The sequence below is a fragment of the Lentibacillus persicus genome (genome assembly GCF_900112705.1).
Lineage (GTDB): Bacteria > Bacillota > Bacilli > Bacillales > Amphibacillaceae > Lentibacillus > Lentibacillus persicus.
This window is the reverse complement of sequence record NZ_FOMR01000010.1, coordinates 1-57,671: the sequence shown is the minus strand read 5'-3', so window position 1 is coordinate 57,671 and position 57,671 is coordinate 1. Positions and strand designations below refer to the sequence as shown.

The following is a 57,671-nucleotide window of genomic DNA, read 5'->3' as shown; positions in this document are numbered from 1 at the left end:
CAAAATCAATAAACTGATTACCGTCCACATCTTTCAGAAGCGCCCCTTTTGCCGTATCCACAAATGTCGGCGCACCATAACTCACGCCATCAGGCACTATATTATGCCTGCGGTCAAGCAGCTCCTTTGCCTTTGGTCCTGGCAGTTCCGTTTTGACATTAGCAAATTTTTTACTCATTTGTCATACCTCCTTATAATCTATATCACTATTTTTTCCCAGCAGCTTAGTCTCGACATACTCAATGTGTTCTCTGACTCTCCCATTCACAATATGCCCATCCTTTGAGACTAATGCCTCAAGCAATTGCTTGTGCTCATTATAAAACGCTTGCGGGCTTGAGTAGTACCTGTCCAGATGCATTAAAAATGTTCTGATCTGTACTTGAAGGGAATCATAAATCTTAATAATTCTTGTATTCCCGCACAACCCAACGACATAACTATGAAATGTCATATCCAAATCGAATAAACCATTCCAGTCATTTTCGTCTGCCTTTTGTTTCATTTCGTTTACAATGGCTTCCAGTTTTGCCGTGTCTTCAGGTTTAAGGCGTGCTACTGCCTGCTTAAATGCATGTGATTCTAAAAGCGTTCTTAATTCAATCATTTCATTGACATCGTGGTTGGTGAAATCAGCAACATAGGTTCCTTTTCGTGCCTGACTGACAACAAGTTCTTCACTTTCAAGTATTTTCAGCGCTTCTCTGATTGTACTTCGGCTGACATCGTAACTTTCCGCCAAATCGGTTTCCAGGAGCCTCTCACCAAACTGAATCTCTTCATTCCAAATCTTATGCTTCAGTTCATCAGCAATCAGTTCGCTTAATGGTTTTTGCATAATGGCGCTATTGATAGGCTGCAAAACCAACTGCTCCTTTCTGGAAATGTCTTTTTGTTCAGTGTCGATTGTCGACAAAAAACATCCTACACTCATCATAATTTAGCACCATTTCATTGTCAACAAAAATTTTAGATAATTTGAAATTAATTGACTTAGTTCTGATTTGCGTCTATTTTAAAAGAAAGGCACTTTATAATAAAATTTTGTAGCTCTTTACCTGTTACAGGATTAAAAACTGTGACGCAAAATGGAGGGATTGACTTGAAAAAGAAAATTATAGCCTATAACCGTGTTGAACAGCCGGTTCTGGATGATTTAAAAGAAAAGTACGACGTCCATTTTTTTGAAAACGTCGATACAAAAAAAGACCCGGCGTTTTTGGAACATCTAAAAGACGCGGAAGGAATTATTGGGCTTGAAACCCCTGTTGACCGTGACCTGCTCGAAAACGCACCAAACTTAAAGGTCGTCAGTAATGTCTCGGTCGGATACAATAACCTGGATATAGAGGAAATGAACAAGCGGCAAATTATGGCCACTAACACACCGGGCATTCTTACCGATACAGTGGCAGACGCCGTTTTCAGCATACTTACAGCAGCGGCGAGACGCATTCCGGAGCTTGACCAATTTGTCAAAAATGGAAACTGGCAGACTGAAGCAATTGGTGAAGAACATTACGGGACAAACATTCACCATAAAACGCTCGGTATCATTGGGATGGGCCGGATTGGAAAAGCCATTGCCCAGCGTGCCCACTTTGGATTTGACATGGCTATCCTTTATCACAGCCGCAGCCGGAAGCAAGATGCTGAAGCAACTTTTTCTGCAGGCTATCGCGAGCTGGATGAACTGCTTCAGGAATCCGATTTTGTCTGCATGATCACGCCACTGACGTCGGAAACAGAAGAAATGCTCGGCTTTCGGGAGTTTCAGCTGATGAAAAACTCGGCTATTTTCGTTAACGGCTCCCGCGGCAAAACAATTGTGGAAAAAGACCTGATTAAAGCCCTTGAAGATGGCGAAATAGCAGCTGCGGCTCTTGATGTATTTGAAAACGAACCAGTTGAGCCCGATAACCCGCTCCTGAAGATGAAAAACGTGGTGACAACACCGCATATTGGCTCGTCCACACACGAAACCGAACTTGCCATGTCAGAACTTGCCGCCAAGAACCTTGAAGCGGGCATAAACGGCGAGAATCCGCCGAATTTAGTTAATCCTGAATCAATAAAAAAAGCGTGAAACACACAAAAACAGCCGTACTTCGCTTGCCTTGTACGGCTGTTTTAATTAAAAGCATAATGATAACAAACAGCTATCATATTCAAGCCAGCTCCTTAGCACTGAAGTGTCATGCCAGCCGGATGTTTGGTTTGACCATGAGCTCCCGCGGAAACTCGGCAAGAACTTCACAGCCTGATTCAGTCACACGAAATGATTCACTAATTTCCACTCCCATTTTCTCCATCCAGATACCCGGGATCAAATGAAATGTCATGTTTGGTTCCAGAACCGTCTCGTCTTCAGGTCTAAGGCTCGCTGTATGCTCACCCCAATCAGGCGGATAATTGAGCCCCACTGAATAACCCATTCTTGATTCTTTACGAATGCCGCTTTTTTCAATAACACTGCGCCAGACGCCTTCCAGTTCCCCGCATGTTATACCGGGACGCACCGCGTCAAGCGTCGTATTGATGCCATTAAGGACAATGTCCGAGACGTACTGCATATCTTCTGAAGGTCTTCCTATCACCACTGTTCGGGCAAGCGGTGAATGATAACGCCGGTATACGCCAGCCAATTCGATTATGACAGGATCGCCATCCTTAAATCGATCATCCGTCCACGTCAGATGGGATGCTGATGTTTTTTCACCGGTTGGCAAGAGTGGCACAATTGACGGGTAGTCACCGCCAAAATCCTCGGTGCCGCTGATTTGTGCATGGGATATTTCCGCAACGACGTCACATTCCCTCACACCTTCATTTATCATATCAAATGCCACCTGCATGGCATTTTCAGAGATCCGGGCAGCTTGTTTCAAATAAGCTATTTCACGATCTGATTTAATAATGCGCACCCAGTTTACCATGTTTGTTCCGTCTTTAAATGTGGCATTCGGCAGCCCTTGTGTTAAACACACATAATTCTTGGCCGTAAAATAGTAAGCATCCATCTCAACGGCGATTGTTTTAGTATCATAGTTATTCTGCTTCAAAATATCACATACAAAATCCATTGGATGCTTCACAGATGACTGGACATAGTCATCCCCATATGAAATGATGCGGTCTTCCTCCAGCCATGTCGTATGGAGCGCGGCATTCGCATCCTGGCCGCGTCCTACCCAAATCGGCTGTTCTTCCTCGAGCGCCACAAGGAGCATCTGGTGCACGTAAAACGACCACGCATCATACCCTGTTAAATAGTTCATGTTTGCAGGGTCCGTAACAATCAGCAAATCAACCCCGGCCTGAGCCATTTTGTGTTTCGTTTTGTTTAAACGTTCGTGATATTCAGAAATAGGAAATGCCAACATAGATTATCCCTCCCCGTCGTTCCTTTTCGCCGCCTTTGGTAAGCGCTTTCTTTTTTGTCGACACATAAGAGAAATGGTGCTTCTCGATGAGATATATTGATAGGGTAAAAAAATAAAACGAGTGAATCTATCTGTAAGGAAAAAGGACTAGCTTGTCGATTGTCGACATAAGGTTAATTACATTATATTCATGAAATTCCGAAGTGTCAATCTTTATTTGTACATTTTGAATGGTTAATGACAAATAGGCGGATCTTGCACGCATTTACTCTGAATAGAGACGATTTACTTGTACTTTTTTAATCTCATCTATTATGCAAAAAGTCCTGCTTACTATTTCATTTCCCGTCATTCGCAGGACCAAACCCAAATTACTCACATGTTACAGTGTTTTTTTTCGAAAATTGATGTGCATCAAGTGAAAAAATAACCTTTGCCTGCATACTTAGAGTAAGAACAAATCTAAACACCGGATGTGAGGCTGATGAAGAAAATAGCATACGTGGTGATTGTAACCGCTACCGCTCTATTGGCGTTTCTCATGCAAGTTGATTGGAATTTGCGGCAATTCACGGATACACTCAATGTTGATCCGCAAGCGATTACAGAATTAAAATTATCCCTTCCTGCTGAAAGCATCTATAAAACAACCGAGGACCCCGATAAAATAAAAGCATTCGTTGATTACATGAATTTATTAAGCTACGAAAGAATAAGGGGCGACGAGCCTTCGGAACTTCCGATGAGCGCAAGTATGGTTTATTTATATGCTGAACATGATGATAAAATGGATTTTATTGTTATTTTTGATGAGAAAATTTTAATCAGTCATAAATTTTACAATGTGGTAGAGAAACCTTTTGAACAGGCCTTTCTTGAGGATTATTATAATGGAATCGAATAAGTTTTCCATTTAACTTTCATAAAGATGTCATGTTTTAATTGAAACCAATTCTCATCAGAATGTATAATATACGAAGGCTAGCAAGTACAAGGAGATGATAGGACATGGCAAAAGTCTTAGTATTATACGCAAGTCTGACAGGCAGCACTGAAATCATGGCGGAGGAAATGACCGAACATTTGAAGGCAAACGGCCATGAGGTAGAGCACAAATCATTCGATCTCGACCCGATCGAGCCAGCACGTCTGGAAGAGTTTGACAGCATCCTGTTTGGGTCTTATTCATGGGACGATGATATTCCGTTTGAAGTGGAAGATTTCTACTTCGATTTAGATGATGTTGATTTAACCGGAAAAACAGTTGGCGTTTTCGGTTCGTGTGACGCCTATTATGATATATATGGGCCGGCAATTGATACGCTGACAGCGAAAGCAAAAGAACGCGGCGCCACCGTGCATGAAGAAAAGTTCAAATTCGAACTGGAACCGGATGATAAAGATATTGAACATGGCACCGCTTTTGCAGATGCGGTCATCAATCTTAAGTAAATACAAAACGCGGAATCCTTCCAGGGATTTCGCGTTTTTTTGTGATTTGTTATTGTGCCCGGCGTTTGCGTTCAAAAATATTTACCAAAAAGACACTGGAAATGGCAATCGTCCCACCTATTACTGAAAGCATACTTGGCAGTTCTCTAAGCCAAATCCAAGCCACAATAATCGCAAACACCGGCTCGATGTACATTAAGCTTGTTACTGCCCCCACTCTCCCTGACGAAAGCGCAATGGCCCACAGTACATAAGCAATTGCTGCGGGAAAAATACCGACATACACCGCCGCTAAATGAGCTTCAAGCGTTGCGCCCTCTATTGTCTGAAGAAGCCCGGGTGAAAATAATAAGAGCGGAAGCGTCCCCGCCCAAGTGAAATAGGCGGTCAATTCAACCGGCCGGTACTTTGGCAGCAATGTTTTTTGAAACACAAAAAAGATTGAAGTGGCAATCGTTGCGATAACGATCAGCACCGCTCCCGACGTCATAGTGAAGCCTGACCCAGCTGTACCAAGTGTAATCAGGAAAATCCCGATAAACCCAACGCCAAGCCCGATCCATCCGAAGAAGCTCGGATATTCATTTAATGCAAAAATTGCAATAATTGCCGTGAATATCGGTGCTGATGCAACAATCATAGCAGTCGCACCGGCTCCGACTGTCTGCTCGCCGAAGGTAATACCGGTATGATAAACGGTAATGCCGACCCATCCGAGGACTAGTATTTTAATAAGATCTTCTTTTTTCGGCATCCCGAATTTCGTTCCCGGCAATAAAGCATAAAGTGCAAAAGCACCTGATGCGATTAAAAACCGCGTCAGTACTAAATGCCCGGAACTGTAACCGCCATGAAGACTTGCCCGGATGGCAGCGAAAGTGGACCCCCAAATAATAATTGTTATGAACGCAAAGATAAATGTCTTTTTATTCAAATTCACTGCCCTCCTTTTAACTCCTATTATACATTATACTATCTCCAGTTTCTTCAGTACGAAAAAAAACTGTCACGGTAGCGTGTACCATGACAGTTTTTTTGGATTGAATCATTATTAATAGCCGTAAAATTCCTCTGCCCGAATATTGTCCTCGTTCACGCCAGCTTCCACTAGCATGTCATACATCGCATTGACCATGCCGCCTGGGCCTGAAAGATAATAAATCGGTTCGTTCACATCTGAAACATAACGCTTCAGCATGTCTTCATCAATATGGCCGGTTTCGCCCTTCCATTCAGCTGAATCAACTTGTGTCATAACAGGAACGAACTTGAAATTTTTATTTTGTTCTTCAAATTTTTTAAAGTCATCCTGAAACGGAGCATCCTCCGGTCTGCTATTGGAATGGAGAAGTGTCATATGATGGTTCGTTTGTTGTTTTGTAGCTTCAGCGATCATACTTCGAATAGCTGTGACGCCAATGCCGCCAATTAAGAAGACAGCTGGTGTTGATTCAGTTTTATGCAATTTGAAATCACCGATCGGTCCTTCAAAATTCACAACTTCTCCTTCTGCCAAATTGCTCAGCTCCCGTTTAAAAGCTGTATCCCGTATTCTTGTGGCTGTCGTTAATGCGTTTTCGGAAGGGGCATGCACAAAGGAAAACTCTCGGCTATTTCCTTTGTCATCGGTTTCGCTCGGATTAATTAAGGTGAAATCACCGAATTGGCCGGCTTTAAACTCAAACCCCTCCGGCACTTCCCAATGAAACGCCATTGTGTCTTTTGCAATTTCTTCCTTTTTAAGCAATTTAACTTTTTGCTCTGCCATATGCTTTCATCTCCTTTCGCCTAAACGCTTTATGTCCAGATGATGATGCTATTTACTTTTTCCCTGAACAATGCCCGCTAAACCTTAGACCTGCTTATCCACACCTCCCAGTAACCTCTCAACTGTAAAACACGAGATACTGTACAACAAAATAGCCAAGGACCGTTAAAATCGACGGCACACTGTAACTCCAAAGCGATGGTGAACGTTTTCGCATAAACGCCCATATAATAACAACAACAAGCAGTGAACCACCAATAGCTGTCAGCAAATGCGACGAAGAACCATCAGAAAAAATCGACCCTTTTTGGTAAACCACATCAGATGCTGCCAGGATAAACATATTCAGCATATTGCTGCCAAGAATCGCACCAACTGCTAAATTGACGTTTTTTAAACGTAATGCTGATAAAACAGAGACGCCCTCAGGAAGCGAGGTCGTTGCTGCAATCAAAAAACTCCCGACAAAACTGGAGCCCATGCCTGTTACAACTGCAATTTTATCACCTGTTATCGAGAGCAGCGTCCCGGCACCGAGTATGAAGATGGCTGCAATAATAAAACCGACTATCGCATGCTTGGCTGAAATGTCTTTCTTATTTGCGGGTTTTGGTTCTGATTGTCCTGCCTCATGTTCAGTGATCTCCGGTGAGGGCATACGGCTGATTACAGCCATCCCAATGATATAGGTCAACATTATGATCAATGCATCCAGACCGATTCCAACCACCGTGTAATCGATTCCCGCAATCAGTGCGACTGATACTAAAATCATCAAGAACAACCCAAGAAATGCGGTATATTTATGATTGCTGCTTGCCAGATGAAACAGCCTGTGTCGTCGGTAATAGAGATCAAATGCAGCAAGAATGAACACATTAAATAGATTCGAACCGAGCATATTTCCGACCGCTATATCAATATTATCAATAATGACAGCCGAAAAACTCGTCGTCACCTCCGGCAAGGATGTCGCCCCAGCCAGGAGAATTGTCCCGACAATCATCCCGCCCATTGCTGTCTTTTCACTAATCACATCTGCATAAACAGATAGTTTGCGCGCTGTATAGACTGTAAGTGCAGCTGCTAATAAAAACCAGATAAATACCAATGTAAAAAACTCCTTAATCTTGCTGACGCAGATCCATAACTTAATCTTCCCCAATATGCTCATTTTAAAGCAAATGCCATCTCCCGCCAATTGATTCACGCTTTATGTATTGACTGTTTCCATTTTTATTAAAACCACGCGATATTTTACTGACACCAACCGAATTTAGCCCGGGACCAAGCGAGATCATCGGTTGACTAATCGAAATCTGGCCTGCACCACGCGAAATTCCGCTGTAACCAACCGATATCGCCGCCACACCACGCGAAATCCTACTATGTCAACCGAAATATCGATACAGCTCTCCGCCTCACCCGGCATGTATGATATGATACCATTACATGACGAAAAGGAGCGATTTGATGACAAACTATCCAATTTTTGATGGCCATAATGACACCCTTTTAAGACTCCAAGCAACCGATGCCCCGTCTTTTTTCACTGAAAGTCCTGCTGGTCATATTGATCTCCCCCGCGCACAGAAAAGCAGTTTCGGCGGCGGATTTTTCGCCGTTTTCACCCCTAATGAAGACGACAATGACGGGCCGGCAGATCACATTACCAAAGATGGCTATGACGTGCCGCTGCCGCCGCCTATAAGCCAGGAGCAGGCCTTGGCATACACGAATACACTGGCTGCCCGATTGTTCAGACTTGAAGCTGAATCAGACGGGCAGCTCAAAGTCGTCAGAACAGCCGATGAATTAAAGGACTGCCTCCAAAATGACGTGACAGCTGCGATTTTTCATATTGAAGGCGCTGAAGCGATTGATCCTGATTTTGATGCACTTCATGTACTCTACCAGGCAGGGCTTAGATCCCTCGGTATCGTCTGGAGCCGGCCGAACATTTACGGAGAAGGCGTCCCATTCCGGTACCCTTCCTCTCCCGATACAGGCCCGGGGCTCACTGATGAAGGAAAAGCACTCGTCCGTGAATGTAATCAACTTGGTGTTATGATCGATACCACCCATCTTAATGAAAAAGGTTTTTGGGATGTTGCTTCCATTACAGATGCACCACTTGTTGCCACCCATTCCAACGTCCATTCCATCAGCCCGATTGCAAGGAATCTGACCGATAAACAGCTCAAAGCCATCGCCGAGTCAAATGGGGTTGTCGGCATTAACTATGCAGTCAACATGCTGCGCGAAGACGGCGGCCTTGGAACCGACATATCACTTGAGCAAATCGTCCGGCACGTGGCCTACATCGCTGAAAAATTCGGTGTTGATCATGTTGCGTTAGGCTCTGATTTTGATGGCACCAACATCCCCGACGCTTTAAAAGATGTCACAGGTCTGCCGAAACTGATCGACCGGCTAAAAGCTCACGGTTTTCACGATGATGCGTTGGAAAAAATCACATACAGCAATTGGGTGCGGGTTTTGGAAGACACGTGGAAATAATTGCGGGTACGTATAAAGACTGACGCGAAAGAAACTTTCGAGCGTCGGTCTTTTTTTAATGGCAACGGTCGTCTCCCTCTCCACATATGCCCATTTTTTTAAATAACGCAATTTGAGACGAGCTTTCTATTGGAAAATATATAAATCCATGGTAAAATGCTTAAAACACACATTTCCGATAAAATTAATAAGTTTTAAATGGAGAGGAGTAAAGACACGCTATGTACCTTGACATCAGCAACATCTCCAAATCATTCCAGCGAAACGATGAACAGTCGCTTCAGGCGTTGAAAGATATTAACCTGGAAATCAAAGAAGGAGAATTTATTTCATTATTGGGTCCATCCGGCTGCGGCAAATCAACATTACTGTCCATCATTGCCGGTCTGACTAAACCATCATCGGGTGCGGTCAGCCTGGACAGTAAAGAAATCACTGAACCGGGGCCTGATAAGAGCATGGTATTTCAGGAACCTGCATTGTTTCCGTGGATGTCTGTAAAAGAAAACGTGACCTTTCCATTACGGAAAAAAATGCGCAAACACGAACAGGAGCAGGCGGCTGCGGCATACTTGAAAATGGTCCACCTCAGTCAGTTTGCCGAAAATCACCCGCATGAACTTTCCGGCGGTATGCAGCAGCGTGTAGCAATTGCCAGGGCACTCGCAATGGACTCAGGACTTCTCCTGATGGATGAACCATTTGGAGCGTTGGACGAACAAACACGGCTTGTTCTGCAGGAAGAGGTCGAGCGCATATGGCTCGAGACCAAGAAAACAATCGTTTTTGTCACACACAGCATCCGCGAAGCGATTAAACTGTCAGATCGCATCATTATCATGAGTGCGCGGCCAGGCTCAATCATTTCAGACTTCAAAGTTGATATTGAGCGGCCAAGGCAGCAACAGGATATGGCCAAACTTGAAGAGGACGTCATGGCTATTTTGAAAACTGAAATTGAAAACGTCATGAAAGAGGAGTTGCAATATGCCGGTAATCATTAAACGCATCCTATTTTTCGCGGCTCTTCTATTAATCTGGCACGGGATCTATCTGCTGGGGATTTGGCCCGAATCAATGATTCCAAGTCCACTGACCGTTGCCCAAACAATCTACGCGGGTTTTGCCGACATGACACTGGTCTATGATATTATCGCCAGTTTCCGGCATCTTTTTATCGGGCTTTCTATTTCGCTTGTGATTGGAACACTGCTTGGTGTGCTTCTTGCTAAAGTTAAAACGGCAGATGAAACGCTTGGCACAATGATTTTAGCGCTGCAAAGCGTCCCAAGTATTGTTTGGGTGCCGCTTGCGATTATCTGGTTCGGCTTCACTGAAGCGTCCATTATCTTTGTTGTGATTATCGGCGGTACATTTGTCATGACGATGAACATGCGCATTGGCATCAAAAATGTGGCGCCTATGTATTTGAAAGCAGCGCGTACAATGGGATCCAAAGGTGTGGATTTATTTTTCAAGGTCGTTGTGCCCGCTTCCATCCCACACGCAGTGACCGGTGTTCGGCTGGCCTGGGCATTCAGCTGGCGCGCCCTCATGGCCGGGGAAATGCTGAGCACAGGCCCCGGACTCGGTTATACGCTCAGCTATGCGTCTGATTTTAATAACATGAGCCTTGTCATTGGGATTATCATTATTATTGGCGTCATTGGTTCAATTGTCGACCAGCTCGTATTCCAGCGCATTGAAAATAAAGTACTCAAACGCTGGGGGATGGAGGAAGCAGCTTAGCGGCTTAACAATACAATTATTTGAGAAAAAGAAAGGGGATTTTCAAGTTGAAAAAATTTTCAGGGCTTTTTGCAATCAGTATCATTTTGGTGCTTGCTGCATGCGGTGGCGGCAACGGCAAGGCCTCAGGTGATGGGGGCAGTGGGGAGAAAAGCGAAAATGAAACGGTTACCATTGGCTATTTCCCGAACTTGAACCACGCACCAGCTATGGTTGCCAAGCAAAAAGAAATGTATAAAGACCATCTGGGTGAAAATGTTAATATCGACTATCAAACCTTTCCTGATGGTGCCACATTTATGAAAGCACTGGCAGCCGGTGAAATTCAAGGTGGGCTTGTCGGACCGGGTCCTGCCATGAACAGTTTCATTTCCGGGGTTGAAGCACAAATCATCGGCGCATCGTCAACCGGCGGCACTGTTATCGTATCCCGCGACGGGAGCGGTATTAAATCATGGGAAGATGTTGAAGGCAAAACATTCATCTCACCACGCGTTGGATGCACGCATAATGTACAATTCGAAACGTATATGAAAGAAAAAGGCATCACGTCTGAACGGGTGGGCGGTTCTATGACGCATGTTACCGGCGAGCCTGCCCGCTATCAATCCATGTTTGAAAACGGTGATGTCGACGTTGCAACAGCACCTGAACCATGGGCATCGGTCATGGAAAAAGAAGTGAACGCCAACGTTGTCATTCCGACCAGCGAGGTTTCATTTGGAAAAACGCTTCCGGCGGCTGTGATGGTGACATCGGATGACATGATCGAAAACAATAGTGAACAGGTCCAAAAATTAGTCGATGCACATAAAGAAGCCGTTCAATATATAAACGACAATCCTGACGAAGCCATCGACATTACGATTGAAGGCATTGCGGACATTACCGATCAGCAATTGGAAAAAAGCGTTATGGAAAATGCCTGGAAGCGCACCAATTTCACTTATGATGTAGACCCCGAAGTCATTCAGGAATTCGGAAATTCATCTCACGACCTGCAATTCCTGAAAGAAAAGCCCAACTTTGAAGGGTTTGTGAATACGTCATTTGTTGAGTAGCGCTAAACATCTAAACACACGTGGTCTCCGAGGATAGCATAAAAACTGCTGTTACGAACCTTGTAACAGCAGTTTTTTCGTTAGCTTTAAACTAAAGAGTGCAGGAAAACAAATAACAGAAACTAAATGACAAGCAGACCTTCTCTACCTGCTGACATCTTGATCATAATGCTTTAAGAAATCCTGTACTTCCGTTTCGGTATACTGATTATGGTCCCCATAGACCATATGCTTCAGAACACCTGATGCGGTTCCGAATTCAACCGTTTCAGACGGATCCATTTGTTTCAGTAATCCATGTAAGATACCGGCCGCAAATGCATCTCCGCCGCCAATCCGCTCAAGTAGCTCAAACGAAAATGTTTCTGATTGAACAAATTGACCATTCTGATAAATAAAACCTCTCAACCGATTTTGACTAGCGGACATAACTTGGCGATCAGTCGATGCAAATACGTCTATGTTATATTGCTTGGCGTAATCTTCATAGAACTTGGCCAAATGCGTTTCACTGAATGTTTCAGGGCCATCCTCACCAAGAAGATGGATAAAATCTTTATACCCGGCAAAACAAATATCCGCATATGTCAGAATAACCAAGAATGTCTCTTTAGCTTCATCGGCTGTCCAAAGCTTACCGCGGAAATTGAAGTCGAAGCTGACTTTTACACCATATTCGTTCGCCGCTTGCACTGCTTCCAGTGTCAGGTCTTTAAGCGGTTTGCTAAGTGCTGGTGTTATGCCTGTAATATGAAGCAAGTCCACATCACGATAAATGGATTGCCAATCAAGTGGCAGTTCCGGCAGTTGGTGGATCGCTGAATGCTCCCTGTCATATATCACTTTCGCTTGTTTCAGTGAATAGCCTTCTTCGTAATAATAAGTCCCAAGCCGTTCACCTTGCCGGAAAACCCAAGCAGTATCCACGCCACCGGAAGACAGATGAGAAATGGCCGCATCACCTATATCATTTTGAGGAAAAGCAGAAAGAAACCCGGTATCATGGCCAAACTTGCTTAAGGACATCGCCACATTTGCCTCGGCACCACCATAATATGCCTTAAATTCAGAGGCCTGATTCAGCCGTCCTTTTCTATTGGGCGTCAGCCTCAGCATCAGCTCGCCGAACGTTATCACTTTTCCCATGCTATCATCCTTCTTTTACCATATTCTGAAACTTCTCTGCCAGATTTGTCACCTTATCATAGTTTCCTTTTTTAGCCGGCTTGGTTATTTCACCGCCAACTCCTAACATGACGGCTCCTGCCTCCAGCCATTCTTTCGCATTTTCAAGTGAGACACCGCCTGTTGGCATCATGTTAATATGCGGCAACGGGCCATGAATGTCTTTGATAAATGACGGATTAAAAGCATTGCCCGGGAACAATTTGACAACAGAGATGCCATACTCGGCCGCTTGCAGTATTTCATTTACCGTCATACACCCGGGCAAGTAGGGAATGCCGTAGCGATTGCACAATTTTGCGGTTTCTTTGTTAAATCCGGGACTGACAATGAACCGTGCACCCGAGAGAATAGCAATGCGTGCTGTTTCACTGTCCAAAACAGTTCCGGCACCGATTAGCGCGTCATCATATGTTTCAGACAATGATTCCAATAAACCTTGAGCACCGGGAACTGTAAACGTTACCTCAAGTGTTTTAACACCGCCTTTAACACACGCAGCAGCCGTTTTTTCAGCCATGCTGCGGCTTTCCCCCCGTATAACAACAGCCAACTTATGTTCCATCATCTCGTTTAAAATGTGATACGTCTGCATTTAAAATCCTCCTACACACCAGAATAAGCTGAAAAGCCGCCATCAACCGGGACAACAATTCCATTTACAAAGCTTGATGACTTATGGTCCACGAGCCATAGTAATGTTCCGACAAGTTCTTCGGCCTCACCGAAACGTTCCATTGGTGTTTGGGAGATAATTTTATGTGCCCGATCGCTTAATTCGCCATCTTCTTTGATCATCAAATCTCTGTTTTGTTCAGTCAGGAAAAAGCCGGGCGCCATCGCATTCACACGAATTCCCACTTTGGAAAAATGCACCGCCAGCCACTGGGTAAAATTGCTGATCGCTGCTTTTGCCCCGCTGTATGCCGGGATTTTCGTCAGTGGTGTGTAGGCATTCATGGACGAAACATTGATGACCGTAGACGTTTCCTGATCCACCATATCGCGGGCAAACACTTGAGTCGGAAGCAACGTCCCGAGAAAATTCAAGTTAAACAGCTCGTTTACCCCAACCTCATCTAAATCAAAAAATGACTGTAATGACGTATCATTCAAATCTGCTGTGTGAAAATATTCCTTGGACGTCGTTGCTTTGGGATTATTTCCACCGGCTCCGTTAATCAAGATGGAACAAGGTCCTAGCTTTTTAAGAACATCTGCATGAACGTCTTCCAATGATGTTTTATCAAGAACGTCCACACTATATCCGATAGCCTCACCGCCATCGGATGTTATATCATTGACAACCGTGTTAATTTTATCCTTGGTCCGTGCCAAAACAGCAACTTTTGCACCCGCTTTTGCCAGTGCTTTTGCAAAAACTGACCCAAGAACACCGCTGCCTCCAGTTACAACTGCTACTTTATCGTTTAAATCAATTTGAAAAGGTAATTCCATACGAACGCTCCTAACGATTATTTAAAGTATCACGTATACCATTTAAATACGCGGCCCCCAGTGCACGGTCATACAAACCATAGCCGGGTCTGCCTTCTTCACCCCAGATCATCCGACCATGATCCGGTCTGATCGGCCCATTAAATCCTGTCTCATGTAATTTTTCGATGATAGCCGGCAGATTTAAAGAGCCATCAGCTGCAAGATGCGATGTCTCCTGAAACGAATAATGACCGGTCCATTTAATATTCCGGGCATGAGCAAAATGAATTCTCCCTTTTGCCGTTTCGATGATTTCAAACAAATTGTTCGAGGGATCGGCACCATAAGACCCTGCACAAAATGTAATCCCATTATTCGGGCTATCCACTTCTTTCAGGATGTAGTCAACGTTCTGTCTGTTTGTGACGACTCTCGGAAGTCCAAAAATTGACCATGGTGGATCATCCGGATGAATCGCCATTAAAACATCCTCTTCCTCGGCCACCGGAATTATCTCCTTCAGAAAATAAATCAAATTATCCATTAACATATCTTCCGTGATTGTCTGATAACCATCGATAATCCGGCGCAAATCATCGGTCTGATAGGAAAGGTCCCAACCCGGCAAAGTCAGTTCACCGCTCAGTGGATCAATATCCTTAACTGTTTCATTATCGTATTTGAGTGAATTAGATCCATCCGGCAAAACCGCATCGAGTTCTGACCGGGTCCAGTCAAATACCGGCATAAAATTGTAGCAGACTGTTCTGACCCCGGCTTTGGAAAGATTCCTTAATGTTTCTTTATAATTTGCAATCCACTCATCTCTTGAATCCAAACCCATCTTAATATCTTCATGCACCGGGACACTTTCAATCACATTTAAGCGTAAGCCATGTTCTTCAATGGTCTTTTTCAACTTAATAATCTTATCGTACGGCCAGACCTCACCTGCCGGGATATCATATATGGCTGAAACAACGCCTGTCATCCCCGGTATTTGGCGAATATGCTCCAATGTGACCGGGTCGTCCTCGCCGTACCACCGGAAACTCATTTCCATAGGTATACCCCCTAAGTATTAAATAAACAGATTAGATGTTTACTCAATTATTATTTTGCATTTTCTCCTAATGTTGATAGATTTTTTTGTTTCAAAATAACTTGAATTAGAAATAAATGTTATATTATTTTCTGAAAACCAAAAAGCTCAAGTCTGTTTAAGGTCGCTCCAGCATAAGCTTATTTAATTTGTTTTCAAAATAAACTGTTTAAATCCAATATTTGTAAGGAGCTTATTGACCCTTTATTCCTTCTTTTTGGCAGACATAGTCATATATACTGTTTAGTTTGTATATCATACAAACTAAACAAATCTCAATAATATATGTAAACGTTTTATTTCCAAGGATTAATTAGGTTAAATTGACAAATATAAGGATTAGCTCGCAATAAAACAATGCCTCTCAATCATTACATGGATTGTATGGTTTTCCAAACATCCTCATCAACTGGAATACCTAATTTTAAATTCTCTTTCCTTGTTGCAGCAGAACGTTCTCCTGGATAATACACGCCATCTGCTTCATTTTTGATATGTGAATTCTTAATATATTCTACGGACTCATTGATTAATTCTTCAATCTCATCCAAACTCCCCAATGGCGAAATAGCAATGAATACTTGCGATACAGCATACTCGTCATCACCAAGCTTTCCGATATCATTCGTAGTGTTTCCGTTTGCCAGCATGGCAGCCATTAAGTCGAGTACAATTGATAATCCTGAACCTTTCCAAAATCCAATGGGAAGTACTCCCTTGATTTCTTTTGGATTCTTTGTTAAGTTACCATCAGAATCATACCCTCCCGGTACAGGTAGTGTTTGATTTCCAAATTTGTATTCTTCAATTTTTCCATATGAGAATTGTGACAGGGCAAGGTCTACTACAACATTACCTTTTTTTCTTGGAAGTGCTAATATTAATGGGTTATTTCCAATTCTTTGATCAATCGCCCCCCAAGCCGGCATATTTGGTAGAGTGTTCGTCCAACTGATTCCTATATAACCTTTATTTGCTGCCTGCCAGCCATATTCTCCCCCTCTCATCCAATGATTATTATTTCTTAATGCAACACACCCAATACCATATTCATCTGCCAGCTCTATCGCCCGGTTCATGGAACGTTTGGCAATAAGGTTTCCTAACCCTAAGTTTCCATCCCACCTTTCTAATGCACCGAAAGCATCTTTTTTTTCAGGCATTGCATCGGGTCTTATATAACCTTTTTCAATATACCGTATGACTCTAGGGAATCTATTAACACCATGAGAATAAATACCGTCACAACTTGTATTCGTAAATGATCTAGCGGCTTCATCAGCAACTGCTTGTGAACACCCTTTTTTTATCAATATTCTTCTGAATTCACTTTCCATGTAAGAAAACGGAACTCTCATTTCAATACCCCCGAATACACTTATTAAGCACCCAAGAGAGATGTTTGTGTAGGCTAACTCACATGTGAGTTCGTAAAGAATCATGGATACTTTTTTGTTTTTAAAGATTATCAGCTACTTAAAGCGAGCAGCTGATAACCAATCTATAATATTATAATCCAAGCATATCAGCATGCCGTCCAATATGGCGAACAAGTTCGTCTGTGTATTCTGTCTCATGTTTGCTCAGCATTTTGAAAAAATCATCTTTGAATACATAGTCCCCGCTGTCATCTTTGTGTGTCAAAATCAGACCATACGTAACATGAAATAATTGTCTGGCCGCATCGTCATTCATGTAATCTGGAAGGTCAGTATCTGCAACATTTTCCAGTGGTTGAACCCCATCCAAGTCTGGTGTTACATGATAGTACTTCAGTGTTTCTTCAAAATGTTCCAAGGCAAATTCATGCATTTTTCGATAAAATGACGGATTTGTTTTAGCAATTACCCGTATCGCTTCAAGCCAATTTGTACCTGCTGTTTTCACATGGAAAACACCTTTGGTATACTTAGCGATAATTGGAAAAACTTTAAACTTATCACTACCTGAATGGATACTTAATTTATATCCAAAATGTTCTGCAATTAAAGCATGCTCACTCAGTTCCTTCTCAAATTGTTCAAGGTCCCCAATATAATCGATTCCTTTTTGGAATTCTCCGCAAAACTTTGGTGCAAGACTAACAAGCTTTACATTTTTTTGTGATAATTCATTTGCAACAAAAAAGTGTGAAAGAGGTGATGTTATTGTTTCTGTTTCGTCAATTGAAATTTCAAAGTCTATTGGCCGATTTTCTTTACTTATATATTTATTATATACATGAGTCATATACTTAATGGCTGTATGATAAAGTAGAACATTTCTCATTAATGATATATTATCAAACGTAAGCGATAGCCCATTAACTTGAAATGTTTTATTTAAGTAGTGATCTTCGTACCGAATCTTAATATCTTCCGGTAATTTATTATACTCAATTTGAACGGTTTCAGATGAAGCTTCTTCGGCGGTTTTATCAATTTGTTCTGAGCAATCCAAGGTAATCATTGACATACCCAGTGATAATGCATGCCTAATATCAGACTCTTCTTTTATATGATCACCGTCTGCACCGTATCCATCTTCATATCCTTCTTGAAAAACTGCAAAAGCTGCCGCATCCAATATATCATTCATTGTTCTATTTGTAAGCGACAATTCGCGGATACTTTGTTGAGCTAAAACGGGGCTAACGTTTCTATCTCTAACTGTCTCAATATGCCCTGGAGAAGCTAAACCCAAACGATCCCCTAAACCAATCGTGGCTACTTTCGTACCAAATGCACGAGGCACCGTGTAATCAAAATAACGATTTAATACAAGGCGATTTTCATGGGTGAGCGAACAAACCTTCCCTTTTTTGATTACCTCTTCACCAGTTAACTCATCATATAAAGGGCCGCTTCCAACCGCTAAAATATATTTGTTAGATTCCAGTTTTACCATTAGCATTTGAACATTATCATGTTTTGTGTTCGACTTTTCATATACTTTGACATCAGTTGTATCTACTGCTACTTTACCTTGCTTTAGCAGTTCAATAATTGGTATTAATTTTTCCATGTTTTCAATCCACCCTCATACAATTTTATTAATCCAAAGGTGACAACTTCCATATCAGCTTAGCATTGCTAAGGTTTTTAATGTTATCCTTTGTAGTGACCTAACTAATTTATTATCAATTAATACATAATAAAAGTAAAAATCCAACATAATTTTTATCGTCTAGTTTCCCTATCAACTGATTTTTCAATACTATTAACAAAGATCTTGTTTTAAATCGGATTCCCCCTTTGAGGTTGCATCTGAAATATGTTCAACTTCGTTCCAATATGGAGCACCGTACATTGATCCTGTACAATTATTGTTTTCTTTATCAAAGAGTTACCGCTCACCCCCATCTAACCAGTAGGAGTGGATTGCTTTTGTAACAACTATCCTTTCCTCTGTTCCATAGGTGATATCTTCAGCTCGTCTAGCATGGTTAAAGCCTACATCCAAATGAAACTCTAACGCAGTTTCGAAATATATAGGTACTACTCTGTATTCACCTTGAACTCGGGCCGGTTATCGCGTGAGAATTCTCTTCCTGGGAAGTCAATGCGGCGGCAGCTTAAGAGTTTTTGAAACGATCAACCTTTGAGTTTTTCACACTAATAGTTCTTTTCATTTCAATATATTACATGGAAGGTAACTATGATCCCTCGTAAATTACTTGACCTTTTTTTATAGTTTTCGTAATTTGTATAATTCCATTAACATCTCTAATTTGAATTAAATCTGCGGGACTTCCTTCAGTAACTCCATATTTTTGAGGGAGATTCATTATACTTGCTGGTATTACGGAAGCCTTATCTAACGCTTCAGCAAGACTACAAATATGATTATTTACTAAATGTGATACTCCCTCAATTAAGGACTTTGCTGACCCAGCCAAGATATTAGAATTATCATGCAGATGCAATTTTCTTTCATGTGTTAACCGTACTTTTCCACCTACAAATGTCTCATACTCTCCAGGTTCTAACCCAGCCAATGCCACAGAATCACTGACTAAAAACATTTTCTCCTTTTTTACTTTGTTAAAAATCTTAAGTAAGTTAAGGGGTAAGTGATGTCCATCTGCAACTACAGATGCTGATAATTCCTCTGCGGCTAACTGATCCCATAAATAGTTGTTATGCCTTGGTAGGGTAGTATGTGTTCCGTTCCCAAGGTGTGTTGAAAATAAAGCTCCACTCTGAATTGCTTGATTGATTTGGTTTTCTGACGCACTCGTATGTCCTAGTGCAATTTTAGTACCCGTCTTAGTAACTTCTTTTATAAAATCATTTGAGGTAGACCACTCAGGTGATATAGTTAATATTTTAATAAGATTACCTGAAGTTTCTTGTAATTTTTTAAATTCAATCAGATTAGGTGAACGGACGTAATTAATGTTATGGGCTCCACGAGGCCCGTCTTCTTTAGAAATATAAGGACCTTCTAGATGGAAACCTTGTATTAGATTGCTATTTTCAAACCTCTTACTTAAATACTCATAATTTAATTGAAAAATTTTTTGTAAATTCTCAAACGAATTAGTGATGATTGTTGGGTAAAATGAGGTTAATCCATGTTTTGACAATTCCTTTGTTACAGTTTCCCATTCTATTAATTTTAAGGGGTCGTTATTAAAGTCAATCCCTTTAAATCCATTTATTTGTAGATCTATTAGCCCTGGAGCTATAATATCTAATTCTTTAGTATTCCTATTCGAATATAGCTTCTTTATTTCTTTTATCTTTCCATTTTCAATATACACATTAATTGGTTCATTCGTTTTATAATGTATACCCTCTATTTGATTTGAAATCTCTGACGCCTCCTCTCTTTTTTGTTTGTACACTTAACATTTCCAAACATGTTATATTTCAGAATCCAATTTACATTTTAGTAACACACAGAGGTACGACATACTAACTATAGGGAAAGATACTTTTTTCTTTATCCACTTTAGCAAATGGATTAGAATTCAATTTTATTTTTCTATTAAAGCCATCTTATTAACAGGTGTCAGCTATAGTAGTTAAATACAAGCGTTCCTCTATTTTGTCACCATATTTTTTGATTTCTTCCAATAAATAGCTAATAAAAATTTTGTGCTAATATTATAATAATGAAGAGGAATCTTCATCTAAGAATAAAGACCAATTGTTGTGTCTTTTTAAGATTGTAGCAGGTATTTCATTAGTCAAATCAGATTCCAATGTTCTTTTTACAGCTTTAGCTTTGGATTTATATGGTACACACGAAATTATTTTCTCACTCTGCATTATCTGATAAACCGTCATTGTTATTGCTTCAGTGGGCACATCATTTATAGAGCTAAACCATCCTTCTTTAACTTGCTGTTCCCTAGCAACCTCATCCAGCTTAACTCTTATAAAGGCTTCTTTAGTTTGAAAATCAGCTGGTGGGTCATTGAAAGCTATGTGAGAATTTTCCCCGATACCAACAAGAGCCACATCTACAGGACTTGTGCGAATTTCGTTTGTGAGATTTTTTATTGTTTTCTCTGCATCTTCATCCCCACTTATGTAGTGAGCCTTTTTTAGTTCTAATTTATCAACAAATCTCTCCGCTATATACTTTTGGAAACTAGCAGCATGTTCCCTTGTAAGACCTATATATTCATCTAAATGAAAAACTTCAACGTGTTTCCACTCAACTTTCTGTTTCAATAATTCTTGAAGAGTGGTCAGTTGAGATTTTCCAGTAGCCAATAGTAATCTTGCTTGTCCTTTTTTATTAATAGCATCATTTAAATAATTTGCAGTTAATTCTGCTGCTTTCTTTCCCAATTCTTGAGCATCTTTAGCTTTTATAATATCCATTTTAAAATCCTCCAATATTATATATATTTGATAATGTACTACCTTTTCTTCTTTTGCCCCCCTAATTTTATTTTATGTTAAAACTACTATATAATTTGCAGTAGTAATAATATACGCTTTAGCACATAAACTTATATTAATTTATTACACTGGGCAACCATAAAGATATTTCTGGAATAAACGTAATTATTAATACCGCCATTATCATAACAAAATAAAATGGCAGTAAAGCTTTAATTGATTTTTCAATTGGTAATTCTCCAATAGCACAGCCAACAAACAGCGAAGTGCCTACTGGAGGTGTGCATAATCCTATTCCTAAAGTTAAGACCATAATCACCCCGAAGTGTATCGGATCAATACCTATCTCTGTAGCAACTGGTAACAAGATTGGCGTTACTAATAAAATAAGGACGCCCATATCCATAAACATACCAAGTAAAATCAATAAGAAAAGTATTAAAAGCGTAAGAATTAACGGATTATTAGATATATTTAAGAAAAATGTTGTTACCTGATCCGGGATCCTTAAATACGCCATAACATACCCAAAAGCAGACGAAGTAGCAATTATTGCTACAATCATCCCAACTGTTTTTGAGCAAGAAAATAAGATATTTTTCACTTTCTTTATTGACATATTTTTATATACAAAAACAGTAATAATAAGCGCATAAACTGCAGCCACAGCTGCTGATTCCGTCGCTGTAAAGACCCCGAATATTATACCTCCTATGATTATTAAAGCGGTTACCATCCCAAGAATAGCATCTTTTGCTATTTTTAAGCTTTCTTTTAATGAAAAGCTTTGTCCTTTAGGATACTTTCTAATAACTGCAAGTACATATGTAACAATCAGTAAAGAAATTCCCAAAATAACTCCTGGAAATATCCCAGCTATAAATAAATCACCAATCGATATACCACCAGCAGCTAGTGCAAAATAAATCATATTTTGACTTGGAGGAATAATAACCCCTTGAACAGAGGAAGTAACAGTAACAGCAACGCTATAGTCACTGTCATAGCCTTGCTTTTTCATCGCTGGTATTAGCATTGAGCCTATAGAAGACACATCGGCTACTGAGGAACCTGACACTCCCCCAAAAAACATACTTGATGTAACATTAACCATAGCTGTTCCACCACGTATCTTCCCTACAATAACTTTAGCAAGGTTCATGATTTTGTCACTGATTTCACCATCTGTCATTATTTGAGCAGCGAGGATAAAAAAAGGGACTGCTAAAAATGTAAAATTGTTTATCCCACTAACCATATTTTGAAAAAGTAATAACAGAGGAATATCAAACACTAATGCTGTCAGAACCGACGACATTCCTAAGGCAAATGCTATCGGTACCTTTAGAAACATTAAAATGAATAGCAAGCTAAATAATATTAAAGCTCCTTCCATCTAATCTTCACCACCCACTTCATACTTTAATAATATTTTTAAAATATTATTTACTGAAAATACAACTATTATCAATCCAGAAATAAGTATTGGTAAATTTAATATAACCCTTGGCAAGTGGGAGGCAGGAAAATTCTTACCGATTGAATTGGACACCATCTCAAATCCGAATTTAACCATAAGTATTGAAAAGATAATTAATAATATGCATACAAAAACATCTAGATATTTTTGTATTACTTTGTTAGCCAAAGAGTAAAAATATTCTATCGATATATGACCATTATCTTTGACTAATTTACTAATAGCAAGGTATCCATACCATACAAGAAGGATCATAGTCACTTCCTCAGCCCATATTAAAGGGGAATTAAATACATATCTCAATACTACTTGACTAAATATAATAAACAGCATCAAGAATAGTATAACTCCGAGAAGTAAGTCTAATATATATATAAACTGGTTTAAAGCTTTCTCAAATGTTTTAATTTTATATCACTCCTTAGTTAACTAGAAGTTGTGACTGATTAATTTTATATCAATCACAACTTCTAGTTAACTTTTTACTTCTATTATTCCTCCCTCACTCTTTCTATTAGTTCTTCATATTCTGACATTTCTTCGTAAATAGGGCTTACTGCTTCTTGAAACTCTTCTACATCAACTTCAAATATTTCAGTGCCGGCTTCCTCAACCTCTTTTCTAAACTCTTCTTGGCTTTTATTCATTTCCTCTCTTTCAAATTCTATCGCCTCATCAGCTGCTTCTGAAATCACATTCTGGTGTTTTTCGGATAAACCTTCCCAAGTATCCTTATTCATAATAATCAAAGCTGGTGGGCTTAAATGACCATCAAGCGTATAGTATGGTGCTACTTCATAGTGACCTGAAGTATGATAGCTAACAAAGTCATTTTCTGCTCCGTCTATTACTCCAGTTTGTAGTGATGAGAAAACCTCTCCATAATCCATTGGGGTTGGAACAGCTCCCAGTAATTCCACCATTTGTACCGATATATCTGAGGGTTGCACTCTAATCTTCATTCCTTCCATATCCTCTACTGATTTTATGGGTTTCTCAGTAGTATAGAAATTCCTACTCCCAGCTTCTAAATACCCAAAGTTTATTAAATCATGGTCTTTGAATTTTTCTGAAACTTCCTTTCCTATTTCCCCGTCAAGGACTCGATATTTATGTTCTTGATCAGTAAATATATATGGAAGCGTAAATACACTTAACTCTCCTACAACCTGACTTACTGGAACTGAGTTTACTCTTGCCATATCTAATTCTCCTGATTGGACCTGGTCAATATTTTCAGTTTCCTCTCCTAGTTGGGCATTTGGATAAACTTCAATCTTTACCTCGCCGTCAGATTTTTGTTCAGCTATATCCGAAAACTCTTTCATTGCAATGGTAACCGGATTATTTTCAGGTTGATTCTCTGCGAGCCTTAACACTACTTCTTCTGGCTCTCCCGACTCTTCTCCACTTCCAGATTGGGAGCAGCCCCCGATAATTACTGCAATAAAAACAATAAACATAAGTGGTAAGAACTTTTTCATAATATAATCTCCCTTCGTTTTAAAGCTGATTATTTAACAAACTGCGGTTAACTAGATCCCCCTTTCTAGTAAACGTTTACTTTTGATTTTAAAAATATAAGAAGTTTTTTTGACCTTCCTATAGTTCTAACTGGTAATTTGTACTTTTTCTAGCTGCGCTTTTTAATATTTTAGTAGAGCTTCTTTGAACTAAATAAGGCTCTAATAATTTAGAAACGGGTATTGATTCCTCTTCTTTGATTATGTGGATTAATGTTTGAGCAGCTAATTCTCCCATTTGAAAAGTTTTTTGGTCTATTGTGGACAAAGAAGGAGTGATCATTTCACAAATATCGATATTATCAAAGCCCATTACCGATATATCATCTGGTACTTTAATATTGTTTTCCATCAAGTTTTGCATAACTCCGATGGCAGTCATATCGTTAATACAAAATATGGCACTTGGCAAACCATTTTCAGCCTTTTTGTCTAATAAACTCGCAATAATTTTTCGACCGTTATTATATTCAAATACTGTATCAGTAATCTTTTTTTCATCTAGACCAATTTTTATAAAATTATCATTTGGAGTTATATTATATTCTTTTAAACACTCCATAAAACCGCTAAACACTTTATTTCTGCTATGTCTATTTAATGGAGCACTGATAAAACCAATGTCATTATGTCCGTTATTAATTAAATGTTTTGCCGCGAGATAGCCTCCTCTGTAATAATTAAAGTTTACTTTGGTACATTCCAAGTCAATATCTTGTTCAAATGCTACTATATCAATTCCAATTTTTTTCATATATTCTAAGTAATCTGTATTTTCTCCAATTGAAGATATTATCACCCCATTTACTTGCTTTTGGCAAAGGTACTCTAAATATTTCTTTTCTAAATCAGAATCCTCGTTAGTATTGCACAGAAGTATATACTTGTTCCATCTGCTTGCCACATATTCAATTCCTGAAATTAATTTAGCATAATAAGGATTTGATATACTTGGAATTATAACCCCTATTTCATTACTCTCGTTTGTTTTAAGTTGTTTTCCTGCAAGATTAGGAACATATTTTAACTCTGTTGCAGAATTCAATACTTTTTTTCTTAGGCTTTCTGAAACGGGATAGTTACTATTGTTTAAAACTCTTGAAACAGTTGCTGTAGAGGTGTTAGCAAGCTTAGCAATGTCGCTAATAGTTTTTCTTTTCAAATAAATTCACCTTCATTTTATTCTTTAGAAAACGTTTACATATAACATACTACAAATTTTTCTAATTGTAAAGTTTATTTAGAAAAAAAATTCTTTTCGAAAACCTACTAATATATTAATTTGTGTACCAGTGAATTAATATTTTAACTAGAAAGGATTAGAGAGTTGGCGTTATAAGCAAAATTCAAGAAAATTAATAACTTATTGCTAAAAAACAGGTTTTATAATATCTAGAGGCGTATACTGAATTAAAACCCCAAAATATCCGGAAGTGTAAACTTTATGAAAAGTTTTAAAGTGAAGTATTAATATATTCTCATCGCACTTTGTTTGTTATATCGAACAACTAGAAGGTTTTGAATTTACATGCCCTAACTGGGAAAACCAGGGTATAAAATTCAATATTCAAGACCAAAATCGCACATTGTGACATCTTGATTTTTAGCGATAACAAACTTTACTTCATGCCAGAATATCTCGTGTAAAATATAAATCTTGCGGTAAACACGTACTCATGGTGCAGCCAAATCATACATACCTAGTAAATGTATAGACAATGTCGCAAATCGGGTGAATACGCCTTTTTGGAAAACATTGGGATATTTAATACCTCGGGAAGAACTTGAGCGTGTAGAAGCGGCTTACAGAAGGCCAACCCTTCTTTTGTTTTCACTCCCGTAGTACATTATGCGAAGTCAGGCAATGCTTGAATCCAATAATAATTTTGTTGACTTTTGACGTCTTGGTTCCGGCTCCTCTCCATAATCGATTTGCCCACTTTCTTTCCAGGCATCATACCGTGTTTACCATTATTCTTTTTCTTTTTGGATCATCGAAAAAATCTCTTAGATGAATCTCTAAGACGATTATCACATCAATGAGTTACGGTTAATACGCATATTTTATTCGACGCTTACTCCTATCTTGTAAAGAGGAAGCTATTGACCACTTTTAAATTTGTTCTATGGATGTTTTCATTTAATTACAATATTAAATATAACAATTTTTGGGAATGCTTACTGTTTGACATTGTAAATAGATTAAAAAATGGCAAGTCCCCCAACCACGCTGTGTTAAGCGTATGTAGCACAGCCAACCAGTGTGGGAGGTTGCTCAAGACTTCAGGCACAGACATCTCGTGTGCTGCCAAAAGTGCTCTTAGCCAAGCGATCAATATGTTGTAAACAGTGGTAACATTTAGAAGCTTATTTAAAAGGACGGCCGCTTGGAAATTGAGATCAACCGTGCAGAGCATGGTCCGTCAAGTTTTTTGCTATGGAGGAAAAATTGGACTTTCACCTTTACCGCTAGGGGAGCAAAATCCAATGCCATTATCTAGAGTTTTGTAGAGACACCCAAGGAAGATGGATTGCACAGATCAAATTATCTCAGTTACATTATTTAAAAAAATACAAATATTTATGCGCTAGAAAAAACGACATCAAATCAACTCCTGCTATGGGCACCAACAGTCTCGCTACCGAAATGTTCAACACAAAAAATGAGCGGCAGTTCCAAAAACCGCCGCTCATTTTATAATTTTAGCTTTTGTTTACTTACCACGATTCCGTCACAGTTTTTGGTGCCAGGAAGTTCAAGAGGTAATCCGGTCCGCCGGCTTTGGCGTCTGTTCCGGACATTTTGAATCCTCCAAATGGCTGATAGCCGACGATTGAGCCTGTGCAGCCACGGTTGAAATACAGATTTCCAACTTCGAATTCATAACGGGCACGGTTCAAATGGGCACGGTTATTGGATATAACGGCTCCGGTCAGTGCGTAGTCCGTATTGTTGGCGAGCTCAAGAAGTTCATCAAAATCCTTAGCTTTGGCAAAACCAACAACCGGTCCAAAGATTTCTTCCTGCATAATCCGTCCCTCCGGATCCATGTCCTTAAAGATGGTTGGCGATACATGGTACCCTTTGGAATCATCCGTTTCCCCGCCGTACGCGAGTTCACCTTCCTGTTTTCCGATTTCAATGTATTCTTTGATTTTATCAAATTGTTTTTGATTCACGACGGCACCCATCGGCACATCTTCCTCGCCGGGGTTGCCGGTTGTATAGGCTTTCGCTTTTTCAATTGCTTTTTCCAGAACTTCATCATAAACGTCCTGATGCACAATTGCCCGTGAGCATGCTGAACATTTTTGACCCTGGAAACCAAATGCTGAATCAACAATCGATTTCGCAGCAAGGTCAAGATCTGCATCGTTATCAACGATAATGGTGTCCTTACCGCCCATTTCAGCAACTACACGTTTCAAATGCTTCTGGCCTTCCTGAACAACCGACGCCCGGTTGTAAATGCGTTTACCAGTTTGAACTGATCCCGTAAAGTTAACGAAATGGGTATCTTTATGATCAACGAGGTAGTCACCAATTTCAGCAGGATCACCAGGCACAAAATTAAGAACCCCTTTTGGCAGACCAGCTTCTTCTAAAATCTCAACTAACTTATAAGCAACTACCGGCGTGTTTTCAGACGGTTTCATTAATACCGGATTCCCGGCTACGATTGGACCAACAGTTGTGCCGGTCACAATTGCAAAAGCAAAGTTCCATGGTGGTATGGTGACACCAGGGCCCAGCGGTTGATAGAAGAACGTATTATTTTCGCCTGGACGGTCATTAATTTCCCGACCCTGTCCAAGGCGGAGCATTTGACGGCCATAGTACTCCATAAAATCAATGGCTTCTGCGGTGTCTGCATCAGACTGTCCCCAGGGCTTATTCGCTTCATACGACATCCATGCCGAAATTTCATGCTTACGACGGCGTGTAATAGCTGCCGCTTTGAAGAGCACCTCCGCACGTTCTTCTGCCGTCCATTTTTTCCATTCTTTAAAGGCTTTTTTAGCTTCTTCCATGGCCTTGTCAATGTGTTCGGTCGCAGCCATGGATGATCTGCCGATAACTTGCGATTTATTAGCAGGATTTATTGAATCAAACTTATTATCCGTATAAACTTTTTCACCGCCGATAACCAGCGGATAGTCTTGTCCCAATTCACTTTCTACTTTTTTGAGAGCGGATTCATAATCAGCCCTGTTTTGCTTATCTGTAAAATCTGTAAATGGCTCATGCTTATAAGGTAGTACCAAAATATAACCTCCTCGTGGTAATTTGGTTCAATCCAATACTAGTTTACTATAAAGTCTTATGAAAACGCAATCATGCATAGAGAAGGGTTAGAAGGCACATAAGAAAAGCGTCATCCGGCTGGCAGACTGAAAGTACAGCCTGCAAACAACCTGCACCTGTACGTCCGCCATTTCAGTAGTGATCACTATGTTTTTCACTATGAAGTGTTTCTTCAAATGTAATTTTTGAATCAGTATGATCATGCCGACTGCAATAATATACAACCGTTTTGACTTTATGGGATATCTGGCATGTGCGGCGTTTTTCAATGAAATTTTTCCAATATGTAAACGTGTGCGTTCCGGCTTCAACCGTTTCATAATGGGTGCTGTACACTTCCCAATTATGCTGCTTTGGTTCTTCTTCAATCGGCTCAGCTTCTGCTTTGGCCAGACCAGGCGTCAGGAAAATCATAACACAAAATAAAATTGTCAAAATTAGAGGTTTCATTTATATCACCACATGTATGATTTTTGAGTCGTTTGTCACCTGTAGGCTCCCCCTAAGTTCCCTAAACCATACATGTTTCAGACAATAACTGTCGACACTTCAGAAGAATTCCTGAAGAAGTAAAAAACATAACAAAGGCCACCTCATTGATATGAAGTGACCTTATTAATTGTTATTCAGTAACCAGTTCTAATTCTACCGGAATAAATTCATCCAATGACTCATCATTTACGACAGACCCAACAGCATCAATTGCATTTTCACCAATCAGCACAGGCTGTTGCGCAATTGTTGCATCCATGGTCCCTTCTTCAACAGCTGCAACAGCATCGTCTGTTGCATCAAAACCGACAACTGTTACATCATCAAGCATGCCATTCGATTCAAGTGCCTCAACTGCACCAAGCGCCATTTCATCATTGTGGGCAAAAACAGCATCGACCTCCTCTGTACTTTGAAGGATATTTTCCATCACATTCAGACCTTCAGAACGGTTAAAGTTGGCGGATTGCTGGGCAACAACTTCAAGATCATCCATTTCATCTACAACATTATGGAAACCTTCTCCCCGTTCATTCGTAGCCGAAGCGCCGGGCACACCCTGCAATTCAACCATTTTACCGCTCTCGTCTAATTCTTCCGCAATATATTCACCAGCCATTTCGCCACCTGCCACGTTATCGGAAGCAATATGGGTAACGACTTCGCCGCCATCTGCACTCCGGTCAACCGTGATAACCGGTACATCTTGTGAATTGGCAGATTCAACAGCCGTAACAACAGCCTCCGAATCAACAGGGTTTACAAGCAGAACATCAATATTTTGCTGCAGTAAATCTTCAATGTCACTTAATTGTGATGATGCATCGTCCTGGGCATCTGTTACAACAATCTCATACCCCGCTTCTTCTGCTGCAGACTCTGCACCATCACGTAACGTAACAAAAAAGGGATTGTTCAGTGTCGAAATGGAAAGCCCGACTTTTACCGAGTCATCCGATTCGCCTTCAGATGATGAATCCTTCCCGTCATCTGAACCAGGACTTTCAGTAGAACAAGCACTGACAACCAACAGTAATACCGCCAAAATCCCCATTCGCTTCAACCATTTAGTCATAAAAATTCCTCCTTAAAATAATTAGTTAGATTTTCTATCCAATAATACAGCAAGCAGTATGACGCCACCTTTTACAATCTGCTGATAGAATGATGAGACATTCATCAGATTCAGGCCATTATCGATAACACCTATAATCAGGGCACCGATCAATGTGCCAGTAATCCGCCCGCGTCCTCCCATCAGGCTGGTACCACCAATAACGACTGCTGCAATTGCATCTAATTCAAACATTTCCCCGGCAGTAGGCTGGGCCGAGTTAAGCCGGCTTGTCAAAATAATCCCGGCCAAAACAGATAGCATCCCGGTCAGGGAATAAACGCCTATTTTCACACGATCAGCCTTTATACCAGACAGAATTGAAGCTTCTTCATTTCCGCCTACCGCGTACACCTGACGGCCAAACACGGTTTTTTTGAGAACAAAGTAAAGAATTACAAAAACAGCAAGCATCAGAATCACCGGGAACGGCACACCAAAAACATAGCCGCGGCCAATCATTTCAAACGCAAAACTGTCTGATAAACCTGTGATCGGCCGGCCGTCTGTATAAACAAGTGTTGCCCCGCGGTAAATGGTCATGGTAGCAAGCGTCGCAATAAACGGCGCAACTTTTCCTTTCGTGATGATCAGGCCGTTTACAGCGCCTAATCCTAATCCAATTATAAGCCCCAACAGAACAGCTAGAACGGGATCCATACCACCTGCCAGAAGACCTGCCGTTAACGCACTTCCCAATGCCAGCAGAGACCCAACGGATAAATCGATACCTGCAGTCAGGATCACAAACGTCATACCAAATGCTATCAGGGCATTAACGGAGATTTGCCGCAGCAGATTAAAAATATTATCCAATGTAAAAAAGCTATCACTCATAAAACCAAGAAAAATCACCATGATAATGAGACCAATCAATGGACCTAATTTAGAAAAATCTTTAAAAAGCGATTCCTTCCATTTCAACTTACTCACCCCCTGCAGCAGCAGTCATAATTTTCTCCTGATCCGCTTCTTCACGATCGATGATTTTTGCTATTTTTCCTTCATGAATGACCATGATCCGATCACTGACACCCAATATCTCCGGCAGTTCTGATGAAACCATGATGACTGCTACACCACTTTTGGTCAGCTCATTCATGATTGTATAAATTTCCTTTTTGGCACCAACATCAACACCCCTTGTTGGCTCATCCAAAATAAGCAGTTTTGGCTTTATGCCGAGCCATTTAGCGATCACGACTTTTTGCTGGTTACCACCGCTCAACGCCTTGGTTTCCTGTTCTGCACCGGTAGCCTTAACAGTTAACCGATCCATTAGCTCGGCAACCAATTGGTGTTCTCTATTTGCTGAAATGACGCCATTACTGGAAATGGACTTCAAATTCGTCAGCGAGATATTATCCCCTATGGAGAAATCAGTTAGCAATCCTTTTGATTTCCGGTCTTCCGTAATAAAGCCGATCCCAGCTTTAATGGCATCTGAAGGGTGTTTGATGCTTAGCTCCTGACCGTCCAAGTATATACTGCCGTTTTGTTTTTCGGTGTAGCCAAAAATCGTTTCCATAATTTCAGAGCGCCCTGCCCCCATTAACCCGGCAACTCCCAGAATCTCCCCTTTTTTTACCGAAAAGCTGATATCCTCAAACAAGCCTTTTCTAGTCAGGTTCCTCGCTTCAAATATCACATCACCGGGACGATGATCGCGCTGGGGAAATCGATTGCCAAGTTCACGGCCCACCATCATTTTGACAATGGCATCAAAGTCAACATCCTGAATGTTCTCTGTCCCGACATATTCGCCATCCCGCAAAACAGTAATACGGTCACAAATCCTGAAAATCTCCTCCATCCGGTGTGAAATATAAATGACTGCAACACCTTGTTTCCGTAACGACTCCACAACATCAAAGAGATTGTCAATTTCCCGATCTGTCAGCGCAGCAGTTGGTTCATCCATTACAATCAGCTCAGCATTCGTTGATATGGCACGGGCAATTTCAACCATCTGCTGCTTGCCGACTGATAAATCACCTGCTATATCACCCGGGTCAATGTTTGAAACCCCTAATTTTCGCAGGTTTTCTTCACATTGTATTTTCATCGCCTTTGTATTGAGGATGCCGGTTTTGCCATACGTCATATTTTTACCTAGAAACATGTTTTCGGTAACCGTGAGATGCGGAATGATATTCAATTCCTGGTGAATCACCATAATTCCTTTCTGCTCCGCCTGTTTCGGATGAGAAAAATGAACTTCCTGTCCATTAATCCTGATCATGCCATCGTCCCGTTTATGAATTCCGGTCAGTATTTTTATCAGCGTCGATTTACCAGCACCGTTTTCCCCAACGAGCGCATGCACTTCGCCTTTATCGATCGAAAAGTCCACCTCTTTTAACACGCGGTTGCCTGAAAAAGATTTACTTATCCCGTTCATTTCTACAAAAGGTGTAGTCACCATGATTTCACCCCGTCTTTCATTAGAAAATGACACCTGACTTTAAAATCACATTGGCAAACGGTGTCGCTTCGCCAGTACGGATAACAGCTTTGGCATGATTTGTTTCCTGCTTCAAATTTTCATGTGCAATATACTGGAGGGGAATATCGGCATAATCCTTTGTCACTTGCGTATGAAGTACGGGATTTGACGTCTTCACCTCTTCTGCAAGCGTCATTTCTTCAATCACCATATCCTCTGCGACAGCCTCAAGGACCGTTCGAAAATCCGGGGTACCTAGTTTCACTGATAGATCAATCGCAGCGGTGTTATCCGGAATCGGCAGCCCGCAATCTGCAATGATGAGTGTATCGGTATGCCCCATCCCAGCTAAAACCGACGCAATTTCGCGATTTAGAATTCCTGTTTTCTTCATTCGGACATGTTCCTTTCATGCAAAAATCCCTGGATGTCTTCTTTTACCGGCATTCCAGCCTGTGCGCCAGTTTTGGAAACAGAAATCGCAGCTGCAGCATTTGCTGCGGTTACCGCATCCGCCAGTTCTGTACCACCGGCCAACTCTGCCGCCAAGGCACCATTAAACGTATCCCCGGCGCCAGTTGTATCAATCACCTGGACACTGTGACCGCTAATTTCCCGTTCAATACCATGTTCAGCGAAGGACACACCTTTATCACCGCGTGTAACAATTAATTTATCCTTAATGGACGTGAACAATGGCGACGCTTTCATTGAGGCCAGTTCAATTTCATTTGGCGTCAAGTATGCCGCAGCTTTAAGGATTTCTTCCGGAAGCGGCTGATAAGGAGCAGGATTTAGAATAACCGGTACATTATTGGCCTTGGCGATCTCCATTGTTGCAACAATAGTCTCCAACGGCACTTCAAGCTGCAGTAATACCAAGTCACTTGTAATTATCAGGTTGCGATGCTTTCTGACATGGTCCGGTGTTACAGACTGGTTTGCGCCTGATGCAACAATTATCCGATTGTCATTTTCGGATAGAATGATGGTCGCCGTTCCGGTGGATGCATCACGCACAATTTCAATCCCTTCCGTCCGGATGTTCTCGTTTGTAAAATTTGTAAGAAGTGTTTTACCGAATGGATCATCACCGACAGCACCAATAAACTTCACGTTCGCTCCCATGCGAGCGGCAGCAACAGCTTGATTAGCTCCCTTGCCCCCCGGATTGGTAAAAAAATCCTGACCCAGAACAGTTTCGCCCTGCATCGGCATCTTATCGGTTGTTACTGTCAGATCCATATTAATACTTCCAACAATACAAACATTTGGCTGAGTACTCATCAAAACCCTCCCTTCATTGTTGATTGTCGCTCAATAAGTTTGACGGAATACTCTTTTGCTGTCACGTGATGTTCAAGCGACTGGATATGCGTCATAAGTATTTCGGCAGCCTTTGCACCAATTTCATAAATCGGCTGTGCCATTGTTGTCAGCGTAGGTGTTAATGTCTCCCCAATCGCAATACCGTCAAAGCCTGCCACTGCCAAATCACCAGGTACGTTCTTTCCCAGTGACGCTGCTGCATTTAATACACCGGCACCCATCAAGTCATTCCCAGCAAAGATACCATCGACTTCCGGTAATTCACTTAACAATGCCATGGCAGCTTCCCGTGCTGCGTCAAAATTATATTTCCCAGACACCACATAGCTGCTGTTAAACCAGGCCTCTTCCTTTACTTCATCAAGATAGCCCCGCATACGGTATATAGCGTTGTCTACGTGTTCCGGACCGGCAACATGTGCAATCCTTTGGCATCCAATTGATTTCAAATATTGAACCACCTGCCTGCTGCCGCTTCGGTTATTAACCGTTACAGATGAAATATCAGAACTTATGATTCGGTCAAGCGCCACAATTGGTACTTGAATATGCTGCAGATGCTCCTTTTTAATTGTACTGGAAACGATAATAAAGCCATCAACCGACTTTTGCTGCAGCGCATTCAAATAATCCATTTGTTTTTCAATATCGTTATCTGTATTGCAAAGGACAAATGTGTAATCGTACTGATTCGTGACATCCTCGACAGCACGAGCAAGCTCCGGAAAAAAGGGGTTTGTAATGTCCGGTACGAACAGCGCGATCATTTTTGACCGGCCCTTAAACAGACTTCGTGCCACGTCATTGGGCAGGTAATTTAATTGTTGAATGGCATCTTTAACCCGCTTTTTTGTTTCATCATTGACATATCCATTACTGTTAATCACTCTGGAAACTGTTGCTGTTGAAACGTTTGCGAGTTTAGCCACATCACGAATAGTTGCCATATAATAAGCCCTCTCATCATTGTTCAGCTTTTCAAATATGTAACGGGTTACATTTCATCGCAAAAATTTTTAATGTTATGTAACCCGTTACACAATATGATAAAACGCTTACAATTATTTGTCAATGGTTATTTAAAATTTCGGAATAAAGAGGGGAAAGAAATTAACCTCACCCCCTTTTATCTTTTCTACAACGCCTTCACCATTCCGCCATCAATCAAGAACGATTGACCTGTCACATAAGTATTTGCCTGGGAACAAAGGAAAACGGCAATTTTGGCAAATTCTTCAGGCGATCCGTAACGGCCCAATGGAATTTTGTTTTTCGCCTCTTCTCTCACGTCTTCGATCGGTATACCTAGTTTCTCAGCATTCACACTATCAAGATGATCAACACGATCCGTGCCAATCCGCCCCGGTCCAATTGTGTTTATCAGGATATTATCCGGTGCCAGCTCCTGTGATAAACTTTTGGCAAGTCCGATAATCCCGGCCCTGAATGTGTTGGATAAAATCAGCCCGTCTATCGGTTCCTTGATCGATGAGGAAGAAAAATTGAGAATGTGGCCGCCGCCTTGCTTTCTCATATGGGGCAACACTTCCCTGATAGCCCGAGTGAAACTTAACAGGTTTAGTTCAAAAGCATGTTGCCATGCATCATCATCAATATCGTCAAATGAACCGGCCGGTGGTCCGCCCGCATTATTAACCAGTATGTCGATCGGCCCGTGTGCGCTTACTGCTTTTGTGATTAACTGCTTGATTGAACCAGCATCTTTAATGTCACAAACACTGAAAGCCACATTTGGATTACCAGTCTCTTCACGTATTTCCGCAGCCGTTTTTTCCAGCGCATCTTCATCACGACTGGCCAAAAACACCCGGGCGCCTTCCGAAGCGAACTGACGGGCAGTTGCTTTTCCGAGTCCTTTACTGGAAGCCAGCACAACAACCGATTTATCGTTCAAATTCAAATCCACATTAAAACCCCCGATTAAAATCAATAAAAAATTTAATACTTGCACATTGCTGCATTATGTAATCAAGCCAACAATCCCGTCGCCTATTATGATAGAGTCATGCATTGACCGCAACTGTTTCAATAGACTTTTCATATCCCACACTTCTCACAACTGGTACCAATACTTACCGGCATTTAACGCTCTTTTACACGCTTTCCGGTAGCGCAAATACTCGAGATGAGCCAACGTTTCACCAACCGCAAACCGCATTTCATGAACAGTGAGCTCTTTTTTGAACAACTGCTGACAGACCTGATAAACGGTGCCGCCATTGCCAAGTGCCTCTAATGTCTCATCCAATCGATCAGCGTGGTGTGCCTTAATTTCATTAATTCTGTCATTTGCTCCATGAAATGGGTCCCCATGTGATGGTATGACAAACGCAGCATCAAGCTGTTTAATTCTATCCAGCGAGTCCAGATAGCTCCCTAAAGGATTCGGATCACCGTGAAACCAGTATGATATATTAGGTGTAATCTTTGGCAAAATATGATCCGTTGACAGAAGTGTATTTTTATCCCGATTGTAAAAGGTAACTAAACCGTCAGAATGTCCCGGCGTTGCAATGACTTCATAATCAAATGCCCCGATACGAACCGTTTCACCGTCCTTAAAATAGTGATCAACTTTTGGAAAAGGCGTCACAATCGGTACAAACGCTTTCGTATTTGAGAGCATCTTTTCGGCCTCGTCTTCAGGAATTCCCGCCAATTCATAGTTAGTTTCCAGCTCATTTAGAAAATGCTGATCCCATGCATTTTCAGCTGCTTTATAATCAGTTTCTGTCATGTAAACACTGCTGTCTAGCTTTGCCTGAAGACCGCCGGCATAGCCAAAGTGATCGGGATGATAATGGGTGATGATAATACGGTTCACGTCTTTTCCGCTCAGCTCTTCATCCCACCGTTTAATTGTTTCTTCATTATGCAAGCCGGCATCGATAACCGTCCATCCGTTCGCTCCCTCTGCCAAGAAGCAGTTTACATGGTCAAGCCGAAACGGAAGATCAAGCGTCACGCGTTTAAGTCCCAGCTGGTCCAGCATTAAACGTCCCCCTGCTTATTCTAATTATCTATACATTTTTCTTCCATGATATAGTAGTTTAATTGTAGCACAGATTCAGTTACTTGTCTGAAAATTGCAACCAACACCATTAAAACACGTTACGACACCTTTTATCACTCCCAGCGTTATTCTGACAATATTCCCCGGGCAATAACAGACTGTATAATTGTAATAAAATTTAAAATTAATTCGAGTCCCTTGAAAAACAGCTAAAAAGTGCTATAATGAGTATCGGAATCAAACGGGGCATTAGCTCAGTTGGGAGAGCGCATCGCTGGCAGCGATGAGGTCATCGGTTCGAGCCCGATATGCTCCATATAGAAAAGCGTCATGACGAACGTCATGACGCTTTTTTGTTTTGTTTAACTTGCTAAAGCGAAGACAGTTTTGTCATAAAATCGGTTCCTTTCGTTTTTACTTTTTTATTTATGACAACAATTGCATTTAACAGTGACTTTTTTGATTTAATTACTTTGATTTCTCAGTATTTTTTCATTATAATGATTCACATCGCTACAAATTTCTACAGGAGGATTTACATATGATTGCAACAGACATCAAGCAGTTTCGACATACAGAGCGTGACATTGATCCAATTTTTCTTAATCGTTGGTCGCCCCGATCATTTTTGGAAAAAGAAGTAGATGATGACGTACTAATGAATATATTTGAAGCGGCACGCTGGGCACCTTCTGCTATGAATATTCAGCCGTGGCGTTTTATTATTGCCCGTACAAAAGAAGACAAAGAAAAATTTCATTCCTTTATAATGGATGGCAATCGAATATGGTGTGAAAAAGCGCCTGTCCTGGCTTTAATTATCTCAGACAAAGAGGACAACGCACATGCTTTCGACGCCGGTGCTTCCTGGGGTTATCTCTCATTGCAAGCTGCAAAGCTGGGTGTGGCGACGCATGCCATGGGCGGATTCTACAAGGATAAAGCACGCGAAGTGTTAAACATTCCAGACGAGTTTGATATTCAGGCACTCGTAGCTATCGGCTATCAGGGCGATAAAGAATCGCTGGATGAAAAACTGCAGGAGCGGGAGCAGCCATCTGATCGCCGTCCATTAACAGAATCATTGTTTGAAGGAACGTTTGAGTAATAGATTAAAAGTGCGACCGATAGTTGCCGCTGACATTGACCACAAGTTGTGATGATCAACACATCCCTCACCACAATTTGTGTGATACAATCAATCCATTAATTGTTCACATAAGTTTGATGATGGAGGACACTATGAACAAATGGTTTTACTTCAACCTGTTGTTGCTGGCGGCAGGCATATGGCAAATCACTGAACATAGCCGTTTTCCTGCCCACGTCATATTTGGAGCAGCAGGGTTATTATTATTTTTGTTTAACTGGACCCGGCACGCGGTGTTTTCAACCATCCGCAATACACCGAACAGGCAAACAAAAATTAAGCTTGCTAATTTATCAAAGAAAATCGTGCCATACCACCGATGGATTGGCACCACAACGCTTATTATCATATTGATTCATGCTTCCCTGACAATCAATCTATTCGGGTTCGCCTGGCATAATGTGAAACTGTTAAGTGGTCTAATCGCGGGGATTTTATTAATTGCGATGGTTGTTAGCGGTTGGATGCGATTGTTTCGTTCCACTGGGAGAAAACGCATGATCCATATTTGGCTGGGCATATCTTTATTTATTTTCATTTCAATTCACATCGGTTTATAGCAGGCTGAATGGTCCTACTATCCAGCTTGAAATAATAAAAACCTGCACAAAAGTATGTGCAGGTTTTTATTATCACGCTGAATGATGCAATTTATTCGACAGCCGCTGGATCATTGGCAGTGTGCTGATGTCCATGTTACCGCCACTGACGATAATACCACAGTGGTCGGACTTTAATCGGCTGCCTTGGGATAACAGTGCGGCCAGTGCTGCAGCGCCTGCTCCTTCCAGCAATGTCTTGTTCCTTTCGAGCATATAGACAATGGCAGACGCAATTTCTTCATCGCTTACCGTGACAATGTCATCAACATACTCATTGATCAGCGGCAATGTGCGTTCGCCCGGTTTTTTAACGGCGATACCTTCCGCAATCGTCGATACATGATCAAGCTGTTTACCACGATTATGATGGAAGCTCTGATACATAGCCGGTGCGCCGGCAGACTGCACACCAATTACTTTTATCTTTGGATTCATATACTTTGCGGCTGCCGCTGTACCACTGATCAGACCACCGCCGCCAACAGGGACCAGAACGGTATCAATTCTGTCTTCCTGCTGAAGCATTTCTGCTGCAGCCGTACCTTGCCCGGCCATTACATCATAATCATCAAATGGATGAATGTATTCAGCTCCGGTTTGCAGTTGTCTTTTCATTGAAGCATCATACGCTTCCTGGAAAGACTGCCCGGTTAATACAACTTCAGCGCCATAGGCACGTGTGGCATCCACTTTAGCTGAAGGCGTTTTTTCAGGCATGAAAATCGTCGCTTTGGCATTTAATTTGGCAGCTGCGTTCGCCACACCTTGTGCATGATTTCCGGCAGATGCAGCAATCACACCTTTTTGCAGTTTTTCTTTTGACAACTGCATCAATTTAAATGTAGCGCCTCTAAATTTAAACGAACCGGTTTTTTGCTGATTTTCCATTTTGAAATAAACATGTTTTCCAACGAGCGAATCCGTTGTCGCTGATCTTAATATAGGTGTACGGTGAGCGACTGTTGCTAAGCGATCTCTGGCTTCAGCAACGAGGTCACCTGTTAAGCAATTCCCAATTTCGTCACTCTCCTTTAATTAGTTGGCTAAGTGTGCATCATTCACTAAACGTGAGCGGCACTTTCAAACGCCGTAATTTTATCCTCATGTTTCAAAGTCAGGGCAATATCATCGTATCCATTAATAAGATTATCCTTATGAAAGGCAGGAATGTCAAAATGGACGCTTTGTTCACTGTCAATGATAAGCTGCTTTTCCAAATCAACTTTTAATGCGAAGTTGCCATTTTCGGCCTGCGCCATCCACTTTTTAACTTGCGCTTCATTCATTTGAATGGGTATAATGCCATTTTTTAACGCATTGTTATAAAAAATGTCTGCAAAGCTCGGTGCAATGATAACACGGAAACCATAGTCAAGCAACGACCATGGCGCATGTTCCCGTGAAGAACCGCAACCGAAGTTTTCACCGGCAAGAAGGATGGATCCTTCCTGGAATGACGGGTCGTTAAGCACAAAATCCTCTCTCATTGTTCCATCCTCATCAAACCGCCAATTATAAAAGAGGAACTGACCAAAACCGGTCCGTTCAACCCGCTTTAAAAATTGTTTCGGTATGATTTGGTCCGTGTCGACGTTTGACCGGTTTAACGGCACAGTCAATCCTTCATGTTCCTGAATCGCTTCCATGTTCAACACCTCCTATGCGTATACGTTCGACGCAAACTTGCGAACGTCGACAAAATGGCCTTCAATAGCTGCGGCTGCCGCCATCTCCGGACTGACAAGATGTGTGCGGGCGCCATTTCCTTGTCTGCCTTCAAAATTGCGGTTTGATGTTGATGCGCAGCGTCCGCCGGGCGGTACCACATCATCGTTCATCGCCAGACACATGCTGCACCCGGCCTCGCGCCATTCAAATCCGGCTTCTTTAAAAATCGAATCCAGCCCTTCTTTTTCGGCCTGTAACTTTGTTCCGAATGAGCCGGGGACCACAATCGCTCTGACATTATCGTTGACCTGATGACCTTCGACCACTTTTGCGGCTTTACGCAAGTCAGTAATCCGGGAGTTTGTGCACGAGCCGATAAAAACGTGATCAATGTCAATGGATTCGATTGCCTGATTTTCCTCAAGCCCCATGTATTCCAATGCCCGTTCGATATCTTCAGGGTCCTCTGATTCATTTACAGCCGGCGTATTGCCGCTCACCGGTACACACATGCCCGGGTTTGTTCCCCACGATACTTGCGGTTCGATTTCTTCGGCTTTAATCGTAACCGTCTGATCATATTCAGCACCTTCATCAGTGGCCAAGGAAAGCCATTCTTCTGCTTTTTCATCAAATGCTTCACCCTGAGGGACATGTGGTTTATCCCGCAGAAATTCAACCGTTGTTTCATCAGGGCTGATCAGACCGGCTCTTGCACCAGCTTCAATCGACATGTTGCAAACGGTCATGCGGCCTTCCATTGAAAGATTTCGGACAGCTTCGCCCGTATATTCAATGACATGCCCCGTACCGAATCGCACACCGAACTTTGAAATAATCGCCAGTATCAAGTCTTTGGCGGTCACGCCGGTCCCCAAGTCTCCTTCCACATGAACGTTCAATGTTTTTGGCGGTTTTTGCCACAGCGTCTGCGTTGCTAAAACATGCTCAACTTCACTCGTGCCAATACCAAATGCCAACGCGCCAAAAGCACCATGCGTGGACGTATGACTGTCACCGCAGACGATTGTTTTTCCAGGCTGTGTAAGCCCAAGCTGCGGACCAATGACGTGAACAATCCCCTGATCAGGATGGAACATATCTGCCAATGGTACACCAAAATCTTTACAGTTTTTTCTCAGCGTTTCCATTTGCTTTTTGGAAATTTCATCTTTAATAACATCCCTGTTTTGCGTTGGAACATTATGGTCCATTGTCGCAAATGTTAAATCCGGCCGCCTTACTTTACGGTTGTTCAGGCGCAACCCTTCAAATGCCTGCGGAGATGTCACTTCATGAACCAAATGCAAATCAATATACATTAAATCCGGTTTTTCCGGTTCCTGGTGAACCATATGATTTTCCCAAATTTTTTCAATAATCGTTTTCGGTTTGCCCATTTCAACACCTCCTATACATACATATTACAAATACTGTCAGACACACTCTTAACCGTCAGATTTTCGATAACAGCAGCGGTCATTTGCCGGGTGCCTGCAATTTGTCCGTTTTTCATATCCAAGTCAGCTGTATAATAACCTTGCTCCAGAGATTCGCGAACCGCCCGTTCGACAGCGGCTGCCTCTGTTTCCATCTGGAAAGAGTGACGAAGCATTAATGCCACTGAAAGAATCATGCCCAACGGGTTTGCGATGCCTTTTCCGGCAATGTCAGGGGCGGAACCATGAACCGGTTCGTATAAGCCGACACCGTCACTCCGGACACTTGCTGATGGCAGCATGCCCAACGAGCCGGTCAAAACCGAAGCCTCATCGCTTAAAATGTCGCCGAACATATTCTCAGTTACCATAACATCAAATTGATTTGGCGCTGTAATCAGCTTCATTGCTGCTGCGTCAACCAGCATGTGTTCAACAGTGACATCCGGATATTCATGACGCTTTTCCTCAACGATTTCGCGCCACATTCGGCTCGATTCCAAAACATTCGCTTTATCAATCGATGTCACGTGATGATTCCGCAAGCGGGCGCTTTGAAATGCTTTGTCGATAATCCGTTCCATCTCATCTTTCCGATAATGCAGTGTATCAACCACTTCGTTTCCATTATCACGTCGTTCGCTTGGCTGACCGAAGTAGAGTCCGCCGGTAAGTTCACGGATGATCAGAATATCACTGCCATCAATGATATGTTCTTTAAGCGGGGAAGCATGAAGTAGCGATGGGAATCCTTTCACAGGCCGTAAATTAGCGAACAACCCAAGTTCTTTGCGAATGCCCAGCAAACCTTTTTCGGGCCGCTTTTCTTTAGGCATTGCATCCCATTTTTCACCGCCTACCGCACCGAGTAAAATAGCATCGGCCTTTTGACTTGCTGTAAGTGTTGCTTCAGGCAAAGGTGTATCATATTGATCAATGGCGCTGCCGCCGATTGCATGCTCCTGAAGGGTAAATCCATGACCAAATTCATTGCCGACAGCGTTCAGAACCTGTTTGGCCGATTCCATAATTTCTTTTCCAATTCCATCCCCCGGGAGCGTAACGATGTGTTTATTCATTTACTTCCCCTCCTTTAATTGATGAGTCTTTTCTCTATCAGTCCATCGAGTTTGCGTTTAAGCAATTTATTCAATTTTATTTGTTAACAACCGGCTCTTCTTTCGACGAATATTGATGGATAATATACCGGTTGACAGCATTTAAAAATGCGTTGACAGAAGCTTGCAGAACGTCCTGCGCAGTACCCCGGCCATTCATCATTTCGCCATTCACTTTCAGCTGGACGTGTGATTCAGCGAGGGCATCTTTTCCGCGTCCGACTGAGTTCAACTGGTAATCGGTCAATTCCAGTTCCTCTGAAATCAAGGCATCGAGCGTTTTGTATAAGGCTTCGACACTCCCCTGCCCGGTTTGAGCTGTTTGAATGGTGTTGCCGTCCGGTGCAGTCAGCGAAACGGTTGCTGTCGGTATATTGGATGTCCCGTATTGCACCTGGAACATTTCCAGCTGATATTTATTGACTGCTGACGTATCGGTTTGGATTTCCATCAAAATCGTAAACAGATCATCATCGGTTACTTCTTTTTTGCGGTCGGTCAATTGCTTAAACATTTTGAATGCTTCTGTCACTTTCGCTTCTGACAGGTTCACGCCAAGTTCCTTAACGCGATCCTTAAATGCATGACGGCCTGAATGTTTACCAAGAAATAATGTGTCGGCTTTGACGCCAACCATTTCCGGCGTCATAATTTCGTACGTTTCTTTGTTTTTCAACATGCCATCCTGGTGAATACCGGCTTCATGCTGGAAAGCGTTGCGCCCGACCACAGCTTTGTTGGCCTGAACGTACATCCCTGTCAGCTTGGCAATCAAGTCGCTTGTGCGTTTCGTTTCCTCGAGATTCAATCCGGTAGAATACGGATAATAATCAGCACGTACTCTCAAAGCAACTGCCACTTCTTCAAGCGAAGCATTGCCTGCCCGCTCGCCTATGCCGTTAATCGTTCCTTCCACCTGTGTGACGCCATTTTCAACGGCGGCGATTGAATTGGCAACAGCCAAGCCAAGATCGTTGTGGCAATGGCATGACAGTTCCACTTTATCAATATTCGGAACATTTTCCCTGATATAGCGGAACATGGCGCCGTACTCTGCCGGGGTTGTATAGCCGACAGTGTCCGGCAGGTTGATAACCGTTGCACCGGCATCGATCACCTTTTCAATAATTTGCGCCAAAAAGGTGAGGTCTGACCGGGACGCATCTTCGGCTGAGAATTCGACTTGCGAAAATTTTTCGCTTGCATAGCGAACCATGCTGACGGCATTTTCCAATACCTCATCAGGCGATTGCTTCAGTTTGTATGTCATATGAATCGGCGATGTGGCAACAAACAGATGCAACCGTGGCTCTTCAGCGTATTTAAGGGCTTCCCACGCCGTGTCGATATCTGATTTAACCGTTCGAGCCAATCCTGTAACAGATGTGTTCTTTATCATTTTGGCGATTTCTTTCACCGCTTCAAAATCACCTTTGGAGGAAGCAGGAAAACCCGCTTCCATCCTGTCTACTCCCATTCGTTCTAGCTGCCTGGCGATTTCCAGTTTTTCCGGTTTATTCAGGTTCACACCGGGTGACTGTTCACCATCCCGCAACGTTGTATCAAAAATTTTAATTTGTGGCATTTGCCGTCACACCCTTTTGTTTTTCTTTTTGTTCTTTTTGCAATGGGTTCTTAACAAAAGGCATTAATTCACGGAGCTCCCTTCCAACATGCTCAATCTGATGATCGTTCTCCCGTGCATTAATCGCATTAAATTGCGGGCGGTTAGCCTGGTTTTCAAGAATCCAGCCTCTGGCAAATTCACCTGTTTGAACGTCTTCCAGGATTTCTTTCATGCGTGCTTTTGTTTCATCGTTGATGACACGTTTACCGGAAACAAAGTCTCCCCACTGCGCTGTATCAGAAATGGAATAGCGCACATTTTCCAGACCGCCTTCATACATCAAATCAACGATCAGCTTTACTTCATGCAGACATTCAAAGTAAGCAACTTCAGGCTGGTACCCTGCGTCTGTCAGCGTTTCAAATCCGGCTTTGACCAAGCTGGTAAGTCCACCGCAAAGGACAGCCTGCTCACCAAACAAATCGGTTTCCGTTTCCTCCTGGAAGCTCGTTTCCAAGATACCGGCTCTGGCTGATCCGATGCCCTGTGCATAAGCGAGTGCTACTTCTTTCGCTTTGCCGGTTACATCCTGATAGACTGCGTATAATGATGGAACACCGCCGCCATCTTCATAAGTCCGGCGAACCAGGTGACCCGGTCCTTTTGGGGCTACCATGAAAACATCAACATCACTCGGCGGCACAATTTGTGAAAAATGAACGTTGAACCCATGGGCAAATGCAATCGCGTTGCCTGCTTCTAGATTTGGTTTAATGCTCTCCTCATAAACTTTTGTCTGGTGTTCATCCGGAAGTAGAACCATTACCACTTCTGACTGCTCAACAGCTTCTGCTACCGGCAGTACTTCAAACCCGTCGTCTTCTGCTTTTTGCTGGGATTTGCCCGGTCTCAGACCAACTACGACGTCATAACCGCTTTCTCTTAAGTTGAGAGCGTGCGCGTGACCTTGTGAGCCATAGCCAACCACCGTGATTTTTTTAGATTGCAGAACCTCTTTTTGGATATCTTTTTCGTATAATACTTTTGACATGATCATCGTCCTCCCTGTAATTGATAAAATTGATCTGATTTTATACTAAATGCGAATTAATTTCTGTGACTTCCTGCGGCTGATTACCTCTCAGAAATGCGGTCATGCCCGTTCTGGCCAATTCCTTTATGCCGTATGGTCTGAGAAGCGCGATTAATGCTTCGATTTTATCTGTTTTGCCTGTTACTTGGATAGTCAGACTGTCTTTACTGACGTCAATAACCGAAGCGCGGAATGGATTGATAACCCCTTGGATTTCCGCTTGCTGCTGGGCATTCCCGCCAACTTTTATCAAAGCGAGCTCCCGTGCAACAATGGCTTTATCGGTTATATCTTTAACTTTCAGAACATCAATTTGTTTGTTGAGCTGTTTTGTTAATTGTTCCAGCTTCTGATCGTCACTGATTTCGACAACAAATGTCATTTTTGAGATGCCGGGCCGTTCTGATTTACCGACTGTAATGCTGTCGATATTGAACTGCCGTTTATGAAGCATGCCTGTGATGCGATTAAGGACACCGCTTTGATTTTGTACATCCGCTGTAATTATCCGTTTCATCGGCTCACCCCGATCATTTCGTGCAGCCCTTTTCCTGGCGCGATCATAGGGTACACACACTCTTTTTGTTCTACATGGCAATCAATGACAACCGGGCCGTCATAGGCAAATGCTTCAGCCAGAACGTCTTTGACTTCTGCTTCATTCTCTGCTTTCATACCGCGGATGCCATAACATTCAGCTAATTTGACAAAATCCGGGTTCTCCGGAAAGATCGATTCGGAGTAGCGTTCTTCATAAAAGCTTTCCTGCCACTGGCGAACCATGCCGAGTGATTGATTATTGACAATCACGACTTTTACCGGCAGCTGTCTTTCTTTAATGACCGACAGCTCCTGTGCCGTCATTTGAAAACCGCCATCTCCCACAACTGCCACAACCAGTTCATCCGGTTTACCGAGCTGGGCGCCTACTGCAGCCGGGAACCCGAATCCCATCGTGCCCAGGCCGCCTGATGTTACCCACTTATTTGGTTGATCAAACGGGTAGTATTGAGCGGCCCACATTTGGTGTTGGCCAACATCTGTTGTCACAATCGCTTTTCCGTCTGATGCCGTGTAAACTTGTTCGGTAAGCCACTGCGGCGAAATATAGCGATCGGAACGGTCATACCAATATGGATACGCTGTCTGATTTTCCCGCAGCTCATCAAGCCATTCATCATGATCATTTGCCGTAATGTCTGTATCGTTTAATGCGGCCAATGCCTTTTTAGCATCAGCGACAACCGGTATTTCAGTTTCGACATTTTTGCCGATTTCCGCCGGGTCAATGTCGACATGAGCAACTTTCGCATTGGGAGCAAAGTGCTTCAGGTTTCCGGTGAGCCGGTCATCAAATCGGGCGCCAAAATTAATCAGCAAATCGCAATCGTAAATTCCGGTGTTGGCTGCATAGTTTCCGTGCATGCCGCCCATTCCCAGTGATAATTCGTGCGTGCCGGGAAAGCCTCCAAGACCGAGCAGTGTATTGACGACCGGGAGTTTATGTGCTTCAGCAAACGTTTTGAGTTCCTCAGCTGCTTCAGCGAAAATGACGCCTGCACCTGCCAATATAAGCGGCTTTTTCGCCCGGCTTACCGCATCAGCCAATTTTACGATTTGCAGCGGATTGGGCTTTTTGTTCGGCTGGTAGCCAGGCAGGTAACAGTTACTGCTGCTCACTTCAGCCTTTTGGGCCGATACGCTTGATGAAATGTCTTTCGGTATATCCACAACGACCGGACCCGGTCTGCCTGTCGATGCGATATGAAATGCCTCGTTAACGATTTTCGGCAATTGTTCCAAATCCCGGACTTGGTAATTATATTTGGTCACCGGGGTTGTTATCCCCATAACATCCGATTCCTGGAAGGCATCTGTCCCGATGACATTACTGGCAACCTGACCGGTGAATACGACCAAAGGCAATGAATCCATCATGGCATCCGTTATGCCTGTAATCAGATTGGTTGCTCCGGGTCCTGACGTTGCCAGAACAACACCAGGTTTTCCGGTGACGCGTGCATATCCCTCTGCTGCGTGTACCGATCCCTGCTCATGGCGGGACAGCACATGCTTAAAAGGTGCATCATTCCGGTAAAGCGCATCATAGATTGGCAAAACCGCACCGCCCGGGTAGCCGAACACCGTATCGACGCCGGCAGCTGTCAACGCCTGAATGAGTATATCGGCACCCGTCACCTTTTTTTCTGTTTGTTGAACTTCCTGCTCAGCCTTAACACTCACTGCTGCTCGCCTCCTTTAATATTATTACTTGCAGCGCCACACTTTTCTGTAGTGGTTCGCTAAAGTTTTGAATTGAAAAAAGACCCTTTTCTTCCCACACAAAACTGTCTGTTTACAGAATCATTGGGGAGAAAAGAGTCTTCTTTCCACGGTACCACCCAGGTTCATAGTATCTTCGCAAATACTATCTTGCCAGCTGAGGTAAGTCAGCTGATTTGATAACAGGTACATGAGCATGCACCTGGCCAAGCCTAATGAGAAACACCGTTCAGCAAGGCACTCAGAGAAGATGTCGGAACAATATGCATTTCCGGGCTTCCAGCAACCCCGGCTCTCTGTAAATGCATGGGACATGTTCCTTTTTTCCCGTCATCGTGTTTTATTTTTTGTATAATTTGTTAGGCAAATTCGAAAAATGAATAATTGATATTGCCGATAATCATATACCGATTTTCGCATTTGGTCAACAGCTTTTTGAAAATTTTTTTGAAGGTTTTTATAATACTCCATTCGTGCTAGCGCTTACAATGACGGCATAGAGCAAAACTAACTGAAATGTTTCAATTTTGTTACAAATAGATAAACCAAAAAAACCCCTGGGCTTCTTAGTAAGCCCAGGGTAGTCAATCCATTCTTTAATCCTCAGCATCCAAAAAATCAGTGACAGCACCTTTTGAAGAACACGATACATTATGTGCATATTTTCCAAGCACGCCTTTTTTGTAAAGTGGCGGTGCACTCCACTGTTGTTTGCGTTTTTCAATTTCTGCGTCAGAAACATCAAATGTTATTTCTTTTTGTTCTGAATCGATGGTGACCTGATCACCTTCCTGTAAGAATGCAATCGGTCCACCGTCCTGTGCTTCAGGCGCAATATGTCCGACGACAAGTCCGTGTGTACCGCCGGAAAAACGTCCATCCGTCAGCAACGCGACCTTCTCGCCCATACCTTTTCCAACAAGCAGACTTGAGACCGACAGCATTTCAGGCATTCCAGGACCGCCTTTTGGCCCTACATAGCGGATGACAAGTACATCGCCTTCTTTAATTTCATTTCGTCTTACGGCATCGGTTGCTTCCTGCTCCGTATTAAAAACACGCGCCGGTCCGGTGTGACGCTTCACTTTCACACCCGATACTTTGGCAACCGCTCCTCTTGGCGCCAGGTTACCTTTCAACACAATTAGCGGACCATCCGCCCGTTTTGGATTATCAAACGGTGCGATGATTTTTTGATCCTCTTTAAGCGAAGGCGCTTCTTCAAGATTTTCCGCAACCGTTTTTCCGGTCACGGTGAGACAATCGCCATGCAGGTAACCTGCTTCATAAAGAAGTTTCATAACGGCCTGAACACCACCGGCATGATGCAAGTCCTGCATAACATACTGCCCGCTTGGTTTCAAATCAGCCAAATGCGGCACTTTTTGCTGAATACGGTTAAAGTCCTCAATCTTAAGATCAACACCGACAGCATGCGCCATGCCGAGCAAGTGCAGAATGGCGTTTGTCGAACCGCCGAGTGCCATAACGACTGTCATGGCGTTTTCGAAAGCTTCTTTCGTCATAATGTCTTTAGGATAAATCCCTTTTTCCAGAAGCTTGTACACTGCCTCACCCGCGTCAGCGCAGTCAGCAGCTTTTTCCTCTGATTCAGCAGGGTTTGACGAACTGCCTGGCAGGCTCATCCCCATCGCCTCGACTGCTGATGCCATCGTGTTAGCCGTATACATACCGCCGCATGCACCGGCACCCGGACACGCTTTGCATTCAATGTTTTTAAGCTCCTCATCATCGATATCGCCATTATTATGCTTGCCGACACCTTCAAACACTGAAACAAGATCGATATCCTTACCGTTATGTTTACCCGGAGCAATGGTACCGCCATAAACAAAAACAGCCGGCACATCAGCATTTGCAATGGCAATCATACAACCGGGGATGTTTTTATCACACGCGCCAATAGCTACAAAAGCATCAAGACTTTCCGCGCCGACGACTGTTTCAATCGAATCAGCGATTAAGTCACGGCTTGGCAGCGAGTAGCGCATGCCTTGAGTCCCCATCGAAATCCCGTCCGAGACGGTGATGGTATTGAAAATAAGCGGTGTTGCACCAGCTTCTCGTGCACCTTGTTTGGCGCTGAGGGCCAAATCATCGATATGTATATTACATGGCGTGACCTCACTCCAAGTACTTGCGATACCGACCATCGGCTTTTCAAAATGTTCGTCTTTTAGACCGACGGCACGCAGCATGGCACGGTTTGGTGCGCGCATTGTGTCATCGCTGAAGACATGGCTTTTTATGCGTAAATCTTTTTCCATCCGGCACTCCACCTTCCTTTTTCGAATAATTATATGCCTCATTTTATAAAAATTCAATGTTTTTGTAATTTATTGCGCTTGTTTTGTGTTGATTATCCGAATCACATCACCCAGCTAGCCTGTTTTGATGGGTTCATCATGATCGACTGAGTCGTTACTTCGCTTACCCCACCAAGTTGCCAGCACCGGGCCGGAAATATTGTGCCATACACTGAACAAAGCACTTGGAACAGCAGCAATTGGCGCAAAATGTGCGAGCGCCAGGGCAGAACCAAGCCCGGAATTTTGCATCCCAACTTCAATTGAGACCGCTTTTTGATTGGCAAACTCAAATTTGAACAATCGCGCAATAAGATAACCAAGTGCAAGCCCGAGCACGTTATGCAAGATGACAACAGAAAAAATCAGAAGTCCTGACGTTAGAATATCGTCGCGGTTAACTGCCACAACTGCAGACGCGACCGCCACAATACCAACAACCGATACGAGCGGTAATGCTTTGATGCTTTTATCGACCTGTTTGCTGAACAGCAAACGTGCTACAATACCCAGTACAATCGGTACCAGGACGATTTGGACGATTGACATGAACATGTTTGCTGCAGAAACCGGCAGCCACTGACTGGCAAAAAGCAATGTCAGAGCCGGTGTTAAAATTGGTGCAAGCACAGTCGAAACTGCTGTTACCGATACAGACAGCGCAGTGTTTCCTTTAGCCAGGAATGTCATCACATTTGAAGCCGTCCCTCCCGGACAACAGCCAACCAGGATCACCCCTGCCGCGATCTCTGCAGGAAGCTGGAAAATCACGGCGAGACCAAATGCAATAAGCGGCATGACCGTATATTGCAACGCTACGGCAACAAGCACGCTGACCGGTGCCTTAAGCACCCCTTTAAAATCATCAAGCGTCAAAGTAAGACCCATGCCAAACATAATGATTCCCAAAAGCAATGATACATGGGGCGCAATCCACGCAAATCCTCCCGGAAAAATTAAACTTAACGCAGCAAACAGTATTACCCAGACAGCAAATGTATTCCCCGCAAAATCACTAATTTTCGTTAAAGTTTTCATGCCTGTTCCCCTCCTAAATAATTAAGATTAGATATTCAGATAAGTTTAGATTGTAGCACAATCGCTTTTTCGGAAAAAGAATAGTTGTTGAAACATTTTAATATTAATTAAAAAATCAAATTTTGGGCTTGCTTTTAAGCAAAATTTATCCTATGATGGTATACAACTTTTTACACAAGGGGATGGCGACATGGAGGAAGAACAACACGAAATTCGAACTGAAATGTGCTCTTCAGGCAAAGAAAAGCCTAAAGCCGATCAGTTAGAATTTGGAAGAATATTTACAGATCATATGTTTTTGATGGACTACTCAGATGAAAAAGGGTGGCACGACCCCCGGATTGTGCCATACGAGCCGCTTAGTATCGATCCATCTTCAATGGTGTTTCATTATGGCCAATCGGTGTTTGAAGGCATGAAAGCTTACCTCACATCGGAAGGCGATGCTCAGCTTTTCCGGCCTCAACGGAATTTCAGCCGGATGAATCATTCCAACAACAGGCTTTGCATCCCGCCTATTGATGAGGCATTCGCCCTGAAAGCGCTCAAACAGCTTGTCGCCCTGGACAAAGACTGGATACCTGAAGCAGAAGGTACATCCCTGTATATCCGGCCATTTATTATTTCAACTGAGGCATTTCTTGGTGTAGCGCCATCAACTCATTATAAATTTATTATTATTCTGTCACCGGTCGGTGCCTATTACAAAGAAGGCATCAACCCGATTAAAATTGCAGTCGAGCATGATTATGTCCGTACCGTAAAAGGCGGAACAGGAGAGGCAAAAACCGGCGGCAATTATGCAGCGAGCCTTAAAGCGCAGGAAATGGCCGACGAAGGCATTGCTCAGGTCTTGTGGCTCGACGGAGTGGAACGGAAATATATTGAGGAAGTCGGCAGCATGAACGTCTTTTTCAAAATCGATGGCAAAGTTGTTACACCGGCCTTGAATGGCAGCATTCTTGAAGGTGTGACGCGCAATTCGGTTATTCAATTGCTGAAACATTGGAATGTGCCGGTAGAAGAACGGAAGCTTTCCATGGAAGAAGTGATAAAGGCGCATCAGGATGGCAAACTTGAAGAGGCATTTGGCGCCGGAACAGCTGCTGTTATCTCACCAATCGGCGAGCTTGTGCGAGGTGAAAAACACTTAGAAATCAACCAAGGCAAAACCGGTCCGATTGCTAAACGGTTATACGACACATTAACCGGCATCCAATACGGTAAGCTGGAAGATCCGTTTGATTGGGTTGAAAAAGTTGAAAATGTGAAGGAGTCAGCTTTAAAAGCTTCAAGCTAAACATGCACAAAAGCCCCGGCACAGAAGTTGTTCCGGGGCTAACGTATGTGCTCTATCGTGCAAATTTGACGAGTATATACACAATCGGTGTATCTATGAGTGCTATCATAAGTTTAACGAGGTATTGTGACACAATCATGCCTAGTAAAATACTGAATGGAACAATTCCCCAGAATGCGACAGTAATAAATATCGTCGTGTCAACGAGCTGGCTCGCTATCGTTGATAAATTATTACGAAGCCAAAGTTTTGAATCCCCATCCCGAGCTTTCAACCAATGGAAAATACTTACATCAAGGTTCTGGCTGACAATATAAGAAACCAAACTTGCCAGCATCACTCGGAAGCTTCCACCCAACACCTCGCTGAATTCCGTCTGCAAACCAAAATCCGGCGCTGCAGGCAATTTAATTGCTATAAACGTAAAAGCCAGTGCAATCACTTGAGTCAGAAAGCCAGCCTGAACCGTTTTCCGTGCAGCCTCTTTTCCGTAAACTTCCCCAATCACATCAGTGATTAAATACGTCACGACATACACAATCACCGCTGCAGGTAATACAATTTCACCAATACTGAACAGCTTCACACCCAAAATGTTGGATAGTAAAAGCAGCCCGACAAACAACGCATTCAAATAAACAAACATTCTATCCTCTCCCTATTATTCAAAAGGAAAGGAACTATAGCTACCCTCTTTTATCAGCGATTGCTAGCGATTATCAACTTTCTCAGGATACAGATCGTGGTTTATGAGACGATGATCAGCCATTTTTTCATATTTGGTGCCCGGCTTTCCATAATTGCAATACGGATCAATAGAAATACCGCCACGTGGTGTGAATTTCCCCCACACTTCAATGTAACGCGGTTCCATCAATTCAATTAAGTCATTCATGATAATATTCATACTGTCTTCGTGAAAGTCACCATGGTTCCGAAAACTGAACAAATAAAGCTTCAATGATTTACTTTCGACCATCTTCTCATCTGGAATATAGCTGATATAAACCGTTCCAAAGTCCGGCTGTCCGGTTTTGGGGCATAATGTCGTAAATTCAGGGCAATTAAATTTGACAAAATAGTCTCTCTCGGGATGCTGATTTTCAAACGTTTCCAAAACATCTGGTGTGTAATCAAATTGATAGGCTGTTCCCTGGCTGCCCAGTTGCGACAAATTTTGTAAATTGGGATCGTGTCGATTTTTCATGCAAGCACCTCCTTTACAGACCGAAAAATAAGCAAATAAAAAACCACGGCCTAAGGCACATGGTTTTAAAATCGCAATCATCTGTCCTTAGTTTTTTATAGAGGGTTAAAGCTAAGAACCTCTTCCGTTTTTAAGAACGGATATACTTTTATCCTGTTCACGCAAATTATTATATAGCCGGAGTGGAAATCTGTCAATTTGTTAAGCTTGCCACAAAACGAAAGTATGGGCGGAGGTAAACCACACGTTTTCCTCAGTTGACCTTTGCGAAAATATACCAAACATTGCTTTAACGACATACTAAAGCTCCAGTACACTCGATATTTCTATCCCCTTCAAAGCTTGTGAAGCTAGACGATCCGCTTCCTGATTATATTTACGTGAAATTGCCTCATATGTTGGATCGATACCTAAACGGCTAAAATCTTCCTCAATCCGGTCGGCCCATTGGTTCAATTCCGCTTCATAACACGGCCATTCGCCTTTCAGCTGATTGATGACTACCTTCGAATCTCCCGCAATCGTTACAGGCCCATGGTGGATACCGAGCAATTCCATTTCCTTTACAGCAAGATGTAGTGCCGCATATTCGGCTTCATTATTTGTTTCCAGCTCCTCAACCAGGGCATTTTTGCGCTGACGCCACGATTTTCCGTTTTGTTCGTAATAGATAACACAGCCTAAACCGGATTTTTTTGTCGGCAGATCAAAACCCCCGTCAAAATAAATCTTCACCTCGTGTGGTTCGGTTTGAATCGCTTCGATCTGTTTTTTCAAATCTTTCGTTTTCCACTGATTCTCATAATTATCTACAAACGTTATTTCTCTTGCACGGCCGGTTTTTTCCAAATCTTCAGCAAGCAGAAGCGCTTTGGCTGCCGGCATTTCTTCAGAGCTAAAAGCGGTTTTAGTCCCTTTAGGTGTCATGTAAGTTAATTCGATTCTGACGTTCATAGCTGAATCACCTTTTTTATTTGGTTAAAATAGTGTACCCGTTTTGTTTGTATTGGTATTCTTACGTCAGTGTTTTCAATAAAGAAACGGGATGCAGTTTGGCGGCCCTTCACCCAAACAGCGGCCAGCCCTGTTTTCCGGCAACTTTCTTCATTGAGTCATCCGGGTTCACAACAAATGGGTATTTGACAAATCGAAACAATGGCACATCACTTACACTGTCAGCATACGCCCACGTTTCCTCTGCTTCGGATGGCGTCAAATTGCCTAGTTGCTTTTGATAGTTGATCCATTCCCGGACATGGTTCACTTTCTCGTCCCCATTTACAATCGCACCAATATTTCCTGTGCATATTCCATTTTCGTCAATTTTTAATTGGGTGCTGATAATATGTACATCAAGGTCTACTTCTCTCGTAAATGCTTTTAAAAATGGTTCAAGCGCACCTGATAATACAATGATGTGGTCACCTTGCCGCTGGTGGCCGCGAATTTTATGTATCAAACCGTGATGGGCATCCTCTTTTCCCATCGCTACCAGTCTTTTAAAGAAATCTTCTAGTTCGTTATTAGTCATACCTTTAAACGATTTAGCAAACGCTTTAAAAAAATGCATTCGGAACGCATTCTTACCTTTAATTAGTCCGGCATCAGCTGCTTTTACTATACCGCTGCTGACAACAGCCCACTGCTTTATACCGAACGATTTATTTGCTGCCTGAAACATTACTTTAAATGAATTACCCTGATAGAGTGTCCCATCAAAATCTACCGTCACAACGCCCATCCAATCACCTCTTGATGGCATTGTAAGCTAAAGCAGGCTAAAAGTAAATAAAGTGAAACTTCATTTAGCGGAACGTTTCTCTCCGCTAAATGTTAGTTGAACAGAATCGGACATTTACTGGCAGTACCTTCTGTTTTTTGGAAGGTTACTGCCAGTTACATGCGGGATAAAGTGAAACTTCATTTAGCGGAACGTTTCTCTCCGCTAAATGTAGGGGAGCAAAGGCTAAGTTCGCAACGTCCTGTTGCAACGCCTTTGTGACCTGCCTAGTGCAGGCCCGAACAGAATCGGACATTTACTGGCAGTACCTTCCGTTTTTTGGAAGGTTACTGCCAGTTACATGCGGGGATAAAGTGAAACTCATTGTTGACAACCACTCTTTTCCCTTGTAAATTAGAAATAATCACTAAAATTCATAATTTATTTTTCTTATCCAGAGAGGTGGAGGGACTGGCCCTGTGAAGCCTCGGCAACAGACTGCATAGTACTGTGCCAATTCCAGAAAGCGTTATGCTTTAAGATAAGAAGCAGGAATTCACTCACCCTCTTCTTATCCGAAGAGGTTTTTTTATTACTATAAAACTAACATTTGAGGAGAGATAACATGTCCTGTCAGCACCATCAGAATGAAACGCTTTTCACCCAAATCGGCAACCGGAAAGAAGAATCGCTAAACGCGGTCAGCACGCCAATTTATTTATCTACTTCGTACAGACACAGCAAAGTCGGGCACGGTCATGGTTATGACTACACACGGAGCGGCAATCCGACACGTGATGTTTTTGAAGACGCAATGGCCGATATTGAAAACGGTGACCAGGCCTTTGCGACAAGCTCAGGAATGAGTGCGGTTCAACTGGCTTTTTCACTATTTGTAAGCGGCGATCATATTATCACATGCCGTGATGTCTATGGCGGGTCTTATCGTTATTTTGAATTTCTTGAACATAAACACGGGATTGAATTTACATATTGGAGCGGTACGGATGAACAGGAATTGCAAAAGCAAATTAAATCGAACACCAAAGCGATTTTTATCGAAACACCGACGAACCCGCTCATGACAAACATTGATATAACGGTCATTTCCGGCATTTCAAAAGCCAACGGTCTGCTTTTTATCGTCGACAACACGGTATATACACCATTCATTCAGAAACCAATTGATGATGGGGCCGATATTGTCATCCATAGTGCCACTAAGTATCTTGCCGGGCATAATGACGTCTTGGCCGGTGTCGTTGTGGCCAAGGGTAAAGAATTATGTGAAACGTTCGCTTATGTACACAATTCAACAGGGGCAACGTTATCTCCTGTTGACTGCTGGCTCGTCATGCGTGGGATGAAAACATTGCCTTTAAGGATGTGCCAGCACGAAATGAATGCTAAACGGGTAATTGACTATCTGGAAGCACAGCCACTCGTCAAAAAAGTTCTGTATCCGGGCAGAGGCGGTATGGTGAGCTTTTTACTTACAGATGAAAACCGTGTGGTGCCCTTTTTGCAAGCATTAAAATTGTTTACGTTTGCTGAAAGCCTTGGGGGTGTCGAAAGCCTGATTACCTATCCGGCAACACAAACCCATGCTGAAATCCCTGAAGACGTTCGTAACTCGTACGGATTGACCAATGAACTATTGCGGCTCTCTGTAGGAATAGAGCATGCAGACGATCTGCTTCAGGACCTTGAGCAAGGTTTTTCAGAAGTTAAGTAGCCAGTCAGCGGGCACCACTGCTCCACTATCCTACAATAGGACTCCCGGAACCGTGCGGTGTCGCTCGAGTTACGGGTGCTGTCGCTCGAGTTACGGGCGCTGTCGCTCGAGTTGCGGGCCCTGTCGCTCGAGTTGCGGGCGCTGTCGCTCGAGTTGCGGGCGCTGTCGCTCGAGTTGCGGGCGCTGTCGCTCGAGTTGCGGGC

Annotated in this window: 54 protein-coding genes, 1 tRNA gene and 2 riboswitches (1 of these 57 running past the window's edge); of the genes, 12 read left to right on the top strand and 43 right to left on the bottom strand. The window is 42.5% G+C overall.

The annotated features are described in order from the left end of the window. Window positions 1-178, bottom strand: partial view of a 4-aminobutyrate--2-oxoglutarate transaminase gene (gene gabT / locus BMZ22_RS13260; protein ID WP_090086406.1) — the start only. 1,175 nt of this gene lie to the left of the window's left edge; the window shows 178 of its 1,353 coding nt (coding positions 1-178); its start codon is at window positions 176-178; its stop codon lies off the left edge, out of view. Window positions 179-181: 3 nt separating this feature from the next. Next, window positions 182-934: a GntR family transcriptional regulator gene (locus tag BMZ22_RS13255; protein WP_245745425.1), complete on the bottom strand. Its 753-nt coding sequence runs from the start codon at window positions 932-934 to the stop codon at window positions 182-184. 168 nt (window positions 935-1,102) lie between these two features. Here BMZ22_RS13255 and BMZ22_RS13250 point away from each other — a divergent pair, with 168 nt between their 5' ends. Beyond that, entirely contained in the window at window positions 1,103-2,086 is a 984-nt protein-coding gene (locus tag BMZ22_RS13250) for a 2-hydroxyacid dehydrogenase (protein WP_090086404.1), read from the top strand. A gap of 109 nt (window positions 2,087-2,195) precedes the next feature. On the opposite strand, the gene BMZ22_RS13245 is transcribed toward BMZ22_RS13250, so the two are convergent. Continuing rightward, a complete protein-coding gene (locus BMZ22_RS13245; RefSeq protein WP_177183446.1) occupies window positions 2,196-3,383 on the bottom strand; it encodes a M24 family metallopeptidase in 1,188 nt (395 codons plus the stop codon). A gap of 484 nt (window positions 3,384-3,867) precedes the next feature. On the opposite strand from BMZ22_RS13245, the gene BMZ22_RS13240 reads away from it, so the two are divergent. Together BMZ22_RS13240 and BMZ22_RS13235 are read left to right on the top strand one after the other, a co-directional pair. After that, complete coding sequence (locus BMZ22_RS13240; RefSeq protein ID WP_090086402.1) at window positions 3,868-4,287, top strand: hypothetical protein; 420 nt, start codon at window positions 3,868-3,870, stop codon at window positions 4,285-4,287. A 104-nt stretch (window positions 4,288-4,391) separates the two neighbouring features. Next, window positions 4,392-4,835, top strand: coding sequence for a flavodoxin domain-containing protein (locus tag BMZ22_RS13235; RefSeq protein WP_090086399.1), 444 nt, complete (start codon window positions 4,392-4,394; stop codon window positions 4,833-4,835). 49 nt (window positions 4,836-4,884) lie between these two features. Here the strand turns inward: BMZ22_RS13235 and BMZ22_RS13230 are convergent, their stop codons facing one another. The 4 genes from BMZ22_RS13230 to BMZ22_RS13215 form a co-directional block, all read right to left on the bottom strand. Continuing rightward, entirely contained in the window at window positions 4,885-5,769 is an 885-nt protein-coding gene (locus tag BMZ22_RS13230; RefSeq protein ID WP_090086397.1) for a DMT family transporter, read from the bottom strand. A 117-nt stretch (window positions 5,770-5,886) separates the two neighbouring features. Beyond that, window positions 5,887-6,603 carry an FAD-dependent oxidoreductase gene (locus BMZ22_RS13225; protein ID WP_090086395.1) on the bottom strand — a complete coding sequence of 239 codons (717 nt, stop codon included), beginning with the start codon at window positions 6,601-6,603 and terminating at the stop codon, window positions 5,887-5,889. A gap of 118 nt (window positions 6,604-6,721) precedes the next feature. Further along, window positions 6,722-7,714: a sodium:calcium antiporter gene (locus BMZ22_RS13220; RefSeq protein WP_090086393.1), complete on the bottom strand. Its 993-nt coding sequence runs from the start codon at window positions 7,712-7,714 to the stop codon at window positions 6,722-6,724. A 64-nt stretch (window positions 7,715-7,778) separates the two neighbouring features. Continuing rightward, window positions 7,779-7,973, bottom strand: a complete 195-nt coding sequence (locus BMZ22_RS13215; RefSeq protein ID WP_090086391.1) for a hypothetical protein — start codon at window positions 7,971-7,973, stop codon at window positions 7,779-7,781. Between the two features lie 103 nt (window positions 7,974-8,076). Here BMZ22_RS13215 and BMZ22_RS13210 point away from each other — a divergent pair, with 103 nt between their 5' ends. From BMZ22_RS13210 to BMZ22_RS13195, 4 genes are all read left to right on the top strand, one after another. Continuing rightward, window positions 8,077-9,123: a dipeptidase gene (locus BMZ22_RS13210; RefSeq protein WP_090086389.1), complete on the top strand. Its 1,047-nt coding sequence runs from the start codon at window positions 8,077-8,079 to the stop codon at window positions 9,121-9,123. A gap of 221 nt (window positions 9,124-9,344) precedes the next feature. Then, the gene (locus BMZ22_RS13205) at window positions 9,345-10,127 is read left to right on the top strand and encodes an ABC transporter ATP-binding protein (RefSeq protein ID WP_090086387.1); all 783 of its coding nucleotides are present in this window, start codon (window positions 9,345-9,347) and stop codon (window positions 10,125-10,127) included. After that, on the top strand, window positions 10,111-10,872 hold the full coding sequence (locus BMZ22_RS13200) for an ABC transporter permease (RefSeq protein WP_090086385.1): 762 nt from the start codon (window positions 10,111-10,113) through the stop codon (window positions 10,870-10,872). The genes BMZ22_RS13205 and BMZ22_RS13200 overlap by 17 nt, the downstream gene beginning before the upstream one ends. A 47-nt stretch (window positions 10,873-10,919) precedes the next feature. After that, complete coding sequence (locus tag BMZ22_RS13195) at window positions 10,920-11,933, top strand: ABC transporter substrate-binding protein (protein WP_090086382.1); 1,014 nt, start codon at window positions 10,920-10,922, stop codon at window positions 11,931-11,933. Window positions 11,934-12,077: 144 nt separating this feature from the next. Here BMZ22_RS13195 and BMZ22_RS13190 read toward each other — a convergent pair whose 3' ends face one another. The 22 genes from BMZ22_RS13190 to BMZ22_RS13085 form a co-directional block, all read right to left on the bottom strand. Further along, window positions 12,078-13,079: a sugar kinase gene (locus BMZ22_RS13190; protein WP_090086380.1), complete on the bottom strand. Its 1,002-nt coding sequence runs from the start codon at window positions 13,077-13,079 to the stop codon at window positions 12,078-12,080. A 4-nt stretch (window positions 13,080-13,083) separates the two neighbouring features. Continuing rightward, entirely contained in the window at window positions 13,084-13,713 is a 630-nt protein-coding gene (locus BMZ22_RS13185; RefSeq protein WP_090086378.1) for a bifunctional 2-keto-4-hydroxyglutarate aldolase/2-keto-3-deoxy-6-phosphogluconate aldolase, read from the bottom strand. Between the two features lie 11 nt (window positions 13,714-13,724). Next, window positions 13,725-14,576, bottom strand: coding sequence for an SDR family oxidoreductase (locus BMZ22_RS13180; protein WP_090086376.1), 852 nt, complete (start codon window positions 14,574-14,576; stop codon window positions 13,725-13,727). A gap of 10 nt (window positions 14,577-14,586) precedes the next feature. After that, window positions 14,587-15,621: a mannonate dehydratase gene (gene uxuA, locus BMZ22_RS13175; RefSeq protein WP_090086374.1), complete on the bottom strand. Its 1,035-nt coding sequence runs from the start codon at window positions 15,619-15,621 to the stop codon at window positions 14,587-14,589. A gap of 410 nt (window positions 15,622-16,031) precedes the next feature. Further along, window positions 16,032-17,018, bottom strand: a complete 987-nt coding sequence (gene yiaK, locus BMZ22_RS13170) for a 3-dehydro-L-gulonate 2-dehydrogenase (protein ID WP_090086372.1) — start codon at window positions 17,016-17,018, stop codon at window positions 16,032-16,034. A gap of 151 nt (window positions 17,019-17,169) precedes the next feature. Continuing rightward, window positions 17,170-18,663 carry a tagaturonate epimerase family protein gene (locus BMZ22_RS13165; RefSeq protein ID WP_090086370.1) on the bottom strand — a complete coding sequence of 498 codons (1,494 nt, stop codon included), beginning with the start codon at window positions 18,661-18,663 and terminating at the stop codon, window positions 17,170-17,172. Between the two features lie 631 nt (window positions 18,664-19,294). After that, window positions 19,295-20,488 carry an N-acetylglucosamine-6-phosphate deacetylase gene (locus BMZ22_RS13160; RefSeq protein ID WP_090086367.1) on the bottom strand — a complete coding sequence of 398 codons (1,194 nt, stop codon included), beginning with the start codon at window positions 20,486-20,488 and terminating at the stop codon, window positions 19,295-19,297. A gap of 262 nt (window positions 20,489-20,750) precedes the next feature. Continuing rightward, complete coding sequence (locus BMZ22_RS13155) at window positions 20,751-21,476, bottom strand: glucosamine-6-phosphate deaminase (protein ID WP_090086365.1); 726 nt, start codon at window positions 21,474-21,476, stop codon at window positions 20,751-20,753. A 136-nt stretch (window positions 21,477-21,612) separates the two neighbouring features. After that, a complete protein-coding gene (locus tag BMZ22_RS13150; RefSeq protein ID WP_090086363.1) occupies window positions 21,613-22,893 on the bottom strand; it encodes a TRAP transporter large permease in 1,281 nt (426 codons plus the stop codon). After that, the gene (locus BMZ22_RS13145) at window positions 22,894-23,310 is read right to left on the bottom strand and encodes a TRAP transporter small permease (RefSeq protein WP_218144060.1); all 417 of its coding nucleotides are present in this window, start codon (window positions 23,308-23,310) and stop codon (window positions 22,894-22,896) included. A 158-nt stretch (window positions 23,311-23,468) separates the two neighbouring features. Continuing rightward, window positions 23,469-24,461, bottom strand: a complete 993-nt coding sequence (locus tag BMZ22_RS13140) for a TRAP transporter substrate-binding protein (RefSeq protein WP_090086359.1) — start codon at window positions 24,459-24,461, stop codon at window positions 23,469-23,471. Between the two features lie 118 nt (window positions 24,462-24,579). Next, window positions 24,580-25,662 carry a LacI family DNA-binding transcriptional regulator gene (locus BMZ22_RS13135; protein ID WP_090086357.1) on the bottom strand — a complete coding sequence of 361 codons (1,083 nt, stop codon included), beginning with the start codon at window positions 25,660-25,662 and terminating at the stop codon, window positions 24,580-24,582. 1,556 nt (window positions 25,663-27,218) lie between these two features. Then, on the bottom strand, window positions 27,219-28,766 hold the full coding sequence (gene pruA, locus BMZ22_RS13130; RefSeq protein ID WP_090086355.1) for an L-glutamate gamma-semialdehyde dehydrogenase: 1,548 nt from the start codon (window positions 28,764-28,766) through the stop codon (window positions 27,219-27,221). A gap of 172 nt (window positions 28,767-28,938) precedes the next feature. Continuing rightward, window positions 28,939-29,256 carry a hypothetical protein gene (locus BMZ22_RS13125; RefSeq protein ID WP_090086353.1) on the bottom strand — a complete coding sequence of 106 codons (318 nt, stop codon included), beginning with the start codon at window positions 29,254-29,256 and terminating at the stop codon, window positions 28,939-28,941. Between the two features lie 172 nt (window positions 29,257-29,428). After that, window positions 29,429-30,373 carry a D-ribose ABC transporter substrate-binding protein gene (locus BMZ22_RS13120; RefSeq protein WP_090086351.1) on the bottom strand — a complete coding sequence of 315 codons (945 nt, stop codon included), beginning with the start codon at window positions 30,371-30,373 and terminating at the stop codon, window positions 29,429-29,431. 21 nt (window positions 30,374-30,394) lie between these two features. Next, complete coding sequence (locus BMZ22_RS13115) at window positions 30,395-31,270, bottom strand: ABC transporter permease subunit (protein ID WP_245745431.1); 876 nt, start codon at window positions 31,268-31,270, stop codon at window positions 30,395-30,397. A 67-nt stretch (window positions 31,271-31,337) separates the two neighbouring features. After that, window positions 31,338-32,837 carry a sugar ABC transporter ATP-binding protein gene (locus BMZ22_RS13110; protein ID WP_090086346.1) on the bottom strand — a complete coding sequence of 500 codons (1,500 nt, stop codon included), beginning with the start codon at window positions 32,835-32,837 and terminating at the stop codon, window positions 31,338-31,340. Window positions 32,838-32,856: 19 nt separating this feature from the next. Further along, window positions 32,857-33,252, bottom strand: a complete 396-nt coding sequence (rbsD, locus tag BMZ22_RS13105; protein ID WP_090086344.1) for a D-ribose pyranase — start codon at window positions 33,250-33,252, stop codon at window positions 32,857-32,859. Next, entirely contained in the window at window positions 33,249-34,145 is an 897-nt protein-coding gene (gene rbsK / locus BMZ22_RS13100) for a ribokinase (RefSeq protein ID WP_090086342.1), read from the bottom strand. Before rbsK ends, rbsD begins: the two co-directional genes overlap by 4 nt. Beyond that, window positions 34,145-35,134, bottom strand: coding sequence for a LacI family DNA-binding transcriptional regulator (locus BMZ22_RS13095; RefSeq protein ID WP_090086340.1), 990 nt, complete (start codon window positions 35,132-35,134; stop codon window positions 34,145-34,147). Before BMZ22_RS13095 ends, rbsK begins: the two co-directional genes overlap by 1 nt. Window positions 35,135-35,322: 188 nt before the next feature. Then, the gene (locus tag BMZ22_RS13090; protein WP_090086337.1) at window positions 35,323-36,114 is read right to left on the bottom strand and encodes an SDR family oxidoreductase; all 792 of its coding nucleotides are present in this window, start codon (window positions 36,112-36,114) and stop codon (window positions 35,323-35,325) included. Window positions 36,115-36,261: 147 nt separating this feature from the next. Beyond that, window positions 36,262-37,200 (bottom strand): MBL fold metallo-hydrolase, encoded by a 939-nt coding sequence (locus BMZ22_RS13085; RefSeq protein WP_090086335.1) that lies wholly within the window; start codon window positions 37,198-37,200, stop codon window positions 36,262-36,264. 264 nt (window positions 37,201-37,464) lie between these two features. On the opposite strand from BMZ22_RS13085, the gene BMZ22_RS13080 reads away from it, so the two are divergent. The 3 genes from BMZ22_RS13080 (at window position 37,465) to BMZ22_RS13070 (ending at window position 38,931) form a co-directional block, all read left to right on the top strand. After that, window positions 37,465-37,537: transfer RNA gene (locus tag BMZ22_RS13080), tRNA-Ala, on the top strand. A gap of 225 nt (window positions 37,538-37,762) precedes the next feature. Further along, on the top strand, window positions 37,763-38,329 hold the full coding sequence (locus BMZ22_RS13075; RefSeq protein WP_090086333.1) for a nitroreductase family protein: 567 nt from the start codon (window positions 37,763-37,765) through the stop codon (window positions 38,327-38,329). Window positions 38,330-38,463: 134 nt separating this feature from the next. After that, on the top strand, window positions 38,464-38,931 hold the full coding sequence (locus tag BMZ22_RS13070) for a hypothetical protein (RefSeq protein ID WP_090086331.1): 468 nt from the start codon (window positions 38,464-38,466) through the stop codon (window positions 38,929-38,931). A gap of 72 nt (window positions 38,932-39,003) precedes the next feature. On the opposite strand, the gene ilvA is transcribed toward BMZ22_RS13070, so the two are convergent. From ilvA to BMZ22_RS13020, 10 genes are all read right to left on the bottom strand, one after another. Next, window positions 39,004-39,990, bottom strand: coding sequence for a threonine ammonia-lyase (gene ilvA, locus BMZ22_RS13065; protein ID WP_090086329.1), 987 nt, complete (start codon window positions 39,988-39,990; stop codon window positions 39,004-39,006). 44 nt (window positions 39,991-40,034) lie between these two features. Further along, entirely contained in the window at window positions 40,035-40,619 is a 585-nt protein-coding gene (gene leuD / locus BMZ22_RS13060) for a 3-isopropylmalate dehydratase small subunit (RefSeq protein WP_090086327.1), read from the bottom strand. 12 nt (window positions 40,620-40,631) lie between these two features. Then, window positions 40,632-42,041 carry a 3-isopropylmalate dehydratase large subunit gene (gene leuC / locus BMZ22_RS13055; protein ID WP_090086325.1) on the bottom strand — a complete coding sequence of 470 codons (1,410 nt, stop codon included), beginning with the start codon at window positions 42,039-42,041 and terminating at the stop codon, window positions 40,632-40,634. Window positions 42,042-42,052: 11 nt separating this feature from the next. After that, complete coding sequence (gene leuB / locus BMZ22_RS13050) at window positions 42,053-43,159, bottom strand: 3-isopropylmalate dehydrogenase (protein WP_090086323.1); 1,107 nt, start codon at window positions 43,157-43,159, stop codon at window positions 42,053-42,055. A gap of 76 nt (window positions 43,160-43,235) precedes the next feature. Then, window positions 43,236-44,783: a 2-isopropylmalate synthase gene (locus BMZ22_RS13045; protein ID WP_090086321.1), complete on the bottom strand. Its 1,548-nt coding sequence runs from the start codon at window positions 44,781-44,783 to the stop codon at window positions 43,236-43,238. After that, a complete protein-coding gene (gene ilvC, locus BMZ22_RS13040) occupies window positions 44,770-45,816 on the bottom strand; it encodes a ketol-acid reductoisomerase (RefSeq protein ID WP_090086318.1) in 1,047 nt (348 codons plus the stop codon). Before ilvC ends, BMZ22_RS13045 begins: the two co-directional genes overlap by 14 nt. Window positions 45,817-45,856: 40 nt before the next feature. Further along, window positions 45,857-46,375, bottom strand: coding sequence for an acetolactate synthase small subunit (ilvN, locus tag BMZ22_RS13035; RefSeq protein ID WP_090086316.1), 519 nt, complete (start codon window positions 46,373-46,375; stop codon window positions 45,857-45,859). Beyond that, complete coding sequence (gene ilvB / locus BMZ22_RS13030; protein ID WP_090086314.1) at window positions 46,372-48,102, bottom strand: biosynthetic-type acetolactate synthase large subunit; 1,731 nt, start codon at window positions 48,100-48,102, stop codon at window positions 46,372-46,374. Before ilvB ends, ilvN begins: the two co-directional genes overlap by 4 nt. Before the next feature lie 635 nt (window positions 48,103-48,737). After that, the gene (ilvD, locus tag BMZ22_RS13025) at window positions 48,738-50,429 is read right to left on the bottom strand and encodes a dihydroxy-acid dehydratase (RefSeq protein ID WP_090086312.1); all 1,692 of its coding nucleotides are present in this window, start codon (window positions 50,427-50,429) and stop codon (window positions 48,738-48,740) included. Window positions 50,430-50,543: 114 nt separating this feature from the next. Continuing rightward, window positions 50,544-51,506, bottom strand: coding sequence for a bile acid:sodium symporter family protein (locus tag BMZ22_RS13020; protein WP_090086310.1), 963 nt, complete (start codon window positions 51,504-51,506; stop codon window positions 50,544-50,546). Window positions 51,507-51,696: 190 nt separating this feature from the next. Here BMZ22_RS13020 and BMZ22_RS13015 point away from each other — a divergent pair, with 190 nt between their 5' ends. Then, a complete protein-coding gene (locus tag BMZ22_RS13015) occupies window positions 51,697-52,806 on the top strand; it encodes a branched-chain amino acid aminotransferase (protein WP_090086308.1) in 1,110 nt (369 codons plus the stop codon). A gap of 52 nt (window positions 52,807-52,858) precedes the next feature. On the opposite strand, the gene BMZ22_RS13010 is transcribed toward BMZ22_RS13015, so the two are convergent. From BMZ22_RS13010 to BMZ22_RS12995, 4 genes are all read right to left on the bottom strand, one after another. Further along, window positions 52,859-53,452 (bottom strand): queuosine precursor transporter, encoded by a 594-nt coding sequence (locus tag BMZ22_RS13010; RefSeq protein ID WP_090086305.1) that lies wholly within the window; start codon window positions 53,450-53,452, stop codon window positions 52,859-52,861. A gap of 63 nt (window positions 53,453-53,515) precedes the next feature. Beyond that, window positions 53,516-54,013 (bottom strand): preQ(1) synthase, encoded by a 498-nt coding sequence (gene queF / locus BMZ22_RS13005; protein ID WP_090086303.1) that lies wholly within the window; start codon window positions 54,011-54,013, stop codon window positions 53,516-53,518. A gap of 81 nt (window positions 54,014-54,094) precedes the next feature. After that, window positions 54,095-54,141: riboswitch (PreQ1 riboswitch) on the bottom strand. A gap of 172 nt (window positions 54,142-54,313) precedes the next feature. Further along, window positions 54,314-54,967: a reverse transcriptase-like protein gene (locus BMZ22_RS13000; protein WP_090086301.1), complete on the bottom strand. Its 654-nt coding sequence runs from the start codon at window positions 54,965-54,967 to the stop codon at window positions 54,314-54,316. Between the two features lie 109 nt (window positions 54,968-55,076). Next, window positions 55,077-55,754 carry an HAD family hydrolase gene (locus BMZ22_RS12995; protein ID WP_177183445.1) on the bottom strand — a complete coding sequence of 226 codons (678 nt, stop codon included), beginning with the start codon at window positions 55,752-55,754 and terminating at the stop codon, window positions 55,077-55,079. A 426-nt stretch (window positions 55,755-56,180) separates the two neighbouring features. Beyond that, window positions 56,181-56,281: riboswitch (SAM riboswitch) on the top strand. Between the two features lie 77 nt (window positions 56,282-56,358). Here BMZ22_RS12995 and BMZ22_RS12990 point away from each other — a divergent pair. Continuing rightward, window positions 56,359-57,468, top strand: a complete 1,110-nt coding sequence (locus BMZ22_RS12990) for a PLP-dependent transferase (protein WP_090086299.1) — start codon at window positions 56,359-56,361, stop codon at window positions 57,466-57,468. Window positions 57,469-57,671: the final 203 nt, after the last annotated feature.

Excerpts from the sequence above, each read along its gene's own strand:
- rbsD (WP_090086344.1), bottom strand. The coding sequence starts at position 33,252 with ATGAAGAAAACAGGAATTCTAAATCGCGAAATTGCGTCGGTTTTAGCT.
- yiaK (WP_090086372.1), bottom strand. The coding sequence starts at position 17,018 with ATGAGAGTTCCGTTTTCTTACATGGAAAGTGAATTCAGAAGAATATTG.
- uxuA (WP_090086374.1), bottom strand. The coding sequence starts at position 15,621 with ATGGAAATGAGTTTCCGGTGGTACGGCGAGGACGACCCGGTCACATTG.
- BMZ22_RS13185 (WP_090086378.1), bottom strand. The coding sequence starts at position 13,713 with ATGCAGACGTATCACATTTTAAACGAGATGATGGAACATAAGTTGGCT.
- leuC (WP_090086325.1), bottom strand. The coding sequence starts at position 42,041 with ATGGGCAAACCGAAAACGATTATTGAAAAAATTTGGGAAAATCATATG.
- BMZ22_RS13120 (WP_090086351.1), bottom strand. The coding sequence starts at position 30,373 with ATGACTAAATGGTTGAAGCGAATGGGGATTTTGGCGGTATTACTGTTG.
- rbsK (WP_090086342.1), bottom strand. The coding sequence starts at position 34,145 with ATGAGTACTCAGCCAAATGTTTGTATTGTTGGAAGTATTAATATGGAT.
- BMZ22_RS13205 (WP_090086387.1), top strand. The coding sequence starts at position 9,345 with ATGTACCTTGACATCAGCAACATCTCCAAATCATTCCAGCGAAACGAT.
- BMZ22_RS13245 (WP_177183446.1), bottom strand. The coding sequence starts at position 3,383 with ATGTTGGCATTTCCTATTTCTGAATATCACGAACGTTTAAACAAAACG.
- BMZ22_RS13085 (WP_090086335.1), bottom strand. The coding sequence starts at position 37,200 with ATGCTGGACCAGCTGGGACTTAAACGCGTGACGCTTGATCTTCCGTTT.
- BMZ22_RS13200 (WP_090086385.1), top strand. The coding sequence starts at position 10,111 with ATGCCGGTAATCATTAAACGCATCCTATTTTTCGCGGCTCTTCTATTA.
- BMZ22_RS13000 (WP_090086301.1), bottom strand. The coding sequence starts at position 54,967 with ATGAACGTCAGAATCGAATTAACTTACATGACACCTAAAGGGACTAAA.
- BMZ22_RS13070 (WP_090086331.1), top strand. The coding sequence starts at position 38,464 with ATGAACAAATGGTTTTACTTCAACCTGTTGTTGCTGGCGGCAGGCATA.
- BMZ22_RS13115 (WP_245745431.1), bottom strand. The coding sequence starts at position 31,270 with ATGGTGATTTTTCTTGGTTTTATGAGTGATAGCTTTTTTACATTGGAT.
- BMZ22_RS13095 (WP_090086340.1), bottom strand. The coding sequence starts at position 35,134 with ATGGCAACTATTCGTGATGTGGCTAAACTCGCAAACGTTTCAACAGCA.
- BMZ22_RS13210 (WP_090086389.1), top strand. The coding sequence starts at position 8,077 with ATGACAAACTATCCAATTTTTGATGGCCATAATGACACCCTTTTAAGA.
- BMZ22_RS12990 (WP_090086299.1), top strand. The coding sequence starts at position 56,359 with ATGTCCTGTCAGCACCATCAGAATGAAACGCTTTTCACCCAAATCGGC.
- BMZ22_RS13075 (WP_090086333.1), top strand. The coding sequence starts at position 37,763 with ATGATTGCAACAGACATCAAGCAGTTTCGACATACAGAGCGTGACATT.
- leuB (WP_090086323.1), bottom strand. The coding sequence starts at position 43,159 with ATGAATAAACACATCGTTACGCTCCCGGGGGATGGAATTGGAAAAGAA.
- BMZ22_RS13145 (WP_218144060.1), bottom strand. The coding sequence starts at position 23,310 with ATGCTGTTTATTATATTTAGTCAAGTAGTATTGAGATATGTATTTAAT.
- queF (WP_090086303.1), bottom strand. The coding sequence starts at position 54,013 with ATGAAAAATCGACACGATCCCAATTTACAAAATTTGTCGCAACTGGGC.
- BMZ22_RS13255 (WP_245745425.1), bottom strand. The coding sequence starts at position 934 with ATGAGTGTAGGATGTTTTTTGTCGACAATCGACACTGAACAAAAAGAC.
- BMZ22_RS13150 (WP_090086363.1), bottom strand. The coding sequence starts at position 22,893 with ATGGAAGGAGCTTTAATATTATTTAGCTTGCTATTCATTTTAATGTTT.
- BMZ22_RS13125 (WP_090086353.1), bottom strand. The coding sequence starts at position 29,256 with ATGAAACCTCTAATTTTGACAATTTTATTTTGTGTTATGATTTTCCTG.
- ilvC (WP_090086318.1), bottom strand. The coding sequence starts at position 45,816 with ATGTCAAAAGTATTATACGAAAAAGATATCCAAAAAGAGGTTCTGCAA.
- ilvN (WP_090086316.1), bottom strand. The coding sequence starts at position 46,375 with ATGAAACGGATAATTACAGCGGATGTACAAAATCAAAGCGGTGTCCTT.
- BMZ22_RS13235 (WP_090086399.1), top strand. The coding sequence starts at position 4,392 with ATGGCAAAAGTCTTAGTATTATACGCAAGTCTGACAGGCAGCACTGAA.
- BMZ22_RS13190 (WP_090086380.1), bottom strand. The coding sequence starts at position 13,079 with ATGGGAAAAGTGATAACGTTCGGCGAGCTGATGCTGAGGCTGACGCCC.
- BMZ22_RS13110 (WP_090086346.1), bottom strand. The coding sequence starts at position 32,837 with ATGGTGACTACACCTTTTGTAGAAATGAACGGGATAAGTAAATCTTTT.
- BMZ22_RS13010 (WP_090086305.1), bottom strand. The coding sequence starts at position 53,452 with ATGTTTGTTTATTTGAATGCGTTGTTTGTCGGGCTGCTTTTACTATCC.
- ilvD (WP_090086312.1), bottom strand. The coding sequence starts at position 50,429 with ATGGAAAAAGATTTACGCATAAAAAGCCATGTCTTCAGCGATGACACA.
- BMZ22_RS13240 (WP_090086402.1), top strand. The coding sequence starts at position 3,868 with ATGAAGAAAATAGCATACGTGGTGATTGTAACCGCTACCGCTCTATTG.
- BMZ22_RS13165 (WP_090086370.1), bottom strand. The coding sequence starts at position 18,663 with ATGGAAAAATTAATACCAATTATTGAACTGCTAAAGCAAGGTAAAGTA.
- BMZ22_RS13015 (WP_090086308.1), top strand. The coding sequence starts at position 51,697 with ATGGAGGAAGAACAACACGAAATTCGAACTGAAATGTGCTCTTCAGGC.
- BMZ22_RS13045 (WP_090086321.1), bottom strand. The coding sequence starts at position 44,783 with ATGCCACAAATTAAAATTTTTGATACAACGTTGCGGGATGGTGAACAG.
- BMZ22_RS13020 (WP_090086310.1), bottom strand. The coding sequence starts at position 51,506 with ATGAAAACTTTAACGAAAATTAGTGATTTTGCGGGGAATACATTTGCT.
- BMZ22_RS12995 (WP_177183445.1), bottom strand. The coding sequence starts at position 55,754 with ATGGGCGTTGTGACGGTAGATTTTGATGGGACACTCTATCAGGGTAAT.
- BMZ22_RS13155 (WP_090086365.1), bottom strand. The coding sequence starts at position 21,476 with ATGGATATTATAAAAGCTAAAGATGCTCAAGAATTGGGAAAGAAAGCA.
- BMZ22_RS13180 (WP_090086376.1), bottom strand. The coding sequence starts at position 14,576 with ATGGAATTACCTTTTCAAATTGATTTAAACGATAAAGTAGCAGTTGTA.
- BMZ22_RS13225 (WP_090086395.1), bottom strand. The coding sequence starts at position 6,603 with ATGGCAGAGCAAAAAGTTAAATTGCTTAAAAAGGAAGAAATTGCAAAA.
- BMZ22_RS13140 (WP_090086359.1), bottom strand. The coding sequence starts at position 24,461 with ATGAAAAAGTTCTTACCACTTATGTTTATTGTTTTTATTGCAGTAATT.
- leuD (WP_090086327.1), bottom strand. The coding sequence starts at position 40,619 with ATGGAAGCGATTCAGGAACATGAAGGATTGACTGTGCCGTTAAACCGG.